Raw genomic sequence first — 57,671 nt, forward strand, 5'->3', positions numbered from 1 at the left:
ATTGAGCACACATTGCGATACTACTTTTTTAACTGCTGGTTTATAGTGATTAAGTAAATCTATAAATTGTGAATTGGTCAATATATTGGTTGTGCCCTTGAAGACTTCAACTAAGTTTTCCATCAATGAAGATCTAATAATACAGCCGTTTGTCCAGATTCGTGCTATTTCACTTAAATTTATATTCCAATTAAATTTATTAGAAGCTTCAGAAATTAGCTTGAAACCTTGATAATGGTTTATTATTCTTGCAAATTGATAGGCTTCTAAAATTTCAGATGAAGACAGATTTAATTCTGATGCAACTTCACTTTTAAAATTACTGTTAAGCTGAATTCTTTCGTCTTTAAAAAACGAAGTATATCTAGCAAATAACGCCGACGCTATTAAGGTACTTGGTACACCGAGTTCCGCTGAAGCAATAGTTGTCCAGTTTCCTGTGCCTTTATTTCCTGCTTTGTCAAGTATCTTATTAACTAGCCAATCGTTACCTTCTTTTTTTCTTAAAATATCTATTGTTATTTCTAGTAAATAGCTGTTTGCTGTGCTTTTCCAAGTTTCTAAAACATCAGCTATTTGGTCTAAATTTTGACCTGAAGTTTCTAAAATAGAACACACCTCAGCTAGCAATTGCATTTCTACATACTCCACACCATTATGCCCCATTTTTACAAAATGCCCGCTTCCTTCTGGCCCAACATAAGTACAACATGGTAAGTTGTTTTGGTCTTTTGCAGCAATTGTTTCTAGAAAAGGCTTCACGTTATTGTACGCCTCTAAATCTCCACTTGGCATTATTGATGGCCCATGTAATGCACCTTCTTCGCCTCCCGAAACTCCTGTTCCAACAAAATGAATGCCTTTGGATTTTAAATATTCAAAACGTTCTTTAGTTTTTAAATAATTAGAATTTCCACCATCAATTAAAATATCGTTTTTAGATAAATGCGGAAGTAAATCTTCAATCAGATAATCTATTGTTTTACCCGCATTAACCATGAGCATAATTTTTCTTGGTTGTTGTAATGACTTTACAAATGCAGCTATATCTTCAAAAGCAGAAGCTTCTGATAATTCAGAATATTTAGACTTAAAATCTTTAGCTATATTTTCTTCTATACCATCAACGTGTCTATTAAACATTGAAATATTAAACCCATTATTGGCAAAGTTTCTACATAAGCTTTTGCCCATGACTCCTAAACCAAATAATCCAAATTCTGATGTATTCACTAACTCGTTTTTTATAGTTTTTATAATATTCTCTGGTGCTAAACTAATATCAATTTGCAATGCTTTTTTAGGGTTTTCCAAAATATTAAATTGAGATTGTAGTAACTCTGAAGGCATAAAATGATCAGGTCTTTTATTAATTCTATTGTAAATCTGATTAAACGATCCAGACAAGTAAACCCATTTCGTTTTGCTTTCAATATCAAAACTTAAAATATCGCGATATGTTTGTTTTAATGCAGAACATACAATTATACAACTGTTTTTAGTCAATTGCTTTTTAGCTAAATCGTTTAAAGCTTCTAACCAATCTTGTCTGTCCTCATCATTTAACGGCTGACCATTAGCCATTTTTTTGATATTATTTTTAGAATGAAAATCGTCACCATCAAAAAAAGGAATATTTAATTCTTGGGCTAGCAATTTTCCAATAGTGCTTTTTCCACTTCCAGAAACACCCATTATGAAAATTACTTTTTTCAATGCTTTTTTGTTTTATTGATTGGGTATTGTATTTTCTCCCACGGTTGCTTCTTTAAACCAAACTTCTGCATAACTTCCGTTTGCATATTGCTTTGCGATATCGCCACCATAAATTTCTGATTTAGTAGATTTCCCATTAGCTTGATTATAAGCCCCTTGTTTAAAATATTGTATTTCGCCAGCATAGGCCATTTCACGTTCAACTCCACCACCTTTATCTCTATTTGCGTACACTTTTAAAACTTGCTCAGGAATATCTTCTCTAGATGCAAATTCTGATTTTATCAAACTTTTTGTAAACTGAACTGTTTTATGATTTTTATTAGTAAAAGTTAAATACATAATACCATTGTAAACATTTACTTCATAACTAAACTCTTCACCTAAGGCAATACCATCCTCTGGTTCTTTTGGGTATTCCGTTGGACTTGAACCAACATCAGAAAAATTATAACCCCAAACTGCAGTTGAATAATCAAATCTTCCAATATTATCACCTTTGGTATTGATTTCGTAATTCCAAAACACAGAGCCTTTTGTATGACCTGGGAACTTTTTATAGAAGATTTTTAACGGTTCATTTTCATGCCCTTCATCACTGTGAATTTGACCAACGACTACTGAATGTGAAGAGGAAACCCTTGCATCACCAGTTGTTGATACATGCTGAACTTTTAAAGTACCCGTTAATTTTCCGCCTTCTTCTGGAATCCAATGTTTTTTTTCTCCTAATTCTGTTCTGGTGTTACTTGATGTTCTTGAAGTAATACCAGAATTTGGTGTTTTATAAACTACCCAATCTGTATTGCCATCATTTTCAACATAAAAAAAGTCATCCTTTTGGAAATTAACTAAACTATCACAATATGTGCCATCACCTAAAAGGATTTTCCATTTATCCATAAATGGAATAACATCGCTTGGGTATTTAACCTGTTCTTTTATTTCGTTTTTTTTAAATGCCTTTGATTCTATTTTTGAATTGTTTTTACATGAAAAAACTATAAAAACTGGGACTATAATGATTAGTGATTTTTTCATTTTAAGGGTTTATATTACTATTTATAAGGTTCCTGCCAGCGCAGGAATAAATTAATACATCAATGTCATTACTAAGTTTTCTTCCGTCTTAATTTGTCCTGAATTGATGATTGTATTATCAGATTCTACATTATTTTTTGCTCCCCAAAGAATAGAAACAAACTTCACTTTATTGTTTTTAAATGTGTTATTGTTAATATTTACATTTACAATTCCATTATGATTTAGTAATCTTTTATTTTTCTCTTTTGCACCACAATTAATAAACGTACTATTTGTTACTAATAGGTTTCCACCAATAGTAGATTCGTCATAGCCGCCTCTGTAATAATCAATAACATTTGCTTTTACATTATTGAAGTTACAGTTGTTTATAGTTAAATATTCTGTATTATAATCTCCTTTATCATTTATTTCTTCAGATAGTTCTATACCATTCTCACAGTTAGAAATTGAAGTGTTTTCAAAAGTAATACTTTCTGCAAACGATTCTTTATAGCCTTTTAATACATAGTTAAAATCGCTTATTTCAGAACCAGAAACTGTTAAACCAAAGTGATTAGACATGTTTTCTTTTAAACTTGCAAATGCATAGTTTGAATTGTTCCCTTTTAAGATTATATTATTTACTATTATTTTTCCTTTAGGCTGTAATGAAAATAGAGGTGTGTTAGCTTCTCCAGAATAAACAAGTTGTGCTTTTGTTTCTCCTTTAGATTGAATAATAAGTGTTTTATTAATTACCAAAGATGTATCTAAACTGTAAACACCTTTAGCTAAAGCAATAACATCTCCATTATGTGCTTCATTTATTTTGGTTTGTATTTCCGAAACATTGGTAACATTATGTATTACAGGGTCTTTAACTTTTGCTTCGTTAGAAAACCAAGTAGTGCCATATTTGGACTTATCCAAAATATTTGGATTGGAAACATCAACTCCTACAACTGCACCAATACTTTTACTATTCTTCCTAGATGTACCGAATAAATCGTTTTCAATAGTGTTAAAACCGAAACCATTATAAGCTTCAACTTCGCTAGGAATTCCGATTGGAAGCATAATATTATCTGATACTTCCTTCAATTCTAAAGATGCTTCAACAATACCTCCATCAAAACCCTTAAACTTAACCCCCTTGTTATCTACTATATTGTTTTTAAAAGTGACTCCATCTGCTTTATCATTTTCAATAACTATATTTTCATTTCCTTTTTCATTGTACACAATATTATTAGCGACTGTAGTTCTAATGGCTCTTGCTGAACGAATTTCAGATTTTGGTAATACATCTGCTTGCGCAATATTTGTTCCTACACCAAATTGCCAAGGCGAACTACAATTTACATACGTATTATAGGCAACAACAACGTCAGTAACTTGATTGTAACGATTTAATGGTGATTTTGGAATTCCATTCATTACTGCCAATGGACTTCTGAAACTTTTCCCTTTTAAATTAAAGAAGTAGTTGTTGGTTACCCAATGCCCCGTATTAATAATACGAATTCCTCCATAATTTTCGTTTACACCATCACCTATAAAATAATTCCCGTCAATAGTCACATAATTTCCATGTCGAGTAACTAAAGAACCTTCACTTTTATAAAACACATTGTTTCTAAACTCATTAAAGTTTGTTTTACTAGAAATTATCTCAACCTCACCATTACACTCTTCGAACAAATTATTAGCAACCAAAGTATGGCTTGGTGACATTGATGTATAACTATCCCCCAATTGAATGGTTTCACCACTAGGACCTCCTTTTACAGGTCTTGGTCCAAAATGATTATTTACAATTTGATGATAATTATTAATACTTTCAATACCTGCTATATTAATTCTTACAGTTGGTCCTCTATTTGTTTTCCCAGCTATATAACAATTGCTTAACTCATTGTGTCTTCCCCAGAAATTTACCCATAAATCACTTTTATCTCGTTTTGGTTTATTGAAATCTTCGATAACACAATTAGTTAATTTACAGTTATTAGCTATTTCATCTAATGTATCTTTATGGCTTATTTTAAAATCAACTACAGCATTGGTTGGCGAATAACCATTTTTGAAATATAATCCTTCAGCAACCAAATATTCACCTCCGAATTTTAAATACGATTTACCCTCAATGCTAACTTTACCGGCTGTTTCAGCTTTTAGGGTTATTGGGTTATCTTTGGTTCCCTTACCTCTAAATTTAATTTCAACATCTTTCCAAATACCATTTGCTAATACAATTAGATCTCCTTCTTTACTGTTTTTAATTGCGTCGTTCAGTTCTTCAATATTAGCTACTTTAATTTCGCTTGTTTGTGTTTGTTGATTACAAGCCATTAATAAAACAACTAAGCTTAAGGCGAATATGGTTTTCTTCATGTGTTTATTTATTATGTATACAAAATTACTTGTAGTCATTTATGTTTTTCTATAAATTTATATATAACTCTTTAAATAGTTAATCTTTTATAAAACACTTTTAAAACTTCATTCGATTATTCAGGTATTTAAAAAAGCCTTTTAATAATTAAAAGGCTCTTAAATCAATCAAACTAATTCTAATCACTCAATTACTATTTTTTTAACTAGACTACTATTATCAGTATTTACTTTTAAAAGATAAATACCAATACTTAAATCTGATACATCCAATCTATTATTAACTAAATTATTTTCAGAAATTACTTTTTTACCAATAAGGCTATACATTTCTACAGAAGAAACTTTTACAATTTTTGATTCTATAGTTATAATATCTTTTACTGGATTTGGATAAATTTTAAAGTTTGAAGCTAAAACATCTTCAGTTGATAAAGTAGTATTTTGAGACGGATTAGCAGAACCTATATGATTTAATTCTGAACCAGCAAAGCTATTAGGGGTGCTTCGATTAGTTGTAGAGCTTAATACCCAATTTGGCACATTTCCTGACGGAATATCTCCACCAACCCAGTCTGATGTTGACTCATCATTTGTTACAACAGACCCTGTTGAATTTCCTATTCTAGCTGCATAATCGTATTGGGTTGTTGTTTGTATAACTGTTGCTCCAGCTGGAAACTTTAAAGTTCCTGTTGTTACTATAGCGTCTTCGGCAAATATAACATTGGCATAAGCAAACTCATCATGTGGTAAAGTACCGTCATCATCAGCAAATGAAATACCATCTAAAACTGTCCAACCAGCATAAACCGCCCCATCAGGTGTTCCGTCATCATCACTATCTATATCATCACTACTTGAAGGAGCCGTTGCAGACTGAATTAACAAATAAGTATGTGTTTGATCTTCTAAATTACCATCATTTAAATCTAAAACAACTGTTGCATCTGGGTCAACGGTATAAGGGTGGCCTGTTGCTAAAAGCACTAAATACCCATTTGATCCTAATGTCAATCCTGATAAATCCATGATATCAAATTCAATATCACCTGGACTATTACCGTCATCACCATCTCCATCAATTCCAACTAAATATGTTCCTGCTCCAATTGTCGCATTTGCAGCACCCCGAATTTCAATATATTCGTTTGGAGCATCAGTCCCTGGAGGGCTTATAAAGATTTCATTTATATAAAGTTGAGCGCTAACTAATTGGCTAGCAAACAATAAAGTAAAAAGTAATTTTGTTTTCATAATTTATTTTATAAAAATTAATATTAATTTTTATAACAAATGGCAGGAAAAAGTAGATTTATATTGGAAAACCAAATTGGTTTACCAGATTGGTTTTCCAAATATATATATTTATTAATCAAATTATTTTAACATAAAGCTTTAAAACAGATTATTAAATTTCTCAGTTGACCCTATATACTCATAATAATCTGATAATCAATTAATGGGAAACAATAAGCATTTTAGAACTATTTACACGACTATCGCTAGAAAAATTAATAATATATGTTCCGTTTGAAATTAATGATGTGTCTATTTCCGTAGAAGTAGAATTAATTGCTTTCTCAATAATTTTTCTACCATCCAGACTATAAATTTGCATAGTCTTGATTACATTATTTAAACTTTTAACATGTAATATATTTTTTGCTGGCATTGGATAAAGCACAATTTTGTTTTCTTGATTCACTTCATCTACAGATAAGCTTGAAGATCCATAAAATTCAATTTCACCAACTGCACTCCAAACACTTGTTCTAGTATCCCCAGTACTATTAAATCTTCCGTACCCCATTAATTTAACATAACGTGCATTTACGTCTGCAGTAATTTCATATTGATTAAAATCAGTTGTGCTAGTAGCCGTTAATAACAAATCCCCAGAAGTTGGTAACACCATTGTAAAATCTAAGGGGTCCGTTCCGGTTGTTGAAACCAAAACCTGGAAACCAAAAGCATCTGATTTATTTGTGGTGCTAAACTGTACTAAATCAAGACTATGTGTACTACCTAAATCATAAATAATATATTCTCCATCACCTTTAACACCGTCTACCACGGTACCATCATCTGCAGCCCAAACTGTACCATTATCTTTATCTAAAGTATTTGATGCATAATTAGTTTTACCACCTCCAACTTCTTCTTTTGAAAACGAATGAATTGTTACTGGATCTCCAGCTAAACCAGTATTAATAAGGTCATAAATATCTGTTAAATCTGCACCTTCTTGCGTAACAGTTAAAGTTCTTACAATATCATCGCCTCCTGGATCTTGAGTAAAAGTTACCATACCTACTCTACTACTTGTATTCACATTTTCTGTAACTGTAACCGAAACTGTTGCATTATCAGTACCCGAATTAGTATCAATAGATATCCATGCATCGTTAGATACTGCAGTCCAACTTACATTTGCATTAACTGAAACATCATAGCTAGCAGCAACTGAAGTAAGCGTTGACAGACTACTAACTGTTAAAGATTCTGGTATTACAATATTACAATCACCATCATTTATATTAGCGCCTAAATTATCTAAAAAACAAGCTCCAATTCCGTAACCAACCATAGCATCAGTTGTTGGTGCATAAACACCCATATCGGCACCTTTACCTACAGATCCTGTTCCTGAAAAAGTAATAATCTCATCCGAAGCAGTAGCCATAATTCCTGTCTCTTCAGCAAACCCTGCGTTTGTTTCACCCAAAGTAGTTCCTGTATAAACGTTTCCAGTATAAGTTAATGCTGTACCCATATCTGCATACGAAGTAGGCGTATCACCCGAAATAACGTCTGATAAATTTGGATCAGCAGCAGCAAAATAAATTAAGTTATTCGAAACTGTTCCTGTTGGATCGGTAGACCCTTTATCCGTATTATAAAACAAAGGCGCATTCGTATTTACAATCGAGTTATTAGAAATAGTAATATTTTCAGATTTTTGATAGCCGTTTGAAGTACCTGTAGCAGTACAAGTAACAGCAGCATTATCACCTCCTCCTATAAATGTTATACCATTATTCCATTTAGCTTGACTGTTTACGGTAATACAATCTTGAATATAATTATTAGTAATTGTATGGTTACTATCCGTAATTCTAATCCCTCCGGTACCATCAACGTCTTCTCCTAAAAAGTAATTTCCATCTACTGTAGCGCCAGAACCATGACGTAGAACTAAAGAGCCTCTACATCTTCTAAAAGTGTTATTCGTAAATATATTGTTTTTGCTTTTATTAGTGATGATTTCATTCTCTCCATCAGACTCAACGAAATAATTATTACTAACCGTAACATTGCTATTTACATTTTGATATTCACTAGTACCAATACGAATCGTTTCACTATCTCCAGAATTACTTAGCGTGTTATCAATTTTCTCATATCTATAGAAATAATTGTTGCTAATTGTATGACCAACTGTTGCACATCGATTGTCTTCAGCATTGTATTGATATTCTGCTAAAATCAAAGCACCTGCACTTACTTTATTCATGAAAGAACAATTAATTACAGTATTGTAAGTTCCGTAAAGCACAATCCACCTGTGTTTTGTGATAGAGCCATTCGCTATATCATCAGCCACGTCATCTGGATCTATTGCTAAGCCACCAATAGCACAATTTTGAATGGTACTATAATTAGCATAATCAGTGCCATTTCTGAATTGAATAAAATTGCTAGCTCCATAACCACCATCCCAATGAAAACCATCAACAACAACGTAATCACCACCAATATTCATTTGTAAACCACCGTTAAAAACAACGCCCCCCGGTGTTTCTGCTCTAAATACAATTGGATGGCCTGCTGTTCCATTACCAATAAAGTCTATGCGCTCATCAGTACTGTAAGTACCATTTGCCAATATAATTTCATCTCCTGGGCCATAAGTCTGATCCTCTAATGCTTCAGGATCTGAAATATTATAAGTGGTTTGAGAAAACACATTATAATTACTGAAAAGAATTAATGTAAAAATGCAACTTCTAAATAAAATCCCGCTTATTAAAGAACATAAGGTTTGAGCAATTTTCATTTTAGTTTAATTAAGTTAATTTTTGAAACAATTTCGCAGGTTAATTATAAATGAGTATTTTTGGAAAACCAAATTGGTTAACCAGATTGGTTTTCCAAATATAAATATATTTTGGTGCTTTACAAATAATTTTAATTAAAAACACTTAACGTCGTGAATAAGCTATCTAAGAAATTAAGAGAAAATCTAAAAAAGATAAGCACTGCAACTATAGCTACATGCTTATATAAAAAAGGGCTAAGAAATCAATTTATTCAAGATGTATTCCCTCTTAGTGCTTTAAAAGAAAATATGGTAGGAGAAGCTTTTACGTTAAGATATATTCCTGCACGAGAAGATTTAAACCCTATCACTGTATTTAAAGATCCTAAACATCCACAAAGAGTTGCTATTGAAACTTGCCCTGAAGGAGCTGTTTTAGTTATGGACAGCAGAAAAGATGCAAGAGCAGCATCAGCCGGTTCTATTTTAGTTACGCGCTTAATGAAACGAGGTGCAACAGGAATAGTAACCGATGGTGGTTTTAGAGACTCTGAAGAAATTGCTAATCTTAACTTTCACTCTTATCATCAAAGACCATCGGCTCCAACAAATCTTACGCTACATCAAGCTATAGACATTAATTCTCCTATAGGATGTGGAGATGTAGCAGTATTTCCTGGTGATATCATTGTAGGAGATAAAGATGGTGTCATAGTTATTCCTTTTAATATAGCTGAAGAAGTAGCTATTGAATGTGAAGCAATGACACGCTTTGAAGATTTTGTGTTAGAGCAAGTAAATAAAGGGCAATCTATATTAGGACTGTATCCACCAACAGACAAGCAAACTTTAGTTGACTTTGAGAAGTGGAAGTAAAAGATTCAGGTTCTTACAGCTATTTCCCCATTAATATTTTTATTTTAATTGATTAAAAACGTGAATATGCATTAGAAAAATATTTATAAGTACCTCAACATTAACTATCTTTGGGTTTTGAATGCAATTGCATTCATTTAAGTTCATTTAATTTTTAAAATACAATAAGGTGCGTTAATCGGTGCCTATATGTGTTAAACACACATTAACTTTTTGAATATCAACTGTTTAAAATAGTAATTCGAGCCCCAGCCCGGTCACAAAAGCCTGAAAACTTAATGCTTTCAGGCTTTTTTATTTTAATCTCTTTCAGTTGGTATCAATTAATAGCATCAAATATGATTACTAGTATAATTTAAATACAGAATTTAATTAGAAAATTAACAAAGTAGGAAGAGCCCAGCTAAGTATAAAATCGTATAAACCCGTTGTGCATTTTAAATAATGCTGATTTTTATATTGTTTATTTTTCTATCAAAGACAAATTTGTTAATGTATTGAATTACAGTTAGCGAAGTTATTTTAGATATTATTCTGGTCTTAAAGCCTTCAAAAGACTTAGCGTAGTTGCGTCTTATCATGAATTGGTCACACAGTTGAGAAAATAAAGTTTCTATCCTCTTTCTCGATTTTCTAAAAATGTACGGTTGTTTTTTGTAATTGTTTTGATTATTTCTCATCGGTGTATTTAGCTTTATGTTACAAGTATCAAACAAGTTAAGTTGAATTTCTGCGGATAAATAACCTCTATCACCAATTAAAGTGCAATTGCTAATTTGTGCTTTAATATCTTTAAGATAATTCACATCATGAACAGATGCCGGACTCAAATCTATACTCTGAAAAATACCGCTAACAGAACAAATAGCATGTAATTTATACCCATAATAATTAGCACTTTGAGAAGCACAATAACCTTTGTCTGGAAAGACATAAGTAGCTTCTTTACATATTCTTGAACGAGAACTTCTTGATAGCTTACAAACCTCTAAAGGCATACTATCTACAATGAAATAGTCTTCAAATTCATTAAAATGAGTAGCCAATTTTAAACGTATTGCATCAATATGATTTGCTAACTTTCTTCTTCTACGATTATAAACACTGCGGTTAATTTTTGATGAAATGACATCAGGAAGTTGTCTAAATAGGTTACTCTCACTATCTATACCCATATATTCTGATGTAAGGCTTAGGCTTACCAACTCCAAATCACTCAGTTTGGGTTGTCGTCTTTGATAAGCTAAAAGCTGCTCTTTTGATATTTTTCTTAATACTTCCAATATTCTTTCGTAATTTGCATTTAAGTTGTTCATAATTAATGTTTTATCGCTAAAACAAGTTACTGATTATCAGTAAGATGGACAACTTTTTTCTTTTAAATCATAATGCACAACGGGTTATAATAATAATTTAGCCGCATAGTCTCTTAACTAATTGTCCGTTATTTTGTTGCAAGTTCACTTTCAGGCTTTTTCATTTTACTTACTTTTCAAATAGGTGCGTGTTTTTTTAAATCGAAAAAGGATTGAGATGCTCTTTTCTCAATTATATGATTAACTTAACACAAGACGTAACTATCCTATTCAAAACTAGAATAACACCTAATATAATTGCCTTAATAACAGCATAATATAATTTAATAAATTTATCTTCAACAGAGACATTAGTAATATTAAAATCAACATTATTTAAAATGTACAATGGGTTAACACTATAATTTATTGACTTTAAAAAGATAAATTTAACTACTGTACTCTAAGCTATTCATTTTATTGTAGTTACAACATAAATATCAATAAAATAGTCCATTAAATGACGTTTTTTGTCTATTGTAATAATACAACTAACATCATAATTTAGTAAGACAATTTTATTACACTGAATTTCTCAGTAAAGTAGTGTTTCTCAGTAAAAATTCTAAAGGCTGTAAACATTACTTTGAGTATTTAAAATTAATATTATTAACAAATTAAACATCTCAAAATTATGAAAAAAATTACGTTTACGCTTTTTGGACTATTAATTGTGTTTGGCTTGTCGTCCAGTACATCAAAAATAGAGAATACTTCTATTGAAGCTGAATATCTTCGCCCTCCTCTTCTAACAATTGAAGCTGAGACAGGAACACTTTCAGGGACTGCGGATGTATTTACTGGTTGTGGTCCTGCCTCAGGAGATATTGTGAGATTAGGGGGTGCGCAAGGAGTTCCAGATGGCTTAGGAACTCTAACATTTAACAATGTTAATGTTGCTACAGCTGGTACCTATACTTTAAACATCAATCACATGTATAAAAATGTAGATACTAAACATAGGCTTACAATAAACGGTACACCAGAAATAATAACATTAGCAGCAACTGCAGGATGGTGTTATAACGGAGCTCCACCAGAAGACCAAAAAATGTTGATTACTTTAGTAGCTGGAGACAATACTATTGCTATAGAAGCAGATCCAACTGACCCTGATTTAGGAACGGCAGGTGCTTTTATTGACCTAATATCTCTTGAAGAGGGGGATACTCTTGGAGTTGATACTTTCGAAAAGAATAATGATGTATTGATTTATCCAACTTTAGTTGATAATACTATGAAAATTAAATCAGCTTTAAATCTAACAGGTTTATATATTTCTGATATGTCGGGTAGAACAGTTAAAACATTTAGTGCTAAAGGTCAAAAGGAATATAATTTAGAAACACTTAGCTCTGGTATTTATTTTGCAAACATCGTTGTAGATTCTAAACGTTCGGTTCATAAATTTATTAAAAAATAAATTTATCTCTTTTAATATCTATCTATAATAAAAACCTGGAGAATAATTATTCCATTATTTTTCAGGTTTTTTATTAACTCAATTTATTGCGCAGTAAATAACACTCCTTTATCTTTTATTTACTAAATGTTAATTATTTAGTTTTAGTGATAATATTTTACAAATAATAAGCATGTGAGTGAGTATTATTTCAATTTAAAAGACCTTCATATCTTTTCAAAATATTTTATATTTTTTTATATCGACCTCTCACGTTAAATTATTTTAAAGAATATACAATGACTAAAAAATTATACTTCTTATTTTTTTTAATACTATCAAGTTTCTACATTAACGCACAACAAACTGTTGGTTTATTTACTTATACAGCAGAAGCAAGAGAAGGCTACACCCTATTTGCACCTATGTCAAGTAATAATACTTTTTTAATTGATAATTGTGGCGAAAAAGTTCATAGTTGGCCATCTGTATATAACCCTGGTGTTTCTACTTATTTGCTAGAAAACGGTATTTTACTTCGTGCTGGTAACGTAACAAACCCCACTTTTACTTCTGCCGGTGGAGAAGGTGGAATTATTGAAATGATAGATTGGAATGGAAATGTCATTTGGGATTATACACTTTCTAGTGCAACCCAATGTATGCATCACGATATAACATATTTGCCAAATGGAAATATACTAGCCATTGTTTGGGATTTATATACATCGCAACAAGTATTAGATGCAGGGGGAACGTATGGAGGCAACTCATTATGGTCAGAAAAAATTATAGAAATACAACCAGATTTAGTAAATGGTGGTGGAACTATTATTTGGGAATGGAATGTTTGGGATCATTTAATTCAAGACGAAAACCCAACAAAACCAAATTATGGCGTAGTTGGCAATAACCCTAGACGTATTGATTTAAACTATCCGCATGGAGCTGTATCTGGGGATTGGTTGCATATTAACGGGATAGATTACAATGAAGATTTAGACCAAATAATGCTTAGTATTTATACTTTTAATGAGATATGGGTAATCGATCATTCCACAACTACCTTAGAAGCTGCAGGAAGTACAGGTGGAAATTCTGGTTTGGGTGGCGATTTACTTTTTCGTTGGGGAAATCCAGAAGCATATAATCAAGGAACTGTTGCAAATAAAAAATTATTTAGACAACACCATCCGCATTGGATAGAAAACGGTTTAATTGATGAAGGTAAAATAATGGTATTCAATAATAAAGTAGGTACTGTACCCAATCAAGAATATTCTACAGTTAATATTATTGAGCCTATATTCAACGCCTCTGGCGGTTATGAAATTCAAAACGATACATTTTTGCCAACCGAATTTTATTGGACGTTCAAGGAAGAGAATCCGTCAGATTTTTATTCAGGGTTTGTTTCGGGAGCACAAAGACTAGAAAATGGCAATACACTAATTTGTGAAGGTGCTTTTGGAAGATTTTTTGAAATTAATCCAATGGAGGAAATTGTTTGGGAATATATTAACCCTGTTGGGCCTACAATCACAAACCAAGGTGATGCACCAACACAAAATGTTGTTTTTAGAGCAACAAAACATCCTTCAGGTTTTGCAGCATTTATTGGTAAAGACTTAACACCACAAGGCTATATAGAAACCGGTTCAACATTTAGTTGTGATATACTGCTTTCAAATAATGAAGTTCCATACAACAATGATTTTATTGTATTTCCAAATCCAGCATCAAGTTACTTTAACATTAAATCAACCGTAAAAGTAGAAAAATTGTCCGTTTACGACATAAGTGGTAAACGAGTAAAAGAATTTATAATAAATGGTACAGAAGCAAAAATAAATTGCTCAAATCTTTATAAAGGGCTTTACATTCTAAAAACTCATTTGATAAATGGCATAGTAAAGAACACCAAACTTATTATTGATTAATATTAAAAAAACCTTTTTATATAGCGTTGTAGATAAATATTATCAGTAACAAACTAATTTCATTTTTATTGTTTGGTTGACTATTTCAAAATTAGTTAACAATAACTTTAAAAGTTTGTTTTTCTTTTTCATTACTAAGTGTTAATAATAAAATACCTTGTTGTGATATTTTGTAACTAAAATCTTTTTGTTCAAATATAGAAATCACTTTTGAAAAAATTGTTTTACCATCAATAGTAGTAACGGAAAAATTAATGGGTTCAGAAGTATTAAAAGCAGATAAATCAATTTTTAATTTTTCGTTTTTTTTTATTGGATTTGGGTAGTATTGAATAGTCTTGTTATCATTAAATGATTTATTTGATAGTGGAGCTAAGTCAAACCACTTTCTAATTTCCTGAACAACTACAGCATGCCCTTTTTCGTTTACATGATATTGATGAGCAAAATAGCTTGAAAGATCGACTCCAGCATTTGCTAAATCCTGAAATGCCTTAAAACTATCCACTAACCCTACATGGTGCAATGCTGCCAAATCTCTAATCTGAGCAGCTAGAACTGCCAATGGGCTTTGCTCATCTAACAAATTCTCGCTCGTAATGGGCGTAGGAGTCATCAACATGACTTTACAACCGGAGGCAAGTGCATCCTGTATCATTTTAGTCCAAGCAGCTTCAGAACGAGCTAAACTTAATCTACGGTCGTTTATGGCGTAATCAATAAATACAACATCTGGACGCATAGTTAATACTTCAGAACCAAATCTTAACTCACCTTGTTCAGAATCCTCACCTCCTATTGAGGTTGTAATGGTGTTAATAACAGCTTTATTAAACGTTCCTTTCAAATTTGCTAAAGTAAGGTAAGGATAAGCTTGTAACGTATGTACATTGGGTGTTGCAAAATAACCTGTGGGTACACTGTGTCCGTGAAATACTAAATTCATAGTTTTGTTGTTTGGCCATCCTTTTTGGAACTCAGAAATGATAGGACTCAAGTACGTGGTACGATCGGCAACTTGTGACTGTACATTACTATAAAATGCAAATACGATGACTAAGATTATAATTTTCTTTGTTTTCATGAATACTGGTCATTAATTGTTTTAGTGATAATTATAATTTAAAAGAGGCATGTGTTATTTAAATTTTAATTATAATTTTAAAATCATAATTCTTTAATGACTTTAAAACCTAACATATAAGTGCAATTTACAATTAACCATTTGCTACAACCATAGACAAAAACAAGATAATGATGGACAATTTAACTATTGAAGAAAGGTTTTTATTAAAGAATGGTTGTAGTATCCGGCCAATTAAGAAGTGGATTGTTTATAAGGAAATAATTAATGATTTATTTGTATTCTAATATATACCATCATTTCAAAAAATACCCCAAGAGTACAAAAGGATAAATACTTATTTTTTTACAACTTGTTTCTTAAATATTGGTTCTCATATAACATTTTATATTTTGAAGGTGGCATTCCTATTAGTTTACTAAATGCTCTTGAGAAATAATATTGATCTTTAAAGCCTACTTTTAGTGATATTTCTTTAATTGTCAAATCAGTAAAGTATAAATATTGGCAGGATTTTTGGATTTTGATGTTGTTAAAATATTTTATCGGTGAAAACCCTGTTTTTTTTTTAAAGAGTTCCGTATATCTGGATACTGACAAATTTTGTTGTAATGCTAAATCTTCGACTTTAAAGATTTCTTTAATATGCTTATTTAAAAAAGTTATGGATTGGCTAATAGGATCTGTATTTAGAAAAGAGGGACTTGGTTCTATATGGTAAATTATAGAACTTAGTAAATGATAAAAATTAATATTTGTTATTTCAATGTTTTTACTCTCAAAATTGTTCTCTAAAGTATCAATCATTTCAATCATTTTTTTTAATCTACTTTCATTAAGAGGTATTTTACCCACATGCATTTTTACTTCATCTAAATACCTTGAATACAAAATATCTGATTTTTCTCCAAAAAAATGAGCCCAATAAATAGTCCAAGGTTGTTTTTCAGAACTTTTATAATGATGTGAAATACCTGGAGGTATTATTATATATGTGTTTGGAATTAACTCAAAGTTTTTATTATTAATAACTACTTCGCCAGAACCTTCTGTACAATAGAGCCATATATATTCCTTACAACCAAACTTCCGCTTCCTATCATGATGAATAGCATGTGGGTAATATCCTATAGCTGTCAAATAAAAATCTGAAATCAATGAATTAGCTACTATCTCTTTTCTAATATTAGGAGGAATAGTAATCATTTTTTGGCCTATAAAGCCTTCCTTGATTTTTTGTGTTTCTAATGAAGAATCCATATTAATGTTTATTTAAAAAAATATCGACATTAAATCACCCTATTGCCAAGTCATTACAATGCAAAAATGTTTTTATGTAAAACTCTTTTAATTTAAAACTCATGACTTTATAAAACGATGCTTAATGTTTATAAACATTAAGCATCGTTATGATATTTCTAATATTAGTGTGTAATCATTTTTAAAATAAACTTACCTTGAACTGTATGTTTATAACAAAATTTCATCTATTTCGAAGGACATATTAGAATCACTCAAACTGTTCTCCAAATTAAGTAGTACAAATCAAAAAAGTACCAACTTGGTATTAATCTTCTTCTAATAAATTATATCCTTTTACTATCTTTTTGTACTGTTTATAATTTTCGGTTTTTATTTCTAAAATATATATCCCATTTGAAAGATTGGAGGTATTAATACTTACTTTATTATTGGTATCTATCTTTTTCGAAATAACCGTTCTTCCATTAATATCAATAAGTTTTATGTGAGCATTTTTACTTTGATTATCAATAAACCCTCCAATATTTAAAGTATCCATAAAAGGTATCGGGTATACTTTTAAATCAATAAGATCATTATTTTCACTTTCTATTGATAAAGAAGTTTTAGATGGAGATTTGGCAGTACTTTGATTTCCTACTATAACATTAATTTCTGCAGCAGAGGTATGATTAGTTCCACTTACATTAGATAGGGTTTTAAAACGAAGATAACTTCCTGTTTTTGGTGTAAAATTAACGGTCTTCAAGTTCGCATTGTTAGCAAAAGTTCCTGATGCTACTGCAGTCCCCCAATTTGAAGGATTATCACTTACATATATTTCGTACTGAGATACTCTTCCATTTACATTGCCATCTTGCCTTGGCAAGTAAGTAAAACCTTCTACCTCAAAGGTACCATCAAGATACAATTGTATTTCATGAGGTTGCGGATCTGAACCTCCAGCCCATTTGGTATGCCAGATTGTATTATTAGCCCCATCAATGGCATTAATAGCTTTACCATCTGATCCTACTGTTTCTTCACTATCTACATAATATACAGATAGTATTGGTGATGCAGGTCCTTTTATCACATCAATTTCTGCTGCTGTTGTGAAATTTTTTCCATCAACCTCAGAAAGTGAGCGAAATCTAACATAACTTCCATTTTTTGGTGTAAAATTAACTGTTTTCAAACTAGCATCATTAGCAAAAATACCAGAAGCCACAGCTGCTCCCCAATTTAAAGGATCGTTACTTACATATACTTCATACTGGGATACTCTTCCATTTGTATTACCATCTTGACGCGGTAGATATGTAAATGCGGAAACTGAAAAAGTACCTCCAAGATTCAATTGTATTTCATGAGGTTGAGGATCTGCCCCTCCAGCCCATTTAGTGTGCCAGATTGTAGTATTAACTCCATCAATGGCATTAATAGCTTTACCATCTGACCCTACTGTTTCTTCACTATCTACATAATGAACTGAAGTTTCTACAATGCGCTTAACAAAGTTCGTTAATGTCTGTGTGCTAGTTCCCCTTGAGTCTGTTACTGTTAAGGTTACATCAAAACTATCCCCTGATGCGTTAGAATAATCAACTACAGGTCTTTCACTTGTTGAAGTGGAAGGAGTTCCTCCTGGAAAACTCCAAAGGTATGTGGCGGCTATATCTGCTACTGAATAGTCTGCAAATTTAACTGTAGGATTGTTTACGCTAAAGGTATTTCGGTCTGCTGTGATATTCGCTTTTGGAGCTGTTAATTCAATTAAATCATTCTCCCATAATCCTCTTGAGGTACCTAAACGTAATTTCCCTTTTGCATAATTAATAAACATAAAAGCCGCTTTACAGGCTGGCATGCCACTTCCAAATAATGCCCAATTTGACATTCCATTTTTCCTATAATATACCCCTAAGCCAGTTCCAATATATAATATGTCGTCACTACCTCTTTGGTAAATTATAGAATATATATGCTGATTAGGAAGTCCTGTTGAAAAATCGCTCCATGTTACCCCTCCATCAGTAGATTTAATTACTTTAGTGGTATTTGTTGCTCCTCTTAAAGTAACCCACAGGTGATTAGGATTTTGATCGCTCACTGCAAGACGCCATAAAGCATTAGTACCTATTAAAGACGCCGGAGGATTAACCTCAGTCCATGTAGCACCTTCATCTGTAGATTTAATCACTCTATTAGGATCTACTACAGCATATACATAATTGGCATCTGCAAAACTAGATTTTACAGCAACGGCATTTCTACGCTCTGCTTCAAAGCTTTTAATAACTTCCCAACTGGATGCATTATTGGTTGATTTAGCCAACTTATAGGTCTTGTTTCTATCTCCATAATCGCTACCATAAATTGTATAATATTGATGAGGGTGAAACTCAAGATTATCTAATGTTATATAACCCAGTTCAATCCCTAAGTTTTGCATTTGATGACCCGTTTTTCCTGTTAAAGATCTTTTAACGCGCTCGTGCCCCCAAGGGTGGTTATACATATATTGATCATCAATGGGATTAACATTTGCCGCCATAGCATCAGCTCCATTTACAGCAATCCAACCTCCGTACACATTATCATCTCTATAACATATTTTATTATGGTTTAACCCAACAGCCATGACATCATTTTTAAAAGACTGACTGTAGCCCCAAAGCTCTTGGACACCTAGTCCATCACTTTTATCCTTAACAACAGTCATCCCTTTATCTGCAGAATAATAAACGCCTCCATCATTTGAATTCCATATATGATCTCCAACAATAGAAAGACCATGATGATCTCCATGCACTCCTTTATGTGCATTATTGGATTGATAATTATCATATTGATTACCAGTTACCACATTACCAGACCTGTCATAACTCCATGTAGCTCCGCCATCTGTACTTATCTTTAGTTTATTTGCTGCGCATGCTAAAAAGTTTTCATCTGTTTCTGAAACTGTAAAAGCAAAATTCCATGTTATTTGAGCTAAATGCGCACCTTCATATAAAAAGTCTGAAGATCCTACGGCATTTTCCAAAGGACTACTGGAACTTCCGCAGCATTTTTTTGTAAAAGAGGACCCGCTATCTGACGATTTAAAAAAAGATATCTTATCATTGGTTCCACCTCCGTTAAAAGCAATAGCTATGTATACTACATTATTGTTAGCTGGTGTGGTTGCAATTCTTGCACGGTGAGAAACAATATTATAATCAGACGGAAAACCATTGTTAATGGTAGAAAAAGTACTACCACTATTGGTTGATCTTTTAAAATTAATCCAACTAGTAGATGTAGATTCTTCTAGAATATAAACGGTTTCAGGAGTTCCAGGTTTTATACGCATGTCCCAAATCTTTTTTGATGTTTGATATTTTTGAACCCAAGAATTACCTCCGTCAGTAGATTTATATAAAGTATATGTACCTTGATAGTCAGTTGTTGCATAAACTACGTTGCTATTGGTAGTTGATACATCTAGCCAATTTAAACTTCCATATTTATTTGGTTTAACCATTCTTAAATTAGTGTATGACCAATTTATACCACCATTTGTCGATTTAACAACTCCTATATCGGTATTGGCGTATACAATTTGTGAATTCTGCTGACTATAAATGATTTCATTTACCCATTCTACTTCTGGAACATTACCAGAAACAAATGTATAGTCATTTCCGCTATTATTTGTATGCCATATACCTGCTTTAGCTGCCCCTATCAAAACAGAACTCGTATTACTAGGATTTATACGTATAGACCTTACTACACCACTTCCTCCATTATCTTGGGTACTATTCCAATTTAAAAATAACTGGGACCATTGATTCCCATTTTGTGCTTCAACAAAAAAGACTGTTAACAGGAAAAATAAATATATTACTTTTTTCATTTATTTGATTATTTAAAGATAAGTTCAGTTTTAAATATGAATAATTAAGGGTATTCAATTATCCCTTTTAGGAACCTTTAAAGCTAAATATGTCTGAGTTTGAAACATTCCCTTGAGTATCTATAGTTTTCACTCTCCAGTAATACGTTTTACCTGCTCCGACAATTACATTATTCAAGATTGTTTCAGTAATTTCTGTTTTATATTCTGCTGGGGAAGTTGTTTCTCCAAAATACACATTATAACTCTCAATATCATTATCAACATCACTTCCACTCCATTCCAATGTTATGTTACCACTTGCCACATCTGCACCCCTAATAGGACTTACTGCTTCTGCTGGAAAAGGTGCATATGATGAAATACCCTCACCTGCATTAAAAAATTTCCAGACTGGGCTTTCTGCTGTTTTAGATGATTCATTTGATCGTGAAACTACAGACCAAGAATATGGATTCCCTCTTTTTAGTTTTATAGAAATATTATTTTCTACCGTTGAATGACCAGTAGTAGTTCCAGTATTTAAATCTTTTAATTTTAAATTATAACTATCGGTATAGTTTCCTTTATTCCACTGAAACTTAACGGTACTTTCAGTAGATGTTATGCTAGTTCCTTCTGTACACTCACTATTTACATTAGGAAATACAAGTGTAGCAGCAGTTGGATCATTCACAACAGGAGTTGGGTCTTGACTATTATCGTCTCCTTTACTACATGTAAAAAGAGCACATACACTAAAAAACAATATGATATTTTTTAGCTGTTTATAAGACATATATTTTAGTAGTTTCATTTTTTTAGGATTTTTAAAATAGACATGTTTGTTGCTGTTTCTAGTTTTACGGTATATATACCACTATCAAAGTGAGTCCCATCAATTATAATAGTGTTATTGCTAACGGGTAAATGTCTAGATTGAATTAGCTTACCAGTAATAGAGTATATATTAACTGAAACCATTTCTGAAGAATCATCTCCAATATTAACAGATAGATAATCTGTAAAAGGGTTGGGATATGCTATTGCTTTATCTGATACTAAAATTGATTTTTCAAAAACCCCTTGACAATCTTTATCTGTAGCTACATGAATGGAATTCATCCCGTTTGATAAATCCAATGTAACTTCAGAACTTAATGTTTTAGTTATTATCCCATTTAAGTTGATAATATATGCTTTACCATTAGCTAGTTTTAATGAAATTGTTTTTTTACTAGTATTTACCTTTGATAACACAGATAAATCTGAAGGTTGCGTTATAACAATATCATAACATCTCTTAAAATCAGTTTCAGGAATATTTTTTATTGTAATGCATACATTATAAGTTCCAGACTGTAAGTTTGCAAACTCAACTTCGTTAGCAAACTCTAAAGTGCTAGTACTTCCATTTCCAGTTATGGTTGCAATATAATCATGTGTCTCTACCGCAGTTATAATAATTTTTCCATTATCACTATTTCTACAGGTTTCTCCAATGGTTTGTATAGCAAAGTTATTGGCAGGTAGCACAAACAAACTGCAACCCATTTCATTCACAGGATCGTTTAATGGAGTTTCTGGACATGTATCATTGACATCTAATACACCATCGTTATCGTCATCATCGTCACAAGCATCCCCTAATCCATCACCATCAAAATCAGCTTGATCTGGATTATCTATCCCAGGACAATTATCACTTATACAACCTATTAATGTTAATTCTACCGCTGAAGCCCACTCGCCGCCATTTACCTCAGAAAGCGCTTTTAACCTCATATACCTTCCATTAACAGGCGTATCAAATGTTACTGTTTGTTTAGCACTTGTATTCTCGAAAACTCCAATATGCGCAGGTTCTCCCCAATTATTTTTATCGTAACTAAAATATAATTCATAATCCTTTATTCTTCCATTTTCGCCGCTTGCTCTTGGAGAATATATAAACTCACTAATACTATATGAATTTCCTAGATCAATTTGAATTTCATGAGGATATGGGTCTCTAGTTGGGCTCCAACGCGTATGCCACATCGTTGATTCATTTCCATCAAAAGCCATTGTTGCTGAATACCCAGGTGCAATATTAGCTTGTTCGCTATCGACATATATTAACGACCATTCTGATTTTGGTAATTCGGCAGGGTTATTACAGTCGGTAATAGAAGGACAAGTTGTTGTTGTTACCATGTTCTCTATTTCTTTAACATAATCAACACCATTTTGAGTTACTGTTAATTTTACTGTGTACGAACCTGGAGCTCCTAATATAACTTCTGGGTTTCTTATATTAGGATTACTAATATATGTTGGAGCCGGAGTTATTTCCCATTTCCAACTTGCTCCTTCATGATTTAAAATGGAATGATCATCAAAATGCAAAACATCATCCATACATTTGTTTGATACATTTTCTACCCAAGGGTTTACTATTGGCGTAAAATTTTGTTCTTGTAAGGGCGTTTCCCAAACACCTCCACCACCAGCTAATCTTATTTTTCCATCTCTATAAAAGGGAATTGCTGCTCTAATTCTAAAATTACCTGGATAATTATTAGCAAATAAACTCCAATCTGACATAGAACTTTTTCTATAATACACTTCAGATTGATTTCCAGAACTAGATGTGTTAAATAGATATATTAAATCTTCTCCACTTGTGGTTGGCTGAATTACTAGTTTTTTTGTGTGTCCATTTACTGTACCTGTTATATTTGTCCAAGTATCTCCACCATTAACTGATTTAAAAACTGAACCTATGGTATTCGTCTGATTTCCGTTTGAATAACAAGCATAAATAGTATTTTCATCATAAGGCGAAATCACAAGACTGGTTCTACCATTCATCTTACTTCCTCCATTAGAATTATTACTTAACGAGGGTTTATGCACCCAAGTAACACCTAGATCATCGCTTCTATATAACCCAGAACCGTTAATATCTGCATAAATTACATTAGGGTTACTAAAACTCATTTGTATGCAAAGTACTGTACCAGAAAAAGTATATAAAGATTCAAAAGTTTCACCCATATCTGTACTTTTCCAAATACTATTCCCCTGACCTAAAAATAAAATTTCAAAATAATTAGGATGGTGTATTAAATCGCTTCTTCTTCCTCCATATTCAAGCATGTTTGGATATTTGGTAAATTTAAATCTTCCTTCAGCTTGAGATTCAGCTGTTGGTGGTAAAATCCAACCTGCCCCAAGATCATTAAAAGCAGCGTGCCTGCTTTTGCCTTGTAACACCCATCCTGTTGCAGACTCGCCTCCTCCCATTCTAAGCGTTTTACCATTATAAAAATCTGCCAAAGCCATATTTCCATTATGATAGCGTCCTCCAACAACAATATCTTCATTCCAACCTTGATCAAACCCCCACATAGCAGAACCTACCAATCCATTAATTCTAGGCTGAAAATTGGTTTCGAAAGCATCTGTTGAAAAGCTCATACCTCCATCTGTAGCTACCCAAACCGAATTATCAGGTAACCATTTTATATCTTGCATGTCTGGATGGATACTAAACCTTCCAAAATACCCTCCAATAGCATCAAACTGATTACCCCCATTGGTTGTTTTAAATAAAGTAAGTGTTCCTACAAAGAACTCATCTGCGTTAATTGGAGAAATTTCCAAAACCAAATCGTAATAACCTTGCCCATTATTATATTTAAATGTTGATGTGTTACAATCAATTACTTTAGTCCAGGTCCAGTTAGTTCCGTTTAAAATACCTTTATATAAAAAAGGTGTGTTATTTTCACTTAACATGGTAACCAACAACATATTTGAATTAGCTGGTGTTACTGCTATTAGCCCTCCGCTAATATCTGCTATTGTTGGAAAACCAGATACAACAGAAAAATTATCACCTCCATCTGTGGATTCTAAAATCTCAAAATTCCCTGAATCACCTTTAACTATCGAATAAATTCTATTGTTATTATTTGGTTGAAACTCTATATCATAAGCTCTTTTTGAGTTTTTTTGCACCCATGATGTACCAGCATCCATTGAAACGTAAATTCCTTTATTAGAAGATACAATCAACTTATTATGGTTATTAGGATCTATAATTATATGATTTGCTGCAAACGCCGTCCCAGGTTGAAGCATTGGTATCCAAGTAACCCCTCCATCTGTAGTTTTATGTATTTGATTTCCTCCTGAAACATAAACAATATCAGGATTTACAGGATGTATTAATACATCAAGTACTGCAGAAAAAAGATAATTAGGCGCCAGCATTGTCCAATTTTGACCCCCGTCAATAGTTTTATTAACATATGCTGTTTCTGTACCTGCGTAAATTATATTAGGATCCCCTTGAAATACATCAAACGAGTATACATTTACTTGCCAAGGAGCAACAGGAGGAATTACAGAGCCGTTAGAACCTTTTCTAAAAAAAGTGTTTTTAGGACCTAAAAATGACCAATTAGAGTTGGAATTATCGAACGTTTTTTGTTGTTTAGTTTTTACAACTTTTTTAGATAGATTATTTTCTGGTAATATTATTCTACCACTAGAATCTACATAATCAGCAACAACTCTACTCCAAATTTTATAATAACGGATAATAGCACTTTTTTCACTTTCATTATTTTTCATGTACGCTTTGTATTTACTATCAATTTCGTTAAAATTAATAGGGTATGCATACAATAATTTTGCCCAATCAGGCAAGTTTTCATTAAAAGTTGGTTTATAATCAGTAATAACCCCTAGTAGTTCATCGTAAGAGGTTATGTGTGTTTGTGCATAACTCTTCGAGATAACAAAAAAAGAAATTGCTATAATTAAATAATTACATAATTTTTTCATAATTAAAAAATAAGGTTTTAAAATAATTATAGGATTAATTTTTAACCCTATAATTATATATTATAATTAATTTTCTAGACCAAAACATTTAATTCTGCAAAGAATGTAGCATAACTTCTTTCTTCTAAAACCATAAACTTTATGTATCTACCTTTTGTTATACATCGTTTTAGTTCCATGCATCATTATTATTAGTCTTAACCTAATTTCTATCAATTATTTTATCAGCTAAATAAGGCTATTGTGTCTCGATAACATCAAAAAAAATCAATAGATCTTCTTTCCAATTTAATTTATTTAATAGAACAGATTGAAATTATATTGGTGTTACTGAATAAATTTTAGCCCATGAGTTTCCATATACATCAGTAGTTGTAATCTCAATATTCTGAGTTCCATTTTCCATGGGTGTAATAGTATATGTTCCAACTGTACTATTAGATGTTATACTTTTATTTACAGGGTTACCAGCGACAGTATTTTTAAAATTAAATATTACATCTAAATTTTCTGAATTTTGCCAATCGACCTTAACACCTCCTGAGACTGGTTGAAAAGTAACGCTATTCAATATTGTTTCAAGCTTTAATGGATGATTAATAGTATTCCAATCTGAACTAAATTGATCAATACTTGTTTCCATACCATTTTCATCTGCAAGCGTTGGCACATAAAAAGTTCTGTATTGTATTGGTTTTGTAATGTCTAATTGTTCAATACTAATAGAATTAGTATCATTAGCAATTATATCTACAACTTCTACATTGCTCAAATTGGTATACTTTAATTCCGTATTACGCACAAGATCATCACTTAATTTAAAAGTAACATCAGCTTTTGCATCGCTTTTATAAGAGAATGTGTTTGTAGCTCTTGGGTTTAAACTTGATCTGAAATTTTCACCATAGACAGTACCAAAAACTACAGTTTTAATTGAAACATTACCACTTGTCTCTTTTGAAACAACTTCAAAAGTATACGATTTTTCTTCAAGATTATCAATAATAAACTCTAATGCATCTGTTTGATTTTGAGATTTTGTATATGGGAAAATTTCATTATTTTCTCTATTATTCCAGTACACTATAATTTCATTTACATTAAATGCATTAGAAATGTATCCTTCAATTTTCAATCTATTATTTCCTGAATATGTTTTTAATGAATCTACTTTGTTTGAATATTGAACTTCACCATCTTCAATATACTTTTGGTGAAACTCATAAGTATCATTACAAGAACTAAAAACAAAAACCATTAATAAAACAATTGATGCTATATAATATTTAAATAATTTCATTATTTATATTTTTATTATTAATTAGAAATACTTCCCCAAAATGATAGTTCAGATAAATTGATATAACCTGACCCATCCCATGTCTCATGAACGGCTAAACGGAAATATCTAATTTCTACCGGATCGTCAAAAGTGAATTCATCGCCTGATAAAAAGCTAGCAATATCTTCATCGGTTTTTTGACCCAGAGGCAATCCTGAAGGTTTAACAGATAAACACTCTTTTAATAAAATCCAATCTTCTAGATTTCCATCTTCACCAGGTACCTCTTTAGAACCATATACATCGTATCTTTTTGGGTTACCGTGAGTAAATGCAAAATTTTGCTCATTAAGGGACCTTTGATATAGTTTAAATCTGCTTAATGTAACAAGACTTCCTAAATCAATTGTCATTATGCTAGGTCTTGGTACATTACCAGCTTGTGTATGTGCATAATTGGTGAAATCATTATCGAGAAGGTTTTCTATAGAACCTCCCCAATTAGCCCAATTATCATCATTTTGTAAAGGTCTTCTAAGCATTTTACTTTTATCTAAAAGCTCTTCAAATAATGGTGTTAATAATTTATCAGGAGTTGAAGGATATATTGTATCAGAATAATTATCGTAACGATCTCTAATAACCGCAGCAAATTTAGTAGGAACTGATGCATAACCTCTTAAAGAAACTTTGTTTGTTTTTAGTGATGTATATTCTGTTCTAACTTTTACTAAATCTCCATATTGGTCTTCTGCCAATAATTCAACAGATATTGGTGCATTTAAGTCATTTTCCCAAGTAAATTTAGCACCTCCAAAATCTGCAACAATATCTATTGTTTGTTGAATTGCAAATACGGGAGGTGTTAGAGGAGATACTGTAAAAACTACTGGTTCAGAAGCAACTTCTGAACGCGTAACTGTATAAACTTTTATCGTTTTTTCATTTGTATCTCCAAATCCTAATATTTGAATATTGTTATTAAAAATTGAAGTTTTAACCTCTGCTAGGTTTCCAGCTGAATTTGTATATACAGCTTTAACATATAACAAATCTTTACCAGCAGGCAAATCATACGTTATATCAACCCCTCCATTAATAGGTGTAAACGCTAAGTTTTCAACCTTTGGAGGTATTAACGAGCTTTTAGAAATTGGCTCGTGTTCATTTTCTTCACACCCAATAAATAAAAGTAAAATTGGGATTATAAGTACTATTATTTTAAGTTTCATATACATTTTTTTTAAAAGTTAATAAGATAATTACCATCCTGGGTTTTGAATTATTGAAGGTGTATTAATAATTTCAGATTCTGGTATTGGCCATAAATAATCTCTTTCTGTAAAACTTGTATTAAATATTGTTTTTACCGTATAATAATTTGTTGCACTATTCTCAAGAACGTTCCACCCTTTTATTAATCCATTCATGTAATTTTTTGCCAATTTCCATCTTCTTAAATCCCAAAATCTACCGCCTTCAAATGCCATTTCAATCATTCTCTCTTGTTGAATTATACTTCTCATTCCGTCTTTAACTAAAGGTTTTCCTGGGTTTGAAGAAAAATTTTGCCAACTTGATACAACGCCATCTAATCCAGCTCTTTCTCGAACTAAATCTATATAAGTATACACGTCACTTGTAGGACCATTAAATTCATTTAAAGCTTCTGCATAATATAAGTATAAGTCCGCCAATCTAATTATTGGAAATGGATACCTTTTTACACCAAATGTCCTTCCATCTTGTACAACCGTTTTTATGTTAACCAATTTTTTTGGCCAATAACCGGTTACTGAATATCCCGAAATATCTGCTACAGACGCAAACTCTCCTAACCTAGCGCGTATATACCAAGGATTATCATCACTATCTTCTCTTCCGTTTCCAAACCATGTTGCTCTATCGAAAGATAAATCTGAATAAAAACGAGTTTCTCTATCAAAGTTTAAAACGGCCGTTTCTTGCCCTGGTTCTATTTGATACTTTTCAGTGGTCAATGCTTGTCTTAAATTGTATCTATTATTATAGTCATACGTAACATCTTCATTAATTGGTACACCATTTTTTGAATAGTATGTTTCTGCAATTCTTAAAGTTGGAGCATGTCTTGCCGCTACTACATAACCTATTGTATATGCATACAACTTAGTCATAGATTCACTTTGTATTGACCCTGTATAATCTGTATGCCCCCATATAAGCTCTGGATTCCAAGGCTCAGTAACTCTACCTCTTAAAGCGGCAGTTAACAATGTTACATCTGATTGTGGAAAAGGGTTTATATAATCACTTTTTTTATAAAGTCTAAGCCCTGCTTCATGGCAAATATCTATAGCTTCTTTACAAGCTGTAGCCGCCATTTGCCATTTTTCAGCAGAATATGTTAAAGGGAATAAAGGCTCCCCTTCTGCATTTAAAAAATCTTGATATACACTATTCCCATTAAATAAAGGGCTTGCATAAGTCATTAAAACTCTAGCTTTAATTGCTGCGGCAATTGGTTTAGTTATTCTTCCTAAATCAAGACTTTCAAATTGAAGGGTTAGTGGTAAATCTGCAATTGCTTTATCCATTAAATCAATAATATAAGGCACTACTTCATCTACTGGTTTTCTTACAGGTTTTAAATTTAAATTAGTATCACCTACCTCAACTGCTTCATCGCTTATTACAATTGGGCCATACATTTTAAACAAATAAAAATGAAAATAAGCTTTTAAAAAATTAACTTCGGCTATCCAAACTCTTTTCTCATAAGCATCCATCCCTAACACATCTTCAATTTTATTTAAAAATATATTACAATTTCTAATCCCAACATATAAATCTCTTACACTGCTTCCAGTCCACTTATCGTCATAAGGATTTGTTGCATTTTGAAACCCTTGAGCAATTCTAACACCAGTTCTATTTTGTAGTGCTGTTGGATACCAAATTTCATCACCTGCATTTAATGCAGGATTATTTACACTTCCAGGAGAAGGTATTGCAGAATAAATAGTAACTAAAAATTTTTGTGCATTATACCTGTTTGAAAAAGCATTGTCTATTGTTGCTACATTATCAGGTACCACATCTAAATAATCTTTTTCGCAAGAAGTAAATATACTTGCAATTAAAATTAATCCTATATATATATTATTTTTCATATTCTATGTTTTTAAAAAGAAATATTTACACCTAAATTATACACTCTCTGATTTGGATAGCCTAATCCATTACCTGCCAATTCAGCATCCCATAATTTAAATTTACTTATTGCAAATAAATTAGTGCCACTTACATAAAACCTTACTTTTTCCATTTTAAGTTTAGATACCAGTTTATCTGATAAGCTATAACCTATTTCAGCTGACTTCATTCTAATAAAAGCACCATCTTGCATAAACCAAGTACTTGTTTGTTGATTATTTGGTATATGTGATGTAGATAACCTTGGCCATAATGCATATAAATCTCTATTTGTTTCAGACCAATGGCTATCTGCATACGCTTTTAATAATTGATTTTGTTGAATATATGATGTACCTGCCTCTCCAAATTCTACAAATGGAGCTGTTGCTTGTGGATTAATCCAAAAAGAAGAATTAGCAGCGCCTTGAAAGAAAGTAGAAATATCAAACCCTTTAAAACCAAAAGAAATGCCAGCACCATAAACTATTTCTGGAACTGTAGGATTTCCTATAGGAACTCTATCTAATCCAGAAATTTTGCCATCTCTATTAATATCTTTATACTTAATATCGCCACCCGTATACTCTCCAAAAGTCTGTTCTGGAGAATTATTTACTTCTGCTTGATCTACAAACAAACGTTCAGCAACATACCCCCAAACTTGATTAATTGGTTGCCCAACACGTGATAACCAAGGTGTTGCAGAATAATCTGGCTCTTCAATTTTTGTAATTTCGTTAGTTGCATATGTGAAATTACCTCTAAATTGCATCCAGGCTCCACTATTAAAACTTTCTGTATATACAAGAGAAGCATCAATACCATGGCTAGTAGCTTCTCCAATATTTGCTCTAACATTAGCTTGTAGCCCTAATGATGATGGTAAAACTCTATTTGCTAAAATATTTGATCTATTCTCTTTAAAAACATCAACTTCTAAATCAATATTATTAAATAAACCTAATTCTAAACCAACATTCATTTTTTTTGCAGTCTCCCATGTTATTTGATCATTTGCATAACGTTGAATGGAAACACCCGATAAAAAATTATTAAAATCCTCACCTGTTACATAACTCCCTAATCCATCATTTAGACTTACTCTTGACAAGTAAAAAAATCTATCATTAGGACCACCAATTTGATCGTTTCCAACTAAACCATACGACCCTTTAATTTTTAATTTAGTAACTACATCTTTTATAGGCTCAAAGAATTTTTCATCTGAAGCCATCCATCCTAAGGCTAAGGAAGGAAAGAATCCCCAACGATTATTTTTCGCAAATCTTTCAGAACCATTATATCCAAAACTAATCTCTGCAAAATACTTTTGTGCTCTGGCGTAGGTAAAACGACCTGACATTCCCATATTTCTATATGGAAGTGATTTTTCTAGGGTTCCTTGATTTGAAAACAACCTATTGTTAAGTGTAAATACTAACAAACCACTTACCTCATTTTTATCATCAATTTCTTTATTATATGAAATATTTGATTCTACGTATGCTGAAGAAGTTATCAATTTAGTTCCTTCATTATAATCTAAATATTCAGTTCCTCTTTCTTCATTTAAAAGGTTAAATGAAATTGTTCCTGTATCTCTATTTAATGTTGGCGAATAATAATATGGGTTGTAAAACCTGTTAACAGAATAAAAAGATTGTTTAGTTTGATTATACATCAATTTAAGATGTAATCCTTCGGTTATAAAACTAAAATCTTGATTAAATTCTAATTGAGCAATAACTTTAGAATTGGTACCTTCTCTATAACCACTTACCATTTCTGCGTAAGGATTTAAAAAGTTTCCATCACGATGGTTACCAAATAAAATATGATTTGTAAATTCATGCTCTGCATCTTTATCATAAAAAGGTCTAAAATTAACTGGATTACTATGTACTACCATTTTATAAATTTCAGCTCCACCTTGTCTTGGACCGTTATAATCTTCAAAACTCACATTAAAATTAAGTTTTAGCTTAGATGTTTCAGTTAAATTTATATTTGTTGAAGAACGAAAATTATATTGTTTAAAATCAATATTACTATTAAAGTCATTAATTTTTGGAACTTCTAGTATACCATTATCTTGGCTTGCTGCCATAGACACATAATAGCGTGCTGTTTTACCCCCACCATTCAAACTAAAATTAAAACGCTTATTTATTGTATAATCTTTAAACAGTTCTTTATGCCAATCTGTAGTTGGATATAAAACTGGATTTGCACCTGCAATAGTGTTTTCGATTTTCTCTAAAGAATAAGGTAATAATCCAAGTGGGTCACGTGTTCTAACCGCTTCATTACCTAATTTCATATACGTAATTGGATCTGCTAATTCGATATTTTGCGTTGGCATTGAAGAAGAATACTCAACCCTAGCTGAAATTCTAACTGGCCCTTCAACACCTTCTTTAGTCGTTACAAAAATAACACCATTAGCTCCTCTAGCTCCATATAATGCTGTTGCAGATGCATCTTTCATTATAGAAAACTCTGCAATATCATCTGGATGTAATCTACGTAAATCGTCAATAGTTAATTCAACTCCATCAATTAAAATTAAAGGACTTGATGCATATCCAAAAGTTGTAACACCTCTAACAAAAAATTCTGCATTATCACTTCCTGGTTCTCCACCTCTTTGATATGATATTAAACCTGGAACTCTTCCTGCCAAGGATGTAGTTAAATTACTTGACGGAATTTTAAGTTCAGAGGGTTTTATTGTAGTCATTGAGACTATTACATTTTTCTTTTTTTGTTTACCAAAGCTTACTAAAACTACTTCATCTAACTCATCTGCCGATTCTTCTAAAGTAACATTTATAATTTTTTGATTGTTAATTGGAATCTCTTGCGATGCAAAGCCTAAAAAGGAGAAAACCAAAACAGAGTTAGGATCCTTTACTTTCAAAGAATAATTTCCATCAAAATCGGTCGAAGTACCATTTTTAGTTCCCTTAACCAAAACAGTTACACCAATTAATGGCACATTTGTTACATCTACAACATTTCCATTAATAGTATATTGCTGCTCTTTTACTTCTTCTTGTTTGTCAGGGACTTTCTCTTTTATTTTTTTTGTTAAGAATATTTGTGTATCAATAACATTAAAAACGGTTGTAGTTTTATTAAATACTCTTTGCAAAATAGAGGTTACATTTTCTTTTTTAGCCTTAACCGAAACAAGCCGATTTAGATCTACATCCTTTATTTTATATATAAAACGAAAATCACTTTTACTCTCTATAATATCTATTAATTGTTCTACTTTTATATTATTTAAATCCAAAGAAATTTTAGTAATCTGCGAATATGATGTATTAGCCTGAACTGTAAATAATGTAACAAACAAAAATAAGGCACTTAACTTCATTTTAAGGTTGGATTTTAAATGTAGGCGATATTCTTTCTTTTTATAAAGAATTTTTTTCATACTTTTAAGTTTTAGTTGTGGTTAATTTTTAATCACTTATTTCAAACCAAAAACTGGCTTCAACAGTTTTTGGTTTTTTTTTATTACATAAGTAATTTTTAATAGAAAATAGTTGCAATTGTCTGTTTTGCTGCATAGGCATATTAATTATTGGATGGTTATATGATTATTATCAATCACAAAATCTATATTATATGTCATGTTTAAATATTCTAACACCCTTTGAATAGGCACATCTTTAAAACTTGCATTAAATATTTCATTTGCTAACACTTTATCATTAATTGTTATTGACACATTATAATGACGCTCTAGTTTTTTAAGAATGTTTTCGAAAGTCATATCTCTAAAAACAAGTTCTCCATGTATCCAAGATGTATAAATACTTGTAATTACAGGTTTTGTATCTATTTGTTTATCCTTTTTATTAAAACTTCCTTTCATACCAGGAATCAGTAAAACCTTATCAGATTTATTTAATTCAGTAATATCATCTGTTTTATACATACTAACTGACCCTTCTACTAACACAACGTCGGTAATAGTATCTTCAGGATACGTAGATACATTAAATTTTGTACCGTAAACTTCTACGTTAAGACCATTATTATTTACAACAAACAAATGTTCTTTATCTGTAGCGACATCAAAATAAGCTTCTCCCTCTAAAAAAACCTCCCTACTATAACCTTCTAAAAACTTAATAGGGTATTTAATAGACGTACCAGCATTTAAATACACCTTTGTTCCATCAGACAACAACAATTGAAATGTCTTTCCGTAAGGAATACTTAAAATATTATATGTAAGCTCATTAGTTTTTAAAGCATTTGAATAAGCTATACTACTCTTTACTTGTTTACCCACAACATTCCCTTCCTCGTTAACTAGTTCTTGAGATTCTTTCGTATCAATAATCTTTATTGCACCATTATCTAACTGAAGAGTAATAGAAGTTTTTGGAACCAGTTCTTGGTCTAGATTCAATGTATTTGAAAAATAATTATTTTGATATAATACACCTACTGCAATAAAACTAATAAATAGTGCAGCTATGCTTAAAGACTTAATAATAAATCTCTTTTTTTTGCTTTGAGACACTAAACTTTTTCTTTTTTTATCATACCCCCCCCTTATGTTCTCATAAATTCTAAAAGATGCTTTTTCATCAATTTCAGACAACTCATTAACAGAAAGATTATTTATCTCCTCAACAGAAGGCATATCATATGTGCTAAATTCACTTTGATTATTAAAGAAGCTAACAAGTATTTCTTTTTCTGCCTTTGTGCAAGTATTTAAAGCATGTTTTTTAAGTAAATTTCTAATATATGGGTCTGTGTTCATTCTTTTAAAATACTAATTAAAGTTTTCTATATATAATACAATTGAAAACCTGTCGAATACCACTCCAATATCTTTTTTTTTATTCTTTTTTTAATCTACCAGCACTAAAAAAACTTAAGTAATTGATTTTTAATAGAATAAAATGATTCGGATAAGAATAAAAAACTAAAAAAATTGAAGGTTTATGAGAAAAAAGAAAAGAGAAAAAGAAAAGTGATATCACTATGGGTGTATAAAAAGTCTCTTATTGAGTCAAGGGCTCTACTCATTTGATTTTTAACTGTATTTTTTGATATTCCTAACTCTTTACTAATTTGGTCATAGCTCATGTCTTCTTTTCTAGAGAGTTCAAAGATACGTTTTCGCTTAGGTGGCAAATTATTAATTGCTTGTTGTTGTAATTTTTCACAGTAAATTTCATCAAATAAAACGTCTGTAGAATTGTAATACGTTGATTTTTCATAAAAGACACTCTCCCTCATTCTTCTATCATTAGCAGCTTTATGCAAAAAATTAATCGTTAAATTACGAGTGATAGTAAAAATATAAGACTTAAAAGATAAATCTGGATTAAGGTTTTCTCGGGTTAGCCAAACTTTTAGAAATACGTCTTGCACAATTTCCTCAGCGTATACCTTTTCCTTAAGCATTTTCTTGCTATAGTTATAAACATCATTCTTATAATGATTAAATAATTTTAGAAAAGCACTTTCATTGCTATTTGCAACTTCTGTTACTAAAAATATTTCATTAAAAAAATTTGTTTTACACATTAATTTTTAAATAATTCGAGGAAGTGCTATTTTTTTTTAACTAAAAACTTATTATCCTTCTAAATTTATTTATTACTATGAGATCGTTAGGTGTAATTGTTTAAAAACGTCAAAACCGACAAAAAATCATTATCGAAAACGAATTACTTCCAAATTCATCAAGTCAAATCCTAAATTTACAATCACTTACTCTTGGGTCAATGATATTAATATAAACAGTTAATTAAACTCATTGAGCATTTTAATTTATTGAGTACGTATTGAATAACAACTTTTATTCAAAATTTACAATGGATTCACAAATTGCAAACTATGGCAATTTATATAAATAGTTTGTTACAAAACATGCACAATTTATGCGTAAACATGGATTATATTACTTTTTTTAAAAATATTTATGTTCTTTGTAATATCTGGGAGAAATCTTCATTGTCATTCTAAATATTCTAGAAAAATAAAACGGGTCGTCGTACCACTTCACTACTAATTTCAGAAATTTGCCTATTAGAAAAAATAAGTAACTGAAAGGCGTGCTATACTTTATGGTGTATAAAATAATCTATTAAATTAGGATTGTGTTTTTAATTTGAACATTTTTAGAAGAATTAAGAATGAGACAATTTAAAAGTGTGAGCTAATTCTTGAAGAATAAAATTCTTTCGTAGTTTTCATTAAAATTGTACAACGAAAGTTAATTTGACATATTTAGGTATAATCTCAAGGTTTACAATTCGTCAACAATAAATGTAAAAATTAGTAGACAACCTATAAATACTCATATTCGGGTCATAAATCCAAACTCAGACTGGTCACAAAAACCATTTCAAAATTATTAAAAGAATCTGAAGATTAAGACTTTCAGCCTTTTCATTTTAACCAATTTCAATTGTCATCTATTATTAGTATCAAAAAAGTAAATTATCTAGTACGTGTGTGTGTGTTTAAAAACAACTGAAGAATCATATATAATTTTAAAGTATTTAAACATCCTTCTTAATTATTAGGTACTCTACTATGTTACAAAACATAAACTGTGTATCCTTAATTTACAAATAAGAGATTTTACAAATCAAATAAACTTGGTAGCCATAAACTCAATTCTGAAAAATAGGTTACTAAAAATAGTGCTACTATCATTGCTATAAATAGCGGCAATAATGGTTTTATAACTTTTTCTATCGTGGTATTTGCAATCCCTACGCCTACAAATAGTACTGAACCTACAGGAGGTGTACATAGACCTATACTTAAATTCATAACCATTATAATTCCAAACTGAATAGGATCCATCCCTAATTCTACTATAATTGGCAAAAATATTGGGGTGAAAATTAATACTGCTGGTGTCATGTCCATAAAAATGCCGACAAACAATAATATTAAATTGATAATCAAAAGAATAATAACGGGGTTATCGCTTACCGTTAATAATACCGAACTAATACTTTGAGGAATATTCTCGTAAGACATCACCCAAGACATACTCATTGATGCACCAATTAAAAGCATTACAATAGCTGTTGTACCACAAGAGTCTAATAATATTTGCGGTAGGTCTTTATATCTTATTTCTTTATAAATAAACCCTAAAATTAGCGTATATAAGACGGCTATTGCTGAAGCTTCTGTAGCTGTAAAAATGCCAACAACAATGCCACCAATAACTACTACTAATAACATTAAACTAGGAAATGCTCTTACAAAAGTTCTTACTACTTCCTTTAAAGTACTTCTTTTACCTACTTTATAACCTTTCTTTTTTGCCCAAAAAGATGCAACTATCATAAGAAATAGTCCAGTAATAATACCTGGAATATATCCCGCTAAAAATAACGCAGCAATGGATACGCCTCCACTTGCTAATGAATATACAATAAGCACATTACTGGGTGGGATAATTAATCCTGTGGTTGATGATGTTATATTTACTGCAGCTCCAAATTCTTTTGAATAGCCTTCTTTTTCCATTTCTGGACCTAAAATACTTCCCATAGCCGATGCTGATGCCATGGCAGAACCTGCAATAGCACCCATTAACATAGCAGCTATTACATTAATTAAAGCTAATCCCCCAGGAAGTGAACCAACTAAAGTTTTAGCAAAATCGATTAAACGATGTGCTATACCTCCTTTGTTCATGAGTTGTCCAGAGAGAACAAAAAACGGAATAGCCAATAAAGCAAAACTGTCTAAGCCTGTCGCCATACGTTGAGACACTGTTGTAAGTGCTGGAAGCATTGAAATACTTGTCATCATAGTTAACAACGATGAAATTGCAATACTCCATGCAACTGGAACACCAATTAGCAATAAACCAATAAAACTAAGTACTAAAACGAGTATAGGTAAATATTCCATTATAATTGCTTATTAATAATATCAGAAAGTTTGTAATAAATAATTAAAATACCACTTATAGGAATAACTAAATACACCACCGCCAAGGGTATTTGTAAGGCTGGTGAATACTGTCCCAAAGTAAATGTAATATATACTAGACGCAGTCCGCCAACTATTAATGCGAAAAAACAAAACACAATAATTATCCAATTAATGAATATCTTTAATTTTATTTGACCTTCTTTATTTAGTTTTGCAGGTAATAAATCGATGGCCACATGCATGCGTCGCCCAGAAATATAAGCTGCTCCTAATACACCAACCCAAATCATAAGATAACGTGCTAACTCATCAGTAAATGAACTAGGACTACCCACTACAAATCTGGTAAATACTTGCCACAGCACGTTAACTACCATAACTGCCATAATAATAGCAAGTACCATCCCTAAAATGCAATCTACTCTTTTTCTTAATTCCATAGCTATTGACTTTCTTGAATCCTTTTAATAAGACTATATATTTGTGCATCATCTTTATAGGATTCATATACAGATTCTACTTTGTCTTTAAATAATGATTTATCTGGTTTTACAACTTCGACTCCAGCTTTTTTAACAGCCTCTAATGCCTCAAATTCCGACTTAGCCCATAATTCTCTTTGATATTTTACTGAGGTATCCACAGCTTTTTGCAACCAAGATTGTTCATCATTAGATAAACTCTCCCATAAGTGAGTACTTATAATTAGCACATCTGGAATAGTTGTATGTTCATCTAAAGCAAAATATTTGCAGACTTCATAGTGCCTAGACAGATAAAACGTTGGAGGATTATTTTCTGCACCATCAACAACGCCTTGCTGCAATGCTGTATATAACTCTCCAGAAGAAATTGGTGTTGGCGAACCACCAAGACTGCTTACCATATTCATGGCAGTAGCACTTTCCATAACTCTTATTTTTAAACCTTCAAGATCTTTTGGTGTTTCTATTGGTTTTTCTTTAGTATAAAAACTTCTACTTCCAGCATCGTAATATCCTAAACCTTTTAGCCAATATTTTTGTCCACCATCCAACAACTCTTTACCAATATTACCATCTAAAACATTAAATATATGTGAGCGATCTTTAAATAAAAAAGGCAAACCAAACACTTTCATATTTGGTGAAAAATTTTCCATAACAGCAGCAGATACTTTGGTCATATCTAAACTGCCTATTTGTAGTAATTCCAAACATTGTCGCTCTGACCCTAGTTGTTGATTTGGGTATATTTCTAATTTTAATTTTCCTTCAGAGTTTTTTTCGAGTTCTTCACCCATAAGCTCCATAGCTTTATGCACAGGGTGGCTCATATCCAATCCATGAGCTAATTTTATTGTTTTTCCTTTTTGTAACGTTTCACAGGAATTGAAAGATAAAATTAGAAAAGAGAAAATGAATGCCGAAAATAATTTTTTTTTTATATACATTAACTTATTGGTATAACAGTCTTGTAATCATTTTTATAACTTATTAAAGTGAATTTAAAATTAACTCTCTTTAATTATGGTAAATATATAAAAAATAACATACAAATACAATCGATTGTATTTGTATGTTATTTATACCAGATTTTTAAGTTCATTAATAACTAGCTTGTCAGTAATGCTGTTAAAAATTAATTTTATAAACTATTCTTTAATAATATAGTAAAGTGCTAAAGGCGCCATAAAATTAGCTCCTCGTTCTATAAAAGCCCAAATAGATTCTCCTGATATTGGACGAATTAAAGCTGTTAAAAAGCACCAAAAAATTGCCCAAATTACGATTTGCTTATAAGGTTTTAGTAAAACAAATATTGCAACGACAATATCTAAGCAACCAATATAAGTGATTAAACTTTGAGCTATTTCTGTTGGAATATAAACCGTTTCTAAATATTTTATCCAATTAGGATTACCTTGAATAGCAAAAATACCATGACCTAAAAAGGTCATAAAAACACCTATTCTTAAAGTCCATTCAATTAATTTTAAGTTTGATTTTTTCATTAAAATTTTTGGGAATTTATTTTAACCGACTAACTTTAAAATTTTCAATTATCATATGGTTATTTACTGTCCTAAATCCAAAATATCCGTTTGTATAAGGCGCAGGATCGTTAATTTCAAATATAATTTCTCCATCTCTAGAATAACTTGTGTAATTATCTTTTACAACTATCTCAATTTGCATTTTTTTATTAGCAGTAATCATAAACTTTTTGTCAGATAAATCGTGTGCTGATAACAATGGTCGTTCAATATTTCCATTGTATCTTCTAAATCTTGTTTTGGTATTATGATGTCCACCATAGCCTACATAATACAATTTTAAATGGTGGTAATTAGGAAAATAACCATCACGATTTTTCGAGTCTTCAAAAAAGTTATCTGGATTTTTAGGATCGTTTGCCATCCAAAAGCAATTCATATCGGAGACTCTATCGTACATACCTCCTTCATCTACAACGGTAATATCATATTCAATTTTTATATGACCTTTTAGCTTATTTTGAAACCATATAGTGCAGCCTTTAGCATCAATAACTTCTAAAAGATTATTTTTAAATACTGCTTTTCCGTGAGGCTGTTGTTCAACAATCCAGTTTTTCGAGTCATTCAAAGCATCTTTATAAATAACCCATTTTGGAGCACAGCTACTTAACGATATAAAAAATATAAATAATGTAATGCGAAACAAATTCATGAAAACTATTTAATAGGGTATATCGAACAATTCATTTGATTGCATGGTGCTATTACTCGGTAATTTAGCATTTTTTAAAAACTTTTTATCATTAGTTTGTTTGCACCAATTGATTAATTTAAGACGAAATTCGTTAATATTTTGCAAATATTCTTCATAATTAATAAGATTATTTATTTCATACGGATCATTTTCTAAATCAAAAAGCTGTTCTCTATGTTTGCCCCAATTATAAATGACGTATTTGTAACGTTTACTTATTAATGCTCTTCCTAGAGTTCCGTGTGCTTCCTTACCTTCAAATTTGGTTTCAACCACAATATAATCGTGGTTTTTATAGTTCTTTTTATCTTCAATAAGTCGTTTAATACTTTTGCCTAAAAGTTCATCAGAAATAGAAATTCCTGCATAGTCCAAAATTGTTGGATATAAATCTAATCCATTAGAAATTAAAGTCGTATTTATTATTTCTTCGGAAGTATTTTTATTTTTATAATTGATAATAAAAGGCACTCTTATACTTTCTTGAAACAGAGCTGTTTTTTGATTCCATCCATGTGATGCATTCCCATCGCCATGGTCGCTAGTAAAAATAACAACCGTATTTTCTCGTAAACCTAAACTATCAATAGCATCAATAATCTTACCTATTTCTTTATCTACCTTTTCAACTAATCTGTAATAAGCATATCGGTATTGACGCCAATCTTCTTCGGTATAATTTTTAGTAGGATATACTTTTACAGAAGCGTTTTGCTCTATTTGCAAAGCTTCAGGAAAGGTTTCAGATTTTTTAAAATTAACTGGTAATTCTGGTGTTTCGTTTAAAGGAACTGATGGAATATTTCCATAAGGCAAAGGTTGGTTTCTTGCCCATTCACAGATGTTATGCGGATTATCAAAAGATGCTACTAAAAAGAAAGGTTGTGTTTTATCTTGTCTTGATTTTAAATAGTTAATCGCCTTTTCTGCTAATGGAATATCTCCAAAATCTGCTATTTTTTCAAAACCATTACCTTCAACCATTGTGGCTTCGTGGGCGTGCCATTTTCCGCCGTAGGCGCAATCATAACCAGCTTGTTTTAAAACATGACCCAGTCCTCTTTGCTTGTCTTTGGACTGCATCTTTTTATCGTCTTTTTCGTTGGAGTTTACGCCTAAATTATGAGGCATTTTGCCAGTAAACATACTAGAGCGCGAAGGTGTACACAACGGAAATGTAACATAGGCATTATTAAAACGGACGCCTGTTTTTGCCAACTTATCTAAATTTGGCGTGCTTAGATTTAAGTTTCCTGCAATACTTAAAGCTTCGGCTTGATGTTGATCTGTCATAATCAAAACAATGTTGGGTTGGTTTTGATTTGAAATAACATCTTTTTCAATTTTTAATTTCTTATCACTTTGCTTACAAGATGATATCAAAATACCAATTAAAAATAAAAATGATATTATTCTATTTTGCCTCATAATTACAGTTTGTTATGCAACCACTTCTGCTTCATTTTACGCCATTCTTTTAAGCTTTTACAAATCCATTTTGGAGTTTTTCCCAAACGGTGTTTTAATTGCGCTTCGTACAAAGATTCTGGTAATACTTTGTTTCCTAAACTTTCTAAATAACCAATATTAGCTTCATTAAACGTTGTTTTAGAACCATGTAAGCCAACAATTATGGGGTTTACCACAGAAAAACCCCAATATATTCCTTTACCTGAAAGGCTCCAAAAATTATAATCAGAAACCGTGTCGCCTACTCGCTTATAGTTCCAAAGTGTTAATCCTTTTAAATGATGTGGCTCATTTTTATAAAACCCTCCATGATTAGTCATTTTTGCAGCTTCATATAAATCGACCAAATTATTTTTAGGAATATCAGCATGCGAATCCCAACCTTGTTTTGGTGTTTGTACACGCCAAATGACTGAGCCAGAAGTTTTATGAGACATGGCTGCTCCGTGAAACTGACCGTAATTTGTAGCATCGTTAATTAAGCCTGTTAAAACTCTGTTAGATTGTGTCACGTTAGTTAATTTGTGCCCGCTGTTACCTTCAATTAACAACATTAAAACAGAAGAAGCATAGCTATTATTTATAGAAACTGCACCTGTAATATTACTAAATCTACATCGTCTCACCCAAGAATTTGCTACACTTTGCATTGCAATTATAGACCAAGCATTATCGTGCAAAAAATCTTTATGGTGTACAAAAGTGTCATTAAAGTTTGCCTTAAAAAAGATATCCTCTACACCAACACTTTCTAAAGGATAAAAGGGTTTTACTTGCCAAGTATAATTAATATTTATAGAATTTACTAAAGGATCTTTTAGCGTAATCTTATTTCCAGAAATACTTTTTATCTCATGGTTTTCAATAAATGTTACACCTTTTTCGATTACCTTTTCCCAATGCGGACGTGGATTTTTACCATCTAAAGCTTCTTTGACTGCATCCAAATTATAAGGCATTTCTAATTGAAGGTATTTAATATCTTTAAATAAATTTGCGTTTTCTACTTCAATTACAAAATCGCCTTCTTTAGCATTTTTTATGATGTTTGTTTTTTCTTTTACTTCTACTTTAGAGATAAAATTGAACATATAACTCACTTTCCATTCTGGTTCGTCAGGAGTTCTTTGCAACATGTGGCTTTTCATGTTAATTACTGTTCCATTTTTACCCAAACCACTTCCTTTTAAAATAATATTAGAAGACGTTACAGTAATCGGATTTGTTCTTTTAGGTCTTACATTTACTAAGAATTCTCCTTTTGGAAAAAACACAATGCCGCCTTTATTCTTTTCAGCAGCGTTTATTGTAGCCTGAATTGCGTCTTGATCTGAAATGGAATCATTAGGAATAGCTCCAAAATGAACTATGTTAAAAATTTTTAAATGTTTGAACTTTTCAGGAATTCCTACTTCTCCTAATTGATAACCTGCATACGAATAATCAAAAAGCGTTGGTATTTCAAGATTTGAAATTTCACTTGTAAATTTTTTCCAAATTTTTGCTTTTTCTTGTCCGAAAGTATTAAATATTAGGAAACAAAAAATAAATAGAAAATGATATTTTGAAAATCTTAATAGCATAGTAATTCGAAATGTCTGGTCGAGCGCAGTCGAGACTTATTTTATTAGTTCTTAAGTTTATTTACCTCTCGACTGCGCTCGAGGAGACAATAAAATCAAATTCTACAGCTTCATCAATATAATTTCATGTGACATACCATCTTTTAATTCTAAACTAATAATAGTTTCATCTTTAGAATTATCAACAGCAAGTACTTTATCCGAAATTGAAGTTGTCCATTTTCCATTTACTGTAATTGTAAATTTTACAGACTGACTATAATTTCTGAATTTCCCTTTTTGATATTCAGGAAAATTTAAATCAGGCTGCACAACACTTAACGTCACTTTTTGTGCTCCATCTTCTTTAGCCATTATTAAAGCTGATTTAGAAACTGTTTTTAAAATACCATTTTCTAAATTGTTATTAGCTTCAAAAATAACATAACCAGTAGTATTTCTTTTTAAATCTTTTGCAATATGAGCCACACTATCTGCACGTAAAATGGCGTAAGATTTATCATTTTTTATGCGTTTACTAAAATTATTTATTTCTGCTTCATTGTTAAAAGGATAAATAACATACTGATAATTACTGTTTTTAGGAGCTAAACCATGATTAATCCATGCCGAAGCATAATTACCTTCGGTTTCTTTCACACCTTTTCCTTTAGGATTCATTTTTCCTGTATTTACAGAGTATTTATTGTGATACGAATTTTGTTTTTCCTTTTTGAAATTAATGGCATGATTCGATAACATATGATACGCATTTCCGTAAGGATCTATAATCCAGTTTTTTGTTTCAGCGTTTTCAGCTAATTCGCTTTTAATAGGAAATTTTGTTATTTTTTTTGATGGTATGTAGATGGGATCTTTATTGTCTTGCAAAAAAGTTTGAAACAGATTGGTTTGCGTTGGATTTTTTTCGTCAATACTTGAAATGCCTGTACCGATACAAATGAGTTTATCACCAAAAGAAAACACCGATTTTTTAGCTTTTAATTTTCCAGGGAAACCAACTTTGGTTTCTGGTCCATCTGCATTTGAGCCTTTACCTTCATTTAAAATCATTCCAAAAATACCGTTATTATCTAACGTTGCAGTTCCAGCAAAAAACTCATTAGACCGAAACATAATTAATGGCATTTTCGCTTCTAATTCTTCTAATGGCAAATAAATAATGGTTGCTCCTGGATAACGATTCCAATCCCAACCTTCTTGCCTAAAACCGCTTCCCTTTTCGCCTTTATTGTTTAATAATTGTATGGTTCCGTTTGCTGGATATCTTCCATATCTATTAGAAGCAACGTAAATTTCTGAAGCCCAAACATATTTACTGTAACCTTTAATAATTGCTGCCCAATCATTGTCTCTTTTAACAGCAGTTGCCGCATAAGGAAAGGTATAAAAACCAGATAATCGTTCTTTATTAATATCATTTACTTCCGTAAATAAAGACGTGTTTAATATATCATCTTTACCCCAAAGTCTTAAATATGCAGCTGCGACATCTTTATCTATTTCAGATTTCCCATCTGGACTTCCTGCATACGCCATTAATAAAAATTCTTCTTTTAAAGATTTTATGCCATTGCCCTCTAATGGATGCCGACCTGCATTACCAAAACCCCAATCAAATTTCTGACTATAAATTCTAGATGCCAAAAATGCCTTTTTAAAGTTTTCGTGTCCTTCGGTTCGTAACCTAAATCTTGTTCTTGCCAAAGTTCTTATAACTTTTGGAACGGTTTGAAAAGCACCAATACCATAAGCTGGATAATGCCCGTTATGATGCCACGATGTACCATCTACTTTAAATCCCCATTCTTCATTTTGTTGTGCCAAAGTAATAGACATATATTTTGAATATGCACTTAATAATGCGGCTTGCTTTTCTTGAGATTCTAATAAAAAAATGAGCATTAAATGATAATATGATTGTGTGTTTAAATAATCAATATTTACATGGAATTCACTCTCATCATCTAGCAACATTCCTAAATTAAACAACCAATGCAAGCTACTGCCAACCTCTTGTAATAAACCTTCGTTATACAATAATTGACGCATCACAAAAAAAGCTTCGGTGATTTCTCGAACATTATATCCAATATGATGTCTTGTACCGCCATTTGAACCTGCTTGCCAACCTTGATCTAAAAAATATTTTGTTCCTGAAAGAAACATGTTTTCTATTTCTGCCTTTTCTGATAGGTTTGCTCTATCGTAAAAATTTGCTAGTTTTTTTAATACTTTTCCCAGGCTTTGAACATCGTTAAATTTATCAGCGCCTTGTTGATTTTTATCATAATACGATTGCTCTCTTTTAAATGTTAATGGCGGTCCTGTAACTGTTTTTCCGTTATCATTCAAACGTAATTCGGCATACATATCTCTAAGTGAGTTTATGTACACTTTGTATTTTTTTGCTATGGTTAAATCGGCATCTATAAGCTGTTCAAACTTTTTTAAATCTAGTCTCACAGCCATAGAAATTGGTTTAGCTTCTAAATTTTTAATGCGATTATAATTACTGATTAATGGCATCCAATGGTCATCGCTTAAATTCAAATTTGATTTTATGAAGGGTACAATTTCATCTGGATATTGATGTCTGTCATCTTGATATTGAGAAAAAATAATATCATCAAAAAATAAAGTTCCGCTTTTTGATGTTGTTGAAATTTTGAAATAATTATAATCAACAGCAGCTCCTTTTTTTGGTGCGTTTCCTTGCATTTCGTAGAAAGGCACCCAAATAGTACGCCAACCTTTAAAGTTTAATGTAATATCAAACCAAACTTCTTTTTTATCATCTTTTTCATAAGAAACTGTAATGCTTCCATTTTGAGGAATCTCATTATAAATAGCCATTTGCAACGTTGGGCTTGCCGGAAAATGATCGCCGTATGCTAAAGGGCTTTCGTCTTGTGTTAAGAATTTAAAATTTGAGGTACCAAAAGAGGCTTCATCTGTCCAAGTCCATTGTAACGATTTATTTCCAAATTTAAAATGGTTTTCGCTCGTAGATAAGCTACTATTTGTTGTTTTATATTCATTTAAAACAGCATCTTTTTCAAAAGATGCTACTGCTGGCATTTTATTGTTTTGAGAATAACTAATTGTACAAATTAAGATTGCAAAAACTGAAAGCATCTTAATTTTATTCGATAAGGAAATTAATATATTCATGTTTAAAAAAGTTTAGACTAATCGTATTGTAATAAATTTGACAAATCTCTTGCCGTTTATTTAGTAAAATCGAAAACTAACGTGTTGCTATTATTTTTTGAGGTATTTATATGTTGCTGTTGTTTGCTAACATTTTTATCCGGCTCTGAAACTGTTACAGTAAAACTACCATATTTTGGAACTTTCGGTATAAACGTATCCCCTTTTATTCTAATGGTGTAAAGTACATTTTTACTAGCTTCATCAATAACCTGCACTACAGGATTAGTTAATCCTTTTACCTTAATTTCTGGTAATATTGTGTTCCATGCTGCACCAAAATTATCCGTTTGGTTAATGGTTATTGGCCAACCCATATATTGTTCTGAATCGCCTTTTTCTGGATTTGCACCACGAGGCCAACATTCCATTTTAATAGTTCTTTCATTTTTATTAAAGCGAACGATACCATAACCAGCGGCTCTATCGTGTAATTCTGATGGTTGCTTGTTTGTATACAACGGATTTGAAATAGCTTCAACAGTTATTTTATTTGTAAAACCATCTTCAAATTGTCCTGTATATTTAGGGAAACCTGCTTTTCTATTTTTTCCTTCAAACATAGGATACCATCTACGAGGCCAATAATTAGAAATTGATGGTACACAAAACGCATAGCCACTATCATTAAAATTATCAACACCATATTGAATGGTGCTTCCTAAATGCTGATCGCCAGCTAAATGAAATGTAAACCCTTTGCGAATGGCTTTAATACCATTATCTCGTCCAGTTTGCGGCCAACCGTTAGAATCCATATCGGTTACTGGCATATCGTTTTCTGGGTATTCGCCAGCATTTAATATCCTTAAAGTTGGTACAACAGCATCTGTCATGGCTTCTTCTGGTAAAGTGGCTACGTTTGCAAAAATGGTTTGTGATAATAGCACTTTCATTTCTGCACCATAGCTCCAATCTGAAGACCATTCATTTAAAAACTTTAATTGTCTTTCTCCTAATAGCTTTGCTGATGGCACATCTGCATTTTTAATATTATAGGTTTTATTTTGAGGCCAACCGTTTACAATTTCTGCTTCTGGCAATAATGTTTTTGGTGCCGATTTAAACTTTCTATCTTCAATAATGGCAAAACTTACGTTCCCATAATTCATTTGTGTGTAATATACGCCTATACCTCTTTCAACGGGAGTTGCATCATACGGATCTGGTAAGTGGCTCGTTTGCGTTCGCTCTACCATATTTACCCATTCTGGAGGCATTCTATAACCACCACTATCTTGAATTTCTGTTCTTGTTCCGCCTTTCTGAGAGGCTTTTCCGTTTTCTCCCCAAATATTACCCATATATACATCGTGGTCGTCTGTAATTACAACTGCAGGAGTATTTTTTAATAAGTCTCTATATGCCCAACCGTACATGTACCACTTTCGTAAATAATCTAAAGTGGCTATGTTAAAAGGTTCTCGTTGGATGCCGTAGCCACCTACAGGTTCGTAAATCTGGTCGCCAGAAAAGAATAATACATCTGGGTTTTGATATTTTACTTGACTTACAATATCGTTATTTGGGAAACCTAAATCGTTGTTTCCTGTAAAACCTGCAATCACAAGATTAGTTTTATCTTTTGGGTTTTTTTGAATAACACCTTCCCAATAATATGTTTTGGTTTTATTATTTGCTTCGTTTAAAGTGTATGCTAATCTGTAATTGTGTGATTTAGAATCATCCCAATTTTCTAATTTGAATCTAGCAGTACGTGCTTCGACATCTATTAGAGATTTAGAAATGGTTTTCCAAGTATTATTTTCTTCAATTTGAAATTCAACGTTCTTATCAGCATTATCATCTGGTGCCATTTGCGCTGTTATTTTTAAAATATCGCGACTTAAAGTGTATTGAGAAAACATAATTGGACCAAAAGACCGGTCATCATGTTTTGTTATTTTACTTCCCTTTATTTCCCAATCTTGAAACCAAACACTTTTTTTATTGATGATTTCTCCCCCATTTTTATTCTCAAAATTACTTACCAAAACTAAATCGCCAGTAAGTTGCTCCGGAGAAATATCTGTTTTAGAAATATGACTTAATGTTTTTCCAGTTTCAATATCAATCACAGAAAAATCTATGGTATATTTATTTTGATTAAAACTTACCAAAATTTTTACATCAATTCCTTTATTTAAGGCATTTATAACAGCAGCATTTTTTTGATTTGGACTTGGCTCGCCAATAAACAACGCTCCGTTAGTACAAACACCAATATTTATACCTTTACCAAAAACGGCGTTATCTCTATAATCGTTAAACTGCCCTTTTGAACCTATACTAAAACCAGCCCAATTTTTATTTAGGTTTGAAACTTCATCGTTAAAAAACCCCAAACGAACCTTCATTTCTAAATCACCTTTTTTCTCAGAAAGTTGTCTTGTTAGTAAATGTATATTTCTATTTTCATTACTTACTAAACATTCCATTTTATTATTGGCTACTTGCCAATCTTGCATAGGATTTGCCCAATACTCAGGACCAATAAAAGTTCGGGACGCTATGTTTGTAAAATCACTTTTAAAATCAACACTAAGTTTATCTTGATTTTCGCAACTTACTATTAGTAATAAAAACACTATGAAAAGCGGTAATTTAACAGTCATAAATTGCTCTTTTAACAAATAAAAAATATAGAATATACTTAATTTCATTAGATGAGTCTTATTTTAAATTTTGATACTTTTCTAACCAAGGATCTTTTTTTTCTTCTAAATTTTTCAATAATTCTGAATGCAATCTTTTTTCTGTGGCATCGTCTTTACCTATTAAGTTTGTTTTTTGATACGAATCATTTTCATTGTCATACAAAAACTTACGCTCTACATTTTTGTTATCGATGGTAATAACATACGTATGCTTGTGCGTTCTTATACCTCTGTGACCAGATTCTGGTTGCCCCTCTAAAATGAAATAATATAATGCTGATGTTGGTTTATCGCCTTTATCTGTTAAAATTATTGATGATAAATCTTTACCATCTAAATTGGTTGGAATACCATCTGTAGCTTCTACCAAATTTAAAAGCGTTGGCATAATATCTGTGGCACTAACAATTAAATCATTTTTTTGATTGCCTCTAATTTTCTTTGGCCACTTTATTATAAAAGGCACATTTATAGCTTCTTCAAACCACACATTTTTTGACATTAAACCGTGACTCCCCATCATTTCACCATGATCTGAAGTAATAACAACTATAGTATTCTCTTCTAAACCTTCTTCTTTTAATGTTTTTAAAACACGTCCAATTTGCTCATCAACACCAGTAACCATTGCAAAATGATTTCTTACATGCTCTTGGGCTAAATGTGTTCGCTTTCTTGTCGCTCCTGAATGGAATAACAAATCCTCAGCATCGGTGTCCAAATCCACATTATCTCTTACCAATAATTCATCTAATGATTTGTCTTTATAATACTTTAAGTATTTTTCTGGGACATATTGATAAGGTGGGTGTGGTGGATTTACAGACCAAAATAGTGCAAAAGGCTTATTGGCACTTCTAGTTTTTGCTAATGGATTTTTAATATAATCTATAATTACATCAGCTTCGTGTTTTGGAGACCATTCATTTACATATGTTATATCTTCTTCTTTGGCATTATTTATCCAATAATGGGGTGTATTATGTTGATCGAAAGTACCGTAAGCATACCAAAAATTAAAACCATGTCGTAATTCTTTTGGTTGATAGGCATCCCAAAGTACGGTATCTTTTCCTTGAATTGGTGGTGGAGACGTTAAATGCAATTTCCCAACGTAGCCAGCATCATACCCATTTTTCACTAAAACATCAGAAATACTAACATCCTCTTTTTGCCAAGAATTATTGTATTTATGACGGTTAGAATTACTATTACTTAATACAGAATTATTATAAGGTAATTTTCCCGTCATTAGCATACCACGATAAGGGCTACATAATGGATAATTGCTTATAGCATTAGAAATAACCATACCTTCTTTTCCTAATTGATCTAAATTGGGTGTATACACAGGATCTTGATTATTTATACCAACGGCAGCATTTCTAAACTGATCTGGAAAAATAAATAATATATTAGGTTTCTCATTTTTGATTTTTTGAGAACTTGAGTTACACGACATAAATAGTGTTGATACACATATTATTAAAAGGCCCTTTAAATAATTCATTGATAGTAAACGTAAAATTTATTTTTTTTCTTGTATTTTTTTTAATCTCGATAAAGCTTCAATATAGTAGTAATCTGCATAAATTAAAGCCACATCTATTTCATGTCCTAAAGATTTAGCTCCAGTAGAGTGTAATAAGAAAGAATCTGCTTTACCAACCGCGGAATATTTATCTGAGCCTAACGAATTTAGCATTTTTATAGCAGCATTAAAATATTTTTTCTGATCTTCTTTACTTTCTACTAAGGTACTTAAATCTAATAACGCAGAAGCTACAACTGCTGCTGCTGAGGCATCTTTTTCTTCTTTTGGATTGTCCTGAATATCAAAATCCCAACAAGGCACCATATCTTCTGGAAGTAACGATAAGTATTTATCTGTTATTTTTTGGGCAAAATCTAAAAACTTTTTGTCTTTGGTCTCTTTATACACCATGGTATATCCATAAACGCCCCATGCTTGCCCGCGAGACCACCTGCTATTGTCTGCATAACCTTGCTTTGTGTGTCTGTTTAAAACATTACCGTTAACAGAATCGTATTCTAAAACATGCCATGACGTATAATCATCTCTAAAATGTTTTTTCATGGTTGTTTCAGCATGTTTTACCGCAATATCATAAAACTCTTTATCACTACCATTTTTAGCTGCCCAAAACAACAACTCTAAATTCAACATATTATCTATAATAGTAATATGCTGTTTCCAACGTGGGTGCATTTTGTTAGACCAAGATTTTATAGTGCCAACATTTAGGTTAAACCGACTTGCTAGTGAGTTTGCTGATGTTAATAGAATGTCTTTATATGCTGCTTTATTTCCAATTTCGTATCCTTTCCCATAAGCTGGAAACATCATAAAACCGATATCATGATGCTCTGTTATTGTTTTAAAATCTTCAAAAACCTCTGTACGTTTTATAGCTTCATTTTTCCATTTTTCATTTCCAGTTATATCGTATGCATACCATAATATTCCTGGATAAAAACCAGAAGTCCAAACTAATTTATCATTTGGCACTTGTTTCCATTCCGTTGAATCTGTATCTATTAAACGAGGATGTTTAGTAAGATCAGTTAATTTTGGTACTGCAATTTCTAATTGATTTTCGCAATCATCAATTTGTTTTTGTAAATCTATTTCAATTTTATTTTTAGAAACGACAGTAGTTTCATCAGCTTTATTTGAGTTTTTACAACCTACAAAACTCACGAGACAGGTTAAAAGAAGTATTTTAAATCGCATGGATATATTTTTAAATTATATTATTAAAAGTGCCTCCTAATTATTAATTGTATGCAGCACAGTAACAAAGATTGCTTAAATAATAAAAAAAGTTGTGGGTATGATTGTTCATTAAAGCGGTTATATCTGTTCATTTTAACCTTATTTAAGAGGCAATAGCTAATAAACTAAAAACCTCAACTTAATTTTACTTAGCAGTTGAGGTCTTTAATATGAAATTGTTCCTGTTATACTATTCTACAATAACTTTCTTTGTTAAAACGCCACCTTTTAGGGATCCTAGTTTTAGGAAATATAATCCTTTAGAAAAATTTGAAACATCTATAGGATTTGTATTGTTAGATCTATATACCTCTTTACCAATTACATTATAAAGTGAAGTATTCTTAATATTAATACTATTATCTAATTTCTTTATATTTAAAAATTGACTAGCTGGGTTTGGATATGTTGCAATACCTTCTTCTAATACGTTATCTTTAGTTCCCAAAACTGTAGGCTGAGCAATAAACTGCAAATCTGAAATATAAAAAGTACCATTTCTATTAGAACCACTATAAGCACTAGCACTACCTTGATAACGCATAGCAAGAGTAACCGTTGATCCGTTTGCACCATTAGCATAAGACGTAAGATCGACTACTCCTTTTACATACTTTCTTCCATCTGAACTATCACCAAACTTTCCTGAATGTAATGGTAGCGCATTCCAAGTAGCTGTTGAAACATCTCCAGCATAATCAATTGAAACCATCATTGTAATGGTTGCTATATCACCATCGCCATATCTTCTCTCTGTCCAAAATGTAGCATATTTATAAGTGTCTGTAACTTCTATAAGAGCATTAGCACTTGTTAAATCTAAAGTTGTAAAAACTGCATAAGCATCAACAGCAAAGTTAGTTGTACCATTATCTCCTCTCGTAGTAATACATCTTTGTTCATTAGCATTTCCATTTGGAATTCTATTTGCAGGCCTATCAACTGAAGGATCAAAAAGATTATTACTATCCGCTAAATCTGGCACATCACCTGCCCTATTTAAGATATTCCCAGCCGCAGTATGCCCTCCATCTGATACAATATCTTGTGTAAAACCTCTAGCAGTAGTAGCATACCTAAAATCCTCATAGTATACAATTGTTTGTGCATAGGAATTAATGCCCATCATACTAATGGCGGTTAGTAAAATAATTTTTAAAGTAATTTTTTTCATAATAGTCAATTGTTTTAAAGTTAATATTTAGTATAATGTTTTGAATATCATAAAATTAAGAATGATTTATTGTTTTTTAAAGGGGATACTTGTTCAAAAAAAGGGTGTTAACTAACCAATTACAAAAAATATAAATTGTTCTAATAAAACACATATTCGTTTCTATATAAAAATCCCTAAAAATCTATATTATTAAAATACAGATCTTTAGGGATACTCAAACAAACTATTAATTTAATCAGTTACTGTAATAGTATACTCTTGTACTTTTTCTTGTTGCCCATGTATGGTTTCATTATTACCAATAAATGTTATGGTATATGTTCCTGCTTTTGTATAGATGTACTCAAAAGTTTTGAGTTTTTCAGAATACGTTTTTAATGGCTCTCCTTTATCCGGACTTACTTTTGTTAAGTTAATAGCACCAGTAATTAACCAATCTTCATTCACTATCCATTCTCCACCTACTTTAACTTGCCCTCTCATTCTCCATAATCCATTTGTACCTTTACCACTATCCCAATACCATTTATTTGCATTCCAACCAGACACTACCCCTTGTGCATCAACAGTTTTAAAACCTGGATCACTTTCTGTAGCTACCGTGAGTGGAGCTGGTGCATCTGCCACATCCATTTGGATATTCAAATCGTCTATATACCATTCTGATGGCCTAGTAGCTGTAACATCACAAAAATATTTAAATCCAAAATAAATAGAATTTCCATCGGCTAAATCTGTAATATCAACAACGCCTGATTCTTGTAACGTAAAATCATACAATGTAGAAATATTAAATCTGTCAGAAATATCTACCCAAGTGGCACTATTAACGCCTTCAACTGTACCACTACCATCATAATCTTTTGAATAAACTAGAGATAAATTACCTGTAGCATTAGCGCCTAATCCCCATTTTTGTGAGTTTAAAAAGGACATGGTTACCGTACCATCGGCATTGGTTCTATCTCTAAATTTGTATTGATGCTGAAAATCGCCAGCATAGAAATATAAAAAGTTAGGCGCATTATTTACTGTAAACTGTACAGGTTCGCCTACTTTGGCTGTTGCATTAAAAGTAACTTCAAAATTTGGAGCATTGACTTCTTCTAGGTCTTCACAACTCTGAAATCCTAAGGTTACAAGAAGCAACATTGTTAATATATAAACTGTTTTTTTCATTTAGAATGTTTTTATAATTATTATATCTTATTACCTATTACCAACCCGTGGTTTGCTTTAAATTTGTATTTACACCCAATTCTTGTTCTGGAATTGGCAGTATATAATGTTTGCTTGGATTAAAATCATTATATCCATCAAAATAATCAAATGACGGATTCATTGTATTTACTCTTGGAGTGCTATTGACAGGCACATCACCAAATACTGGAATATCGTTTGAATCTAATTCAAATGTGCCAAAAGTTGTCCAATCTTCATTAGTAAAAGTAGGATCAGCAGCTAAGTTTTCCATAGTCGTTTTCGTTTCATTCACTTTTTGCTCTAATAGTCCCCATCTTACCAAATCGTATTTACGCTGTCCTTCAAAGCATAATTCCAATAAACGCTCTTCTTGGATAGCGCCATCTGAAATCACTGTTAAAGGTGTAGCTTTCGCTCTATTTCTAACACTATTAACAGCGTTTAATGCATCTGTAGAACCTGGTGTTATTTTATTTACTGCTTCTGCGTATATTAAATACATCTCAGACAAGCGTACCACTGGCCAATGATGAGACCCATAACTAGTATTGGTAGTGTTTGGCTCTAAATATCTACGGTATTTTGATGCTGGGTACTGAAACTGACTATTTATAAGCCCTAATTCACAGTTATTATTTCTTTGACCAAAATACGGAAGCGTGTTCCATAAGCCTCTTTCGTCATCAGGATCTGCTCTGTATTTTAAAACCAAAGTAATGGTAGCATAAGTTAATCCAAAACCTTTACCTTTTAAATCGTCAGCTCCATTAGGACATGCTTCATCATCAAACCTTATTCCAAATGCTGACCCTATTTTAGAGGATTGATTTGAGTCTAAATCTGCAAATGAAAACCCTATTTGAAATAACGTTTCCTTAGTTTCATAGTTACCTCTTGCCAATTCATTAAAAATATCTGCATAACTAGGGTTTAATTCATGATATGAATCGTCAATAACTTTCTTACTCCAATCTCTTGCTTTCTCATAAGCTCCAGACTCATTAAAAGGTGCACTTGCCATGTATAAATACGCTCTAGCCAATAAACCTCTAGCTGCACTTTTACTTGCTCTTCCTCCCACAGCTTCTGCGGCAGTAGGCAAATACTGTTCTGCAAATTCTAAATCTGCAACAATTTGTTTGTACACATCAATACCAGCTGTTCTTGGTAATAATTGTTTGTTAGTTTCTTCTAAAGGCATTGGTATTCCTTGAACGCCACCAAATGCTTTTTGTAAATCAAAATACAGATACGCTCTTAAAAAACGACCTTCTGCTATAAACTCTTCTTTCACACTGGTTTCTAAAGATGAATTTTCAAGACCAACTATTAGTGTGTTTGTGGCAGAAATCCCTTCGTAATATGTGCCCCATATATCTCTTAACATAGGTTCTGAAGCAGTAAAATTATTTTTACGCATGTCTCGTGCTCCTTTTCTATTATAGAAGCCTTCATCTGTCCAATTTGTTGGATATTGTGCATTAATTACAGCTTCTCTATATACTGAAACCACACGACTATATGCTCCTGCTAACCCCGCTAAAGCACCAGCTGGTGTATTGTATAGGGTTTCAGAGGTGATATTGTCATTTTGTGATATTTCTAATTGATCGTCACAGCCTTGTAGTATAAAGGCGGTAAGGATTGTTATTACTATGAATTTTATTTTCATGATCTATTTTTTTTAAAATGAAACATTTAAACCTAAACTGAATGTTCTATGCTTTGGATAAGCCGAATAATCAATACCTGGAGTAATTAATGAATTTGCTACCGACACCTCTGGATCAAAACCAGAATAGTCTGTCCAAGTGATTAGGTTTTGCCCCGACAGGTACAATTCTAAACTGTTCAGCTTTAATTTCTCTAAAACATCTTTAGAAAAATTATAAGAAAAATTAACAGTTTTTAATCTTAAATATGAACCATCTTCTACCACACGGGATGAAATATCTTGAAAACCTTGACCTCCTGCCCGATGCATACTAGTATTTTGGTTTTCTGGAGTCCATCTATTTAGTGTTGTTGCTAATTGGTTTTGGCCTCCATTAATCATCCCCTCAAGCACCAATCGGTTTGCATTTAATACATCATTTCCGTATGACCATTGTAAAAACGTACTCAACTGGAAATTTTTAAAAGTAAAGGTATTCCCAAAACCTCCAAAATGTTTAGGTAATGCATTTCCTATAATGGTCTTGTCGGCTCCAGTAATTTCTCCATCATTATTCAAATCTTTATATTTTTCATCTCCTGGTTGGTGGCTTCTGTAACTAGGTTGCCCTGAAAGCAAGGTATGGGTGGAAGCATCTGGATCGTAATTTTCAAAATCAGATGGTTGGTATACCCCATCAGATACATATCCAAACATATTACCTAACGCTTGACCTTCTTCAACAAGAAATTGATTAGTACTTAACAATCTGTAGTAATTAGGTTGACCAAAAATTGGTTTTCCATCTGGTAAAGACACAATGGTATTTTGATTGAAAGAAATATTAAAGTCTGAAGTCCATTTAAAATTTTTGATAGAAATATTAACAGTGTTCAAACTAATTTCTAAACCTTTATTTCTTACTTGTCCAGTATTAGTCCATACAGACTGAAATCCTTGAGATAAAGCAGTATCGGCATTTATAA

Annotated in this window: 35 protein-coding genes (2 of these 35 running past the window's edge); 3 read left to right on the top strand and 32 right to left on the bottom strand. The window is 31.6% G+C overall.

The features are described 5' to 3' along the window. The 5 genes from gndA to RG22_RS03390 form a co-directional block, all read right to left on the bottom strand. A protein-coding gene (gene gndA, locus RG22_RS03370; protein WP_244462112.1) for an NADP-dependent phosphogluconate dehydrogenase crosses the window boundary here: on the bottom strand, positions 1-1,716 show its 5' portion. 168 nt of this gene lie to the left of the window's left edge; 1,716 of the gene's 1,884 nt are visible here — the first part of the coding sequence; it begins with the start codon at positions 1,714-1,716; the stop codon falls past the left edge of the window. A gap of 12 nt (positions 1,717-1,728) precedes the next feature. After that, on the bottom strand, positions 1,729-2,757 hold the full coding sequence (locus RG22_RS03375) for a polysaccharide lyase family 7 protein (protein WP_034040871.1): 1,029 nt from the start codon (positions 2,755-2,757) through the stop codon (positions 1,729-1,731). Positions 2,758-2,808: 51 nt separating this feature from the next. Next, positions 2,809-5,136: a chondroitinase-B domain-containing protein gene (locus tag RG22_RS03380; protein ID WP_034040873.1), complete on the bottom strand. Its 2,328-nt coding sequence runs from the start codon at positions 5,134-5,136 to the stop codon at positions 2,809-2,811. A 183-nt stretch (positions 5,137-5,319) separates the two neighbouring features. After that, complete coding sequence (locus tag RG22_RS03385; protein ID WP_034040876.1) at positions 5,320-6,393, bottom strand: T9SS type A sorting domain-containing protein; 1,074 nt, start codon at positions 6,391-6,393, stop codon at positions 5,320-5,322. Positions 6,394-6,595: 202 nt separating this feature from the next. Next, positions 6,596-9,196, bottom strand: a complete 2,601-nt coding sequence (locus RG22_RS03390; RefSeq protein WP_034040878.1) for a chondroitinase-B domain-containing protein — start codon at positions 9,194-9,196, stop codon at positions 6,596-6,598. A 153-nt stretch (positions 9,197-9,349) separates the two neighbouring features. On the opposite strand from RG22_RS03390, the gene RG22_RS03395 reads away from it, so the two are divergent. Then, entirely contained in the window at positions 9,350-10,054 is a 705-nt protein-coding gene (locus tag RG22_RS03395; protein WP_034040881.1) for a ribonuclease activity regulator RraA, read from the top strand. A gap of 437 nt (positions 10,055-10,491) precedes the next feature. On the opposite strand, the gene RG22_RS03400 is transcribed toward RG22_RS03395, so the two are convergent. Then, positions 10,492-11,370 carry an IS982 family transposase gene (locus RG22_RS03400; RefSeq protein ID WP_034040883.1) on the bottom strand — a complete coding sequence of 293 codons (879 nt, stop codon included), beginning with the start codon at positions 11,368-11,370 and terminating at the stop codon, positions 10,492-10,494. Between the two features lie 673 nt (positions 11,371-12,043). On the opposite strand from RG22_RS03400, the gene RG22_RS03405 reads away from it, so the two are divergent. After that, the gene (locus RG22_RS03405) at positions 12,044-12,832 is read left to right on the top strand and encodes a T9SS type A sorting domain-containing protein (protein WP_034040885.1); all 789 of its coding nucleotides are present in this window, start codon (positions 12,044-12,046) and stop codon (positions 12,830-12,832) included. A 278-nt stretch (positions 12,833-13,110) separates the two neighbouring features. Further along, positions 13,111-14,751: an aryl-sulfate sulfotransferase gene (locus tag RG22_RS03410; protein ID WP_034040887.1), complete on the top strand. Its 1,641-nt coding sequence runs from the start codon at positions 13,111-13,113 to the stop codon at positions 14,749-14,751. Positions 14,752-14,842: 91 nt separating this feature from the next. On the opposite strand, the gene RG22_RS03415 is transcribed toward RG22_RS03410, so the two are convergent. The 26 genes from RG22_RS03415 to RG22_RS03540 all read right to left on the bottom strand — a co-directional run. Beyond that, the gene (locus tag RG22_RS03415; protein WP_081997659.1) at positions 14,843-15,835 is read right to left on the bottom strand and encodes an SGNH/GDSL hydrolase family protein; all 993 of its coding nucleotides are present in this window, start codon (positions 15,833-15,835) and stop codon (positions 14,843-14,845) included. Positions 15,836-16,180: 345 nt separating this feature from the next. Continuing rightward, positions 16,181-17,095: an AraC family transcriptional regulator gene (locus tag RG22_RS03420; protein WP_034040890.1), complete on the bottom strand. Its 915-nt coding sequence runs from the start codon at positions 17,093-17,095 to the stop codon at positions 16,181-16,183. A 307-nt stretch (positions 17,096-17,402) separates the two neighbouring features. After that, complete coding sequence (locus RG22_RS03425; protein WP_034040893.1) at positions 17,403-20,981, bottom strand: discoidin domain-containing protein; 3,579 nt, start codon at positions 20,979-20,981, stop codon at positions 17,403-17,405. Between the two features lie 67 nt (positions 20,982-21,048). After that, entirely contained in the window at positions 21,049-21,777 is a 729-nt protein-coding gene (locus RG22_RS03430; protein WP_052143613.1) for a hypothetical protein, read from the bottom strand. Continuing rightward, positions 21,774-25,796 carry a discoidin domain-containing protein gene (locus RG22_RS03435; protein WP_034040896.1) on the bottom strand — a complete coding sequence of 1,341 codons (4,023 nt, stop codon included), beginning with the start codon at positions 25,794-25,796 and terminating at the stop codon, positions 21,774-21,776. The genes RG22_RS03430 and RG22_RS03435 overlap by 4 nt, the downstream gene beginning before the upstream one ends. Positions 25,797-26,112: 316 nt before the next feature. Next, a complete protein-coding gene (locus RG22_RS03440; RefSeq protein ID WP_034040898.1) occupies positions 26,113-27,096 on the bottom strand; it encodes a DUF4998 domain-containing protein in 984 nt (327 codons plus the stop codon). A gap of 17 nt (positions 27,097-27,113) precedes the next feature. Next, positions 27,114-28,310, bottom strand: coding sequence for a DUF5000 domain-containing lipoprotein (locus tag RG22_RS03445; RefSeq protein WP_034040900.1), 1,197 nt, complete (start codon positions 28,308-28,310; stop codon positions 27,114-27,116). Positions 28,311-28,340: 30 nt separating this feature from the next. Continuing rightward, positions 28,341-30,230 carry a RagB/SusD family nutrient uptake outer membrane protein gene (locus tag RG22_RS03450; RefSeq protein ID WP_034040902.1) on the bottom strand — a complete coding sequence of 630 codons (1,890 nt, stop codon included), beginning with the start codon at positions 30,228-30,230 and terminating at the stop codon, positions 28,341-28,343. A gap of 11 nt (positions 30,231-30,241) precedes the next feature. Beyond that, on the bottom strand, positions 30,242-33,697 hold the full coding sequence (locus tag RG22_RS03455; protein ID WP_034040904.1) for a SusC/RagA family TonB-linked outer membrane protein: 3,456 nt from the start codon (positions 33,695-33,697) through the stop codon (positions 30,242-30,244). A gap of 147 nt (positions 33,698-33,844) precedes the next feature. Continuing rightward, the gene (locus RG22_RS03460; protein ID WP_034040906.1) at positions 33,845-35,044 is read right to left on the bottom strand and encodes a FecR family protein; all 1,200 of its coding nucleotides are present in this window, start codon (positions 35,042-35,044) and stop codon (positions 33,845-33,847) included. 182 nt (positions 35,045-35,226) lie between these two features. Beyond that, positions 35,227-35,817, bottom strand: a complete 591-nt coding sequence (locus RG22_RS03465; protein ID WP_034040908.1) for an RNA polymerase sigma factor — start codon at positions 35,815-35,817, stop codon at positions 35,227-35,229. A 1,062-nt stretch (positions 35,818-36,879) separates the two neighbouring features. Beyond that, complete coding sequence (locus RG22_RS03470; protein WP_034040911.1) at positions 36,880-38,175, bottom strand: TRAP transporter large permease; 1,296 nt, start codon at positions 38,173-38,175, stop codon at positions 36,880-36,882. Further along, a complete protein-coding gene (locus tag RG22_RS03475) occupies positions 38,175-38,639 on the bottom strand; it encodes a TRAP transporter small permease (protein ID WP_034040914.1) in 465 nt (154 codons plus the stop codon). Before RG22_RS03475 ends, RG22_RS03470 begins: the two co-directional genes overlap by 1 nt. A 2-nt stretch (positions 38,640-38,641) precedes the next feature. Further along, entirely contained in the window at positions 38,642-39,631 is a 990-nt protein-coding gene (locus tag RG22_RS03480) for a TRAP transporter substrate-binding protein (RefSeq protein WP_034040917.1), read from the bottom strand. Positions 39,632-39,832: 201 nt separating this feature from the next. Next, positions 39,833-40,192: a hypothetical protein gene (locus RG22_RS03485; protein ID WP_034040919.1), complete on the bottom strand. Its 360-nt coding sequence runs from the start codon at positions 40,190-40,192 to the stop codon at positions 39,833-39,835. 16 nt (positions 40,193-40,208) lie between these two features. Then, complete coding sequence (locus RG22_RS03490) at positions 40,209-40,889, bottom strand: DUF6250 domain-containing protein (protein ID WP_052143615.1); 681 nt, start codon at positions 40,887-40,889, stop codon at positions 40,209-40,211. Between the two features lie 9 nt (positions 40,890-40,898). Continuing rightward, on the bottom strand, positions 40,899-42,359 hold the full coding sequence (locus RG22_RS03495; protein WP_052143616.1) for a sulfatase family protein: 1,461 nt from the start codon (positions 42,357-42,359) through the stop codon (positions 40,899-40,901). Between the two features lie 2 nt (positions 42,360-42,361). Next, a complete protein-coding gene (locus RG22_RS03500; protein ID WP_034040922.1) occupies positions 42,362-43,984 on the bottom strand; it encodes a DUF4955 domain-containing protein in 1,623 nt (540 codons plus the stop codon). 102 nt (positions 43,985-44,086) lie between these two features. Beyond that, positions 44,087-47,158 carry a chondroitinase family polysaccharide lyase gene (locus RG22_RS03505; RefSeq protein WP_081997661.1) on the bottom strand — a complete coding sequence of 1,024 codons (3,072 nt, stop codon included), beginning with the start codon at positions 47,156-47,158 and terminating at the stop codon, positions 44,087-44,089. Between the two features lie 56 nt (positions 47,159-47,214). Then, positions 47,215-49,812 carry an alkaline phosphatase D family protein gene (locus RG22_RS03510; protein ID WP_162183636.1) on the bottom strand — a complete coding sequence of 866 codons (2,598 nt, stop codon included), beginning with the start codon at positions 49,810-49,812 and terminating at the stop codon, positions 47,215-47,217. Between the two features lie 58 nt (positions 49,813-49,870). Continuing rightward, a complete protein-coding gene (locus RG22_RS03515) occupies positions 49,871-51,316 on the bottom strand; it encodes a sulfatase family protein (RefSeq protein WP_034040925.1) in 1,446 nt (481 codons plus the stop codon). A gap of 66 nt (positions 51,317-51,382) precedes the next feature. Beyond that, positions 51,383-52,609 (bottom strand): glycoside hydrolase family 88 protein, encoded by a 1,227-nt coding sequence (locus tag RG22_RS03520; protein ID WP_034040927.1) that lies wholly within the window; start codon positions 52,607-52,609, stop codon positions 51,383-51,385. A 232-nt stretch (positions 52,610-52,841) separates the two neighbouring features. Next, the gene (locus RG22_RS03525; RefSeq protein WP_034040928.1) at positions 52,842-53,825 is read right to left on the bottom strand and encodes a T9SS type A sorting domain-containing protein; all 984 of its coding nucleotides are present in this window, start codon (positions 53,823-53,825) and stop codon (positions 52,842-52,844) included. A 234-nt stretch (positions 53,826-54,059) separates the two neighbouring features. Continuing rightward, positions 54,060-55,007, bottom strand: a complete 948-nt coding sequence (locus tag RG22_RS03530; protein ID WP_034040930.1) for a DUF5017 domain-containing protein — start codon at positions 55,005-55,007, stop codon at positions 54,060-54,062. Positions 55,008-55,044: 37 nt separating this feature from the next. Beyond that, a complete protein-coding gene (locus tag RG22_RS03535) occupies positions 55,045-56,703 on the bottom strand; it encodes a RagB/SusD family nutrient uptake outer membrane protein (protein ID WP_034040932.1) in 1,659 nt (552 codons plus the stop codon). A 12-nt stretch (positions 56,704-56,715) separates the two neighbouring features. Then, positions 56,716-57,671, bottom strand: the 3' portion of a protein-coding gene (locus tag RG22_RS03540) for a SusC/RagA family TonB-linked outer membrane protein (protein ID WP_081997663.1). The gene runs 2,224 nt beyond the window's last position; 956 of the gene's 3,180 nt are visible here — the last part of the coding sequence; its start codon lies off the right edge, out of view — the gene reads right to left on this strand; its stop codon occupies positions 56,716-56,718.

The sequence above is a fragment of the Wocania ichthyoenteri Th78 genome, assembly GCF_000789235.1.
Classification (GTDB): domain Bacteria; phylum Bacteroidota; class Bacteroidia; order Flavobacteriales; family Flavobacteriaceae; genus Wocania_A; species Wocania_A ichthyoenteri.

Bases quoted from the DNA above. Each gene is read 5' to 3' on its own strand.
- RG22_RS03400 (WP_034040883.1), bottom strand. From the start codon at position 11,370: ATGAACAACTTAAATGCAAATTACGAAAGAATATTGGAAGTATTAAGA.
- RG22_RS03535 (WP_034040932.1), bottom strand. From the start codon at position 56,703: ATGAAAATAAAATTCATAGTAATAACAATCCTTACCGCCTTTATACTA.
- RG22_RS03470 (WP_034040911.1), bottom strand. From the start codon at position 38,175: ATGGAATATTTACCTATACTCGTTTTAGTACTTAGTTTTATTGGTTTA.
- RG22_RS03455 (WP_034040904.1), bottom strand. From the start codon at position 33,697: ATGAAAAAAATTCTTTATAAAAAGAAAGAATATCGCCTACATTTAAAA.
- RG22_RS03445 (WP_034040900.1), bottom strand. From the start codon at position 28,310: ATGAAACTTAAAATAATAGTACTTATAATCCCAATTTTACTTTTATTT.
- RG22_RS03520 (WP_034040927.1), bottom strand. From the start codon at position 52,609: ATGCGATTTAAAATACTTCTTTTAACCTGTCTCGTGAGTTTTGTAGGT.
- RG22_RS03405 (WP_034040885.1), top strand. From the start codon at position 12,044: ATGAAAAAAATTACGTTTACGCTTTTTGGACTATTAATTGTGTTTGGC.
- RG22_RS03495 (WP_052143616.1), bottom strand. From the start codon at position 42,359: ATGAGGCAAAATAGAATAATATCATTTTTATTTTTAATTGGTATTTTG.
- RG22_RS03525 (WP_034040928.1), bottom strand. From the start codon at position 53,825: ATGAAAAAAATTACTTTAAAAATTATTTTACTAACCGCCATTAGTATG.
- RG22_RS03530 (WP_034040930.1), bottom strand. From the start codon at position 55,007: ATGAAAAAAACAGTTTATATATTAACAATGTTGCTTCTTGTAACCTTA.
- RG22_RS03420 (WP_034040890.1), bottom strand. From the start codon at position 17,095: ATGGATTCTTCATTAGAAACACAAAAAATCAAGGAAGGCTTTATAGGC.
- RG22_RS03385 (WP_034040876.1), bottom strand. From the start codon at position 6,393: ATGAAAACAAAATTACTTTTTACTTTATTGTTTGCTAGCCAATTAGTT.
- RG22_RS03460 (WP_034040906.1), bottom strand. From the start codon at position 35,044: ATGAACACAGACCCATATATTAGAAATTTACTTAAAAAACATGCTTTA.
- RG22_RS03485 (WP_034040919.1), bottom strand. From the start codon at position 40,192: ATGAAAAAATCAAACTTAAAATTAATTGAATGGACTTTAAGAATAGGT.
- RG22_RS03500 (WP_034040922.1), bottom strand. From the start codon at position 43,984: ATGCTATTAAGATTTTCAAAATATCATTTTCTATTTATTTTTTGTTTC.
- RG22_RS03475 (WP_034040914.1), bottom strand. From the start codon at position 38,639: ATGGAATTAAGAAAAAGAGTAGATTGCATTTTAGGGATGGTACTTGCT.
- RG22_RS03515 (WP_034040925.1), bottom strand. From the start codon at position 51,316: ATGTCGTGTAACTCAAGTTCTCAAAAAATCAAAAATGAGAAACCTAAT.
- RG22_RS03510 (WP_162183636.1), bottom strand. From the start codon at position 49,812: ATGACTGTTAAATTACCGCTTTTCATAGTGTTTTTATTACTAATAGTA.
- RG22_RS03490 (WP_052143615.1), bottom strand. From the start codon at position 40,889: ATGAATTTGTTTCGCATTACATTATTTATATTTTTTATATCGTTAAGT.
- RG22_RS03425 (WP_034040893.1), bottom strand. From the start codon at position 20,981: ATGAAAAAAGTAATATATTTATTTTTCCTGTTAACAGTCTTTTTTGTT.
- RG22_RS03480 (WP_034040917.1), bottom strand. From the start codon at position 39,631: ATGTATATAAAAAAAAAATTATTTTCGGCATTCATTTTCTCTTTTCTA.
- RG22_RS03410 (WP_034040887.1), top strand. From the start codon at position 13,111: ATGACTAAAAAATTATACTTCTTATTTTTTTTAATACTATCAAGTTTC.
- RG22_RS03390 (WP_034040878.1), bottom strand. From the start codon at position 9,196: ATGAAAATTGCTCAAACCTTATGTTCTTTAATAAGCGGGATTTTATTT.
- RG22_RS03450 (WP_034040902.1), bottom strand. From the start codon at position 30,230: ATGAAAAATAATATATATATAGGATTAATTTTAATTGCAAGTATATTT.
- RG22_RS03380 (WP_034040873.1), bottom strand. From the start codon at position 5,136: ATGAAGAAAACCATATTCGCCTTAAGCTTAGTTGTTTTATTAATGGCT.
- RG22_RS03465 (WP_034040908.1), bottom strand. From the start codon at position 35,817: ATGTGTAAAACAAATTTTTTTAATGAAATATTTTTAGTAACAGAAGTT.
- RG22_RS03415 (WP_081997659.1), bottom strand. From the start codon at position 15,835: ATGAAAACAAAGAAAATTATAATCTTAGTCATCGTATTTGCATTTTAT.
- RG22_RS03440 (WP_034040898.1), bottom strand. From the start codon at position 27,096: ATGAAATTATTTAAATATTATATAGCATCAATTGTTTTATTAATGGTT.
- RG22_RS03505 (WP_081997661.1), bottom strand. From the start codon at position 47,158: ATGAATATATTAATTTCCTTATCGAATAAAATTAAGATGCTTTCAGTT.
- RG22_RS03435 (WP_034040896.1), bottom strand. From the start codon at position 25,796: ATGAAAAAATTATGTAATTATTTAATTATAGCAATTTCTTTTTTTGTT.
- RG22_RS03375 (WP_034040871.1), bottom strand. From the start codon at position 2,757: ATGAAAAAATCACTAATCATTATAGTCCCAGTTTTTATAGTTTTTTCA.
- RG22_RS03430 (WP_052143613.1), bottom strand. From the start codon at position 21,777: ATGAAACTACTAAAATATATGTCTTATAAACAGCTAAAAAATATCATA.